General features: G+C 64.7%; 49 protein-coding genes, 1 tRNA gene and 1 pseudogene. 30 read left to right on the plus strand and 21 right to left on the minus strand.

Annotated elements, in window-relative coordinates; all coding sequences use genetic code 11:
• Positions 1 to 174 precede the first annotated feature (174 nt).
• Both RBB39_RS18055 and RBB39_RS18060 read left to right on the plus strand, forming a co-directional pair.
• The gene (locus RBB39_RS18055; RefSeq protein WP_306169249.1) at positions 175 to 354 is read left to right on the plus strand and encodes a hypothetical protein; all 180 of its coding nucleotides are present in this window, start codon (positions 175 to 177) and stop codon (positions 352 to 354) included.
• The gene (locus RBB39_RS18060) at positions 321 to 527 is read left to right on the plus strand and encodes a Rid family hydrolase (protein ID WP_306169250.1); all 207 of its coding nucleotides are present in this window, start codon (positions 321 to 323) and stop codon (positions 525 to 527) included. The genes RBB39_RS18055 and RBB39_RS18060 overlap by 34 nt, the downstream gene beginning before the upstream one ends.
• Before the next feature lie 50 nt (positions 528 to 577).
• Here the strand turns inward: RBB39_RS18060 and RBB39_RS18065 are convergent, their stop codons facing one another.
• The 3 genes from RBB39_RS18065 to RBB39_RS18075 all read right to left on the minus strand — a co-directional run bounded on the left by RBB39_RS18065 (position 578) and on the right by RBB39_RS18075 (position 5282).
• Positions 578 to 2323 carry an amidohydrolase gene (locus RBB39_RS18065; protein ID WP_045991430.1) on the minus strand — a complete coding sequence of 582 codons (1746 nt, stop codon included), beginning with the start codon at positions 2321 to 2323 and terminating at the stop codon, positions 578 to 580.
• Positions 2324 to 2380: 57 nt separating this feature from the next.
• Positions 2381 to 4048: an MFS transporter gene (locus RBB39_RS18070; RefSeq protein ID WP_083970204.1), complete on the minus strand. Its 1668-nt coding sequence runs from the start codon at positions 4046 to 4048 to the stop codon at positions 2381 to 2383.
• Between the two features lie 331 nt (positions 4049 to 4379).
• Complete coding sequence (locus RBB39_RS18075; protein WP_045991431.1) at positions 4380 to 5282, minus strand: LysR family transcriptional regulator; 903 nt, start codon at positions 5280 to 5282, stop codon at positions 4380 to 4382.
• A gap of 274 nt (positions 5283 to 5556) precedes the next feature.
• Here RBB39_RS18075 and RBB39_RS18080 point away from each other — a divergent pair, with 274 nt between their 5' ends.
• The 14 genes from RBB39_RS18080 (at position 5557) to RBB39_RS18145 (ending at position 19467) form a co-directional block, all read left to right on the plus strand.
• Positions 5557 to 6675 (plus strand): muconate/chloromuconate family cycloisomerase, encoded by a 1119-nt coding sequence (locus RBB39_RS18080; protein ID WP_045991432.1) that lies wholly within the window; start codon positions 5557 to 5559, stop codon positions 6673 to 6675.
• 75 nt (positions 6676 to 6750) lie between these two features.
• Positions 6751 to 7041 (plus strand): muconolactone Delta-isomerase, encoded by a 291-nt coding sequence (gene catC, locus RBB39_RS18085; RefSeq protein ID WP_045991433.1) that lies wholly within the window; start codon positions 6751 to 6753, stop codon positions 7039 to 7041.
• A gap of 106 nt (positions 7042 to 7147) precedes the next feature.
• Positions 7148 to 8107 (plus strand): catechol 1,2-dioxygenase, encoded by a 960-nt coding sequence (catA, locus tag RBB39_RS18090; RefSeq protein ID WP_108131175.1) that lies wholly within the window; start codon positions 7148 to 7150, stop codon positions 8105 to 8107.
• Positions 8108 to 8329: 222 nt separating this feature from the next.
• The gene (locus tag RBB39_RS18095) at positions 8330 to 9697 is read left to right on the plus strand and encodes a Rieske 2Fe-2S domain-containing protein (protein WP_306169251.1); all 1368 of its coding nucleotides are present in this window, start codon (positions 8330 to 8332) and stop codon (positions 9695 to 9697) included.
• 23 nt (positions 9698 to 9720) lie between these two features.
• Entirely contained in the window at positions 9721 to 10209 is a 489-nt protein-coding gene (gene benB / locus RBB39_RS18100; protein ID WP_045991436.1) for a benzoate 1,2-dioxygenase small subunit, read from the plus strand.
• A gap of 20 nt (positions 10210 to 10229) precedes the next feature.
• Positions 10230 to 11249 (plus strand): benzoate 1,2-dioxygenase electron transfer component BenC, encoded by a 1020-nt coding sequence (benC, locus tag RBB39_RS18105; protein WP_045991437.1) that lies wholly within the window; start codon positions 10230 to 10232, stop codon positions 11247 to 11249.
• Positions 11250 to 11387: 138 nt separating this feature from the next.
• On the plus strand, positions 11388 to 12659 hold the full coding sequence (locus RBB39_RS18110) for an ABC transporter substrate-binding protein (protein WP_083970210.1): 1272 nt from the start codon (positions 11388 to 11390) through the stop codon (positions 12657 to 12659).
• A 90-nt stretch (positions 12660 to 12749) separates the two neighbouring features.
• A complete protein-coding gene (locus RBB39_RS18115; RefSeq protein WP_045991438.1) occupies positions 12750 to 13610 on the plus strand; it encodes a branched-chain amino acid ABC transporter permease in 861 nt (286 codons plus the stop codon).
• Between the two features lie 91 nt (positions 13611 to 13701).
• Positions 13702 to 14796 carry a branched-chain amino acid ABC transporter permease gene (locus RBB39_RS18120; RefSeq protein WP_222568300.1) on the plus strand — a complete coding sequence of 365 codons (1095 nt, stop codon included), beginning with the start codon at positions 13702 to 13704 and terminating at the stop codon, positions 14794 to 14796.
• A complete protein-coding gene (locus RBB39_RS18125; RefSeq protein WP_306169252.1) occupies positions 14793 to 15614 on the plus strand; it encodes an ABC transporter ATP-binding protein in 822 nt (273 codons plus the stop codon). The genes RBB39_RS18120 and RBB39_RS18125 overlap by 4 nt, the downstream gene beginning before the upstream one ends.
• Complete coding sequence (locus tag RBB39_RS18130; RefSeq protein ID WP_108131181.1) at positions 15611 to 16381, plus strand: ABC transporter ATP-binding protein; 771 nt, start codon at positions 15611 to 15613, stop codon at positions 16379 to 16381. The genes RBB39_RS18125 and RBB39_RS18130 overlap by 4 nt, the downstream gene beginning before the upstream one ends.
• A 53-nt stretch (positions 16382 to 16434) precedes the next feature.
• Entirely contained in the window at positions 16435 to 17208 is a 774-nt protein-coding gene (gene benD / locus RBB39_RS18135) for a benzoate diol dehydrogenase BenD (RefSeq protein ID WP_108131182.1), read from the plus strand.
• 188 nt (positions 17209 to 17396) lie between these two features.
• Positions 17397 to 18623 (plus strand): benzoate/H(+) symporter BenE family transporter, encoded by a 1227-nt coding sequence (locus tag RBB39_RS18140; RefSeq protein WP_108131183.1) that lies wholly within the window; start codon positions 17397 to 17399, stop codon positions 18621 to 18623.
• Between the two features lie 379 nt (positions 18624 to 19002).
• Positions 19003 to 19467, plus strand: a complete 465-nt coding sequence (locus RBB39_RS18145) for a hypothetical protein (protein WP_108131184.1) — start codon at positions 19003 to 19005, stop codon at positions 19465 to 19467.
• A 27-nt stretch (positions 19468 to 19494) separates the two neighbouring features.
• Here RBB39_RS18145 and RBB39_RS18150 read toward each other — a convergent pair whose 3' ends face one another.
• From RBB39_RS18150 to adhE, 4 genes are all read right to left on the minus strand, one after another.
• Positions 19495 to 19866 carry a DnaJ family domain-containing protein gene (locus RBB39_RS18150; protein WP_108448480.1) on the minus strand — a complete coding sequence of 124 codons (372 nt, stop codon included), beginning with the start codon at positions 19864 to 19866 and terminating at the stop codon, positions 19495 to 19497.
• Positions 19867 to 19972: 106 nt separating this feature from the next.
• Positions 19973 to 21373: an amidase gene (locus RBB39_RS18155; protein WP_306169253.1), complete on the minus strand. Its 1401-nt coding sequence runs from the start codon at positions 21371 to 21373 to the stop codon at positions 19973 to 19975.
• 118 nt (positions 21374 to 21491) lie between these two features.
• Complete coding sequence (locus tag RBB39_RS18160) at positions 21492 to 22430, minus strand: helix-turn-helix domain-containing protein (protein ID WP_045991363.1); 939 nt, start codon at positions 22428 to 22430, stop codon at positions 21492 to 21494.
• Positions 22431 to 22704: 274 nt separating this feature from the next.
• Entirely contained in the window at positions 22705 to 25488 is a 2784-nt protein-coding gene (gene adhE, locus RBB39_RS18165; protein WP_045991362.1) for a bifunctional acetaldehyde-CoA/alcohol dehydrogenase, read from the minus strand.
• 521 nt (positions 25489 to 26009) lie between these two features.
• Here adhE and RBB39_RS18170 point away from each other — a divergent pair.
• The 4 genes from RBB39_RS18170 to RBB39_RS18185 all read left to right on the plus strand — a co-directional run bounded on the left by RBB39_RS18170 (position 26010) and on the right by RBB39_RS18185 (position 29695).
• Positions 26010 to 27473 carry an aldehyde dehydrogenase family protein gene (locus RBB39_RS18170; RefSeq protein WP_045991361.1) on the plus strand — a complete coding sequence of 488 codons (1464 nt, stop codon included), beginning with the start codon at positions 26010 to 26012 and terminating at the stop codon, positions 27471 to 27473.
• Positions 27474 to 27638: 165 nt separating this feature from the next.
• Positions 27639 to 27836, plus strand: a complete 198-nt coding sequence (locus tag RBB39_RS18175) for a hypothetical protein (RefSeq protein WP_045991360.1) — start codon at positions 27639 to 27641, stop codon at positions 27834 to 27836.
• A 174-nt stretch (positions 27837 to 28010) separates the two neighbouring features.
• On the plus strand, positions 28011 to 28760 hold the full coding sequence (locus RBB39_RS18180; RefSeq protein WP_045991359.1) for a carbonic anhydrase: 750 nt from the start codon (positions 28011 to 28013) through the stop codon (positions 28758 to 28760).
• Between the two features lie 185 nt (positions 28761 to 28945).
• The gene (locus RBB39_RS18185; RefSeq protein WP_052704223.1) at positions 28946 to 29695 is read left to right on the plus strand and encodes a hypothetical protein; all 750 of its coding nucleotides are present in this window, start codon (positions 28946 to 28948) and stop codon (positions 29693 to 29695) included.
• 224 nt (positions 29696 to 29919) lie between these two features.
• On the opposite strand, the gene RBB39_RS18190 is transcribed toward RBB39_RS18185, so the two are convergent.
• Entirely contained in the window at positions 29920 to 30765 is an 846-nt protein-coding gene (locus RBB39_RS18190; protein WP_045991358.1) for a Tim44 domain-containing protein, read from the minus strand.
• A gap of 138 nt (positions 30766 to 30903) precedes the next feature.
• Between RBB39_RS18190 and RBB39_RS18195 the strand changes: the two genes are divergently transcribed.
• Positions 30904 to 31485 carry an isochorismatase family protein gene (locus RBB39_RS18195; protein ID WP_045991357.1) on the plus strand — a complete coding sequence of 194 codons (582 nt, stop codon included), beginning with the start codon at positions 30904 to 30906 and terminating at the stop codon, positions 31483 to 31485.
• Positions 31486 to 31609: 124 nt separating this feature from the next.
• On the opposite strand, the gene yaaA is transcribed toward RBB39_RS18195, so the two are convergent.
• Positions 31610 to 32386: a peroxide stress protein YaaA gene (gene yaaA, locus RBB39_RS18200; protein WP_045991356.1), complete on the minus strand. Its 777-nt coding sequence runs from the start codon at positions 32384 to 32386 to the stop codon at positions 31610 to 31612.
• Between the two features lie 175 nt (positions 32387 to 32561).
• On the minus strand, positions 32562 to 33593 hold the full coding sequence (locus tag RBB39_RS18205) for an NADP(H)-dependent aldo-keto reductase (RefSeq protein WP_045991355.1): 1032 nt from the start codon (positions 33591 to 33593) through the stop codon (positions 32562 to 32564).
• Between the two features lie 258 nt (positions 33594 to 33851).
• Between RBB39_RS18205 and RBB39_RS18210 the strand changes: the two are divergent.
• A pseudogene (locus tag RBB39_RS18210) lies at positions 33852 to 34307 on the plus strand (tetratricopeptide repeat protein); the annotation flags it as partial.
• Positions 34308 to 34643: 336 nt separating this feature from the next.
• Positions 34644 to 35150 (plus strand): hypothetical protein, encoded by a 507-nt coding sequence (locus tag RBB39_RS18215; RefSeq protein WP_108131597.1) that lies wholly within the window; start codon positions 34644 to 34646, stop codon positions 35148 to 35150.
• Between the two features lie 202 nt (positions 35151 to 35352).
• Here the strand turns inward: RBB39_RS18215 and RBB39_RS18220 are convergent, their stop codons facing one another.
• The 7 genes from RBB39_RS18220 to RBB39_RS18250 form a co-directional block, all read right to left on the minus strand.
• A complete protein-coding gene (locus tag RBB39_RS18220; RefSeq protein ID WP_045991354.1) occupies positions 35353 to 36321 on the minus strand; it encodes an NAD(P)H-quinone oxidoreductase in 969 nt (322 codons plus the stop codon).
• 66 nt (positions 36322 to 36387) lie between these two features.
• Positions 36388 to 36939, minus strand: a complete 552-nt coding sequence (locus RBB39_RS18225) for a TIGR00730 family Rossman fold protein (protein WP_045991353.1) — start codon at positions 36937 to 36939, stop codon at positions 36388 to 36390.
• A 54-nt stretch (positions 36940 to 36993) separates the two neighbouring features.
• Positions 36994 to 37515: a DUF501 domain-containing protein gene (locus tag RBB39_RS18230; RefSeq protein WP_045991352.1), complete on the minus strand. Its 522-nt coding sequence runs from the start codon at positions 37513 to 37515 to the stop codon at positions 36994 to 36996.
• On the minus strand, positions 37499 to 37813 hold the full coding sequence (locus RBB39_RS18235; RefSeq protein ID WP_045991351.1) for a hypothetical protein: 315 nt from the start codon (positions 37811 to 37813) through the stop codon (positions 37499 to 37501). The genes RBB39_RS18230 and RBB39_RS18235 overlap by 17 nt, the downstream gene beginning before the upstream one ends.
• A gap of 164 nt (positions 37814 to 37977) precedes the next feature.
• On the minus strand, positions 37978 to 38445 hold the full coding sequence (ybaK, locus tag RBB39_RS18240; protein WP_045991350.1) for a Cys-tRNA(Pro) deacylase: 468 nt from the start codon (positions 38443 to 38445) through the stop codon (positions 37978 to 37980).
• Positions 38446 to 38447: 2 nt separating this feature from the next.
• Positions 38448 to 38852 (minus strand): thioesterase family protein, encoded by a 405-nt coding sequence (locus RBB39_RS18245; RefSeq protein ID WP_045991349.1) that lies wholly within the window; start codon positions 38850 to 38852, stop codon positions 38448 to 38450.
• 144 nt (positions 38853 to 38996) lie between these two features.
• Positions 38997 to 39800: a hypothetical protein gene (locus tag RBB39_RS18250; protein WP_045991348.1), complete on the minus strand. Its 804-nt coding sequence runs from the start codon at positions 39798 to 39800 to the stop codon at positions 38997 to 38999.
• A gap of 62 nt (positions 39801 to 39862) precedes the next feature.
• Here RBB39_RS18250 and RBB39_RS18255 point away from each other — a divergent pair, with 62 nt between their 5' ends.
• Positions 39863 to 40198 (plus strand): hypothetical protein, encoded by a 336-nt coding sequence (locus tag RBB39_RS18255; protein ID WP_045991373.1) that lies wholly within the window; start codon positions 39863 to 39865, stop codon positions 40196 to 40198.
• Positions 40199 to 40214: 16 nt separating this feature from the next.
• Here the strand turns inward: RBB39_RS18255 and RBB39_RS18260 are convergent, their stop codons facing one another.
• Complete coding sequence (locus RBB39_RS18260) at positions 40215 to 40649, minus strand: hypothetical protein (RefSeq protein ID WP_045991372.1); 435 nt, start codon at positions 40647 to 40649, stop codon at positions 40215 to 40217.
• An 83-nt stretch (positions 40650 to 40732) separates the two neighbouring features.
• On the opposite strand from RBB39_RS18260, the gene RBB39_RS18265 reads away from it, so the two are divergent.
• A complete protein-coding gene (locus RBB39_RS18265; RefSeq protein WP_045991347.1) occupies positions 40733 to 41917 on the plus strand; it encodes a MalY/PatB family protein in 1185 nt (394 codons plus the stop codon).
• Between the two features lie 104 nt (positions 41918 to 42021).
• On the opposite strand, the gene RBB39_RS18270 is transcribed toward RBB39_RS18265, so the two are convergent.
• Both RBB39_RS18270 and RBB39_RS18275 read right to left on the minus strand, forming a co-directional pair.
• A complete protein-coding gene (locus RBB39_RS18270) occupies positions 42022 to 42966 on the minus strand; it encodes a co-chaperone YbbN (RefSeq protein WP_045991346.1) in 945 nt (314 codons plus the stop codon).
• Between the two features lie 402 nt (positions 42967 to 43368).
• Positions 43369 to 43445: transfer RNA gene (locus tag RBB39_RS18275), tRNA-Met, on the minus strand.
• Between the two features lie 369 nt (positions 43446 to 43814).
• Between RBB39_RS18275 and phbB the strand changes: the two genes are divergently transcribed.
• Positions 43815 to 44561, plus strand: a complete 747-nt coding sequence (gene phbB, locus RBB39_RS18280; RefSeq protein ID WP_045991345.1) for an acetoacetyl-CoA reductase — start codon at positions 43815 to 43817, stop codon at positions 44559 to 44561.
• Between the two features lie 150 nt (positions 44562 to 44711).
• Here the strand turns inward: phbB and RBB39_RS18285 are convergent, their stop codons facing one another.
• Positions 44712 to 47489 carry a DUF349 domain-containing protein gene (locus RBB39_RS18285; protein WP_045991344.1) on the minus strand — a complete coding sequence of 926 codons (2778 nt, stop codon included), beginning with the start codon at positions 47487 to 47489 and terminating at the stop codon, positions 44712 to 44714.
• Between the two features lie 258 nt (positions 47490 to 47747).
• On the opposite strand from RBB39_RS18285, the gene minC reads away from it, so the two are divergent.
• The 4 genes from minC to sbcB all read left to right on the plus strand — a co-directional run bounded on the left by minC (position 47748) and on the right by sbcB (position 51416).
• Positions 47748 to 48488 (plus strand): septum site-determining protein MinC, encoded by a 741-nt coding sequence (minC, locus tag RBB39_RS18290; protein WP_045991343.1) that lies wholly within the window; start codon positions 47748 to 47750, stop codon positions 48486 to 48488.
• A gap of 149 nt (positions 48489 to 48637) precedes the next feature.
• Positions 48638 to 49459: a septum site-determining protein MinD gene (gene minD / locus RBB39_RS18295; protein WP_045991342.1), complete on the plus strand. Its 822-nt coding sequence runs from the start codon at positions 48638 to 48640 to the stop codon at positions 49457 to 49459.
• The gene (gene minE / locus RBB39_RS18300) at positions 49456 to 49710 is read left to right on the plus strand and encodes a cell division topological specificity factor MinE (protein WP_045991341.1); all 255 of its coding nucleotides are present in this window, start codon (positions 49456 to 49458) and stop codon (positions 49708 to 49710) included. Before minD ends, minE begins: the two co-directional genes overlap by 4 nt.
• A 215-nt stretch (positions 49711 to 49925) precedes the next feature.
• Entirely contained in the window at positions 49926 to 51416 is a 1491-nt protein-coding gene (gene sbcB, locus RBB39_RS18305; protein WP_045991340.1) for an exodeoxyribonuclease I, read from the plus strand.
• The last annotated feature ends 125 nt before the right edge of the window (positions 51417 to 51541 follow it).

Below are 51541 nucleotides of genomic sequence, written 5' to 3' on the forward strand. Positions count from 1 at the left end.
TCGTGCTGCAGGGGGAGGGAGAGACGGTGTTCTTCGACTTCTGATCGCGTTCGCCTGACCACACGGACGTCGCGGCGTGAACCGCGACGTCCGTGTCGCTATTTGCCCGCGTTTGCACCGACGCTTCCATGGCCTATGCTAGCGGTCTTTCCCGCCCTGGCTTCGAGGCCCCCCATGGATATCCACCGCATCAACCCCACCCCCCGCTGGTCCGACATCACCGTGTTCAACGGCATGGCCCACTTCGTCGAAGTCGCCGAGGCGGACACCCGCGCCGATATCACCGGCCAGGTGGAGCAGATCTTCGAACAGGCCGAGGAGTGGCCAGCGACAAGACACGCATCATCTCGGTGACCATCTACCTGACCGACTTTGCCCACTTCGATGCCCTGAACGTCGCCTGGGAGGCCTGGTTCGAGCCAGGCACCGCCCCCAGTCGCGCCTGCGTCAAGGCCGAGCTTGCCAATCCCGAACTGCTGGTCGAGATGGCCTTCGTGGCAGCGGCGGGGGAAGAGTTTCAGGGATGAAAAACGCCGAACAGCGCCCTTGGGCGCTGTTCGGTACGTCATCAGAGTAACTAGTTGATCAGGATATCGTCGCCGTTGATCACCGTGCCGATGATCCGCAAGTCCTTGAGCCGCTCACGCTTGTCCTCGGTAGCTTCCTCCTCGAGCACGGTGAAGTCGGCCCACTTGCCCACTTCGATGCTGCCTCGGACGTCTTCCTGGTGAGCGAGCCAGGCATGGTTGCAGGTGATCACGCGCATGGCCTCGTCCACGCTCAAGCACTGGTCCTCGCCGAGCACCCTGCCCGACAGGGTGCGGCGGTTGACTGCGCACCAGGCCGAGAACAGCGGCGAGACCTCGGTGACCATGTCGTCGGAGTGGATGCCGTGGCGAAGCCCGTGGCGGGTCGCCGAGCGACAGGCGTCCATGCGCCTGGCCAGATGCTCGCCCACCGTGTATTCGACGTGGACGTCCCCCCAGTAGTAGATATGGTTGGCAAACAGGTTGGGAGTGACGTCACATTGGGCCATGCGATAGAACTGGTTTTCGGTGGCCAGCTGACAGTGCTCCAGCGAGTGGCGGAACCCCAGATTGGGCTGCCTTTCGCGTAGCTGTTCGATGGCCTGAAGCACGCTTTCGGTGGCGCCATTGCCGTTGGTATGGATCGAGCAGGACATACCGTTGGCTTCGCCCAGGCGAATCTGTTCTGCGACCTCGTCCTGGCTCAGCAATAGTTGGCCGTTGTCCTTGCCGGCGGTGACGTAGGGCTGGTCGGGCAGCATGTTGGCGGTAAAGCCCTGGATCGAGCCATCGGCAAACAGCTTCAGATTGCCGACGCTGAGGTAGGGGCGCTTTTCGCTGCGAAGCGCACGTATCGCCTCCCAGCCGCGATGGCCGTCGTGCTGCCAGAGCTCTGCCGTGGAGTACCACACCTCCAGGTTGACGCGAGTGCTGAGCAGTCCCCGCGAGTCGGCCTCGATCCAGGCACGCGAGGCGTTGTCACCGGGCGTCAGCGGGAAGTTGGCGCCCTTGTCGGTGATCGAGGTGCAGCCCTTGAGGCGTGCCACCCTGGTCGCTACCCGTCCGGCCTCGACCAGCCCCTCCACCGAGAAGTCCAGTTGACCTGCACCCTTGGCGATGGCGTGGGCCATCATCGGTGGCTCGTTGATGGTGCCGGTGACGCGTCCATCGCGGTCACGCGGCAGGTTGGGGTCGTCCGGCAGCGTGTCGTAGCCGCTGATGTCGATGGCCAGGCTGTTGAGATTGATGACGTGGCCGGAGGCATGGCCAAGGCAGATCGGGAACTCGGTGGAGACCTCGTCAAGGACCTGGCGGGAGACGTCGATATTGCCCAGCAGCAGAGGGTCGAAGCCCCAGCAGTTCAGCCAGTTGGTACCGGGGCCTTCCAGCCGCGGGCGATCCTGTTCAATCAGCTCCTTGAGGCGTGTGATCAGCGCCTCCTTGCTGCGTATACCCGGAAGCCGTCCACCTTCGGCATCGATCCTATCGACGTAGCCGACATAGTGCGCGCCGGTCAGGTTGGCGCCGAGTATATGCGGATGCATATGGTGCTCGGAGAAGCCAGGATAGATCACATGGCGCTGAAACTTGACGTCGACGTGGTAGGAGATGCGGTGGCGCTGCAGCAGCACCTCCATCCGGCTGAGCTCGCCGACGCCGACGATAGTGCCGTGCTGTACGGCCACCGCCTCGGCGCAGGGCCGTTCCGAGTCCATGGTGACCACCTTGTCGGCCTTGAAGATGGTGACGGGCTGGCGCTCATCAATGAGTCTCAATGAAAGGTCATCGAAGTTCATGGTGTCACTCCTTGAGGTCAGTACTCGTGGATCGAAAGAAGGAAACGGTGGCCGCGTCTACAGCCTGTCGTCGGCAAGCCCGTGGGGTGAGGCGTCATGGTCCGGCTTCGGTTGGTCTGGGCCCTTGCCCCAGCCGATCTTGGGAATTGCCAGGAAGCCGGGAAGATGCAGCAGGATGATCAGGATCAGCGACCAGAAGGCGTACTTGGCCGCCTTGAGTCGGGCCTGCTTGTAGGCATGCAGCAGCAGCCGTGATTCCGCCGGGGTAGCCGCTAGCTGACCGATGCTGTCCTCGAAGTCCTGATTGCTCATGAAGCCGATCACCGGAAGCTGATTGACGTAGGCCTGGGTGGGCGCGCTGATGTCGGCGCTGTGGACGGCATCCTTGAAATTGGCGGTGGTGCCGAACAGCAGGGTGGAACCGATAATCGCCACCGCTGCTGCCTGCCAGACGTTGCGGGTGGAGCACTGGATGCCGGAAGACTGGGCGGCATCACGCGGATTCAGTGCGGTGGATACGATCATTGCCGACTGCGAGGACAGGCCACCGGCGCCCGCGCCGAAGGCCACCATGGCGATGAACATGATCGGCGCGTCGAAGCCGTCGGGAGTTAGCGCCAGCTGGGACAGCAGGGCACCGATGACCGCCAGGGCGGTGGAGGTGGTCACGATGCGTTGAGGCGACACCTGGATGAAAAAGCGCGGAACACCGATCGAAGTAAACATCATGGGAAATGCCATGGCCGATACGGCCAGTCCGGTCATGGTCCCGTTGTACCCTGCCACCACCATGATCCAGGAGACATTGACGAAGAACACCGCGCCGAAGATCGCGAAGATCAGGCCGGTAACGTATAGGCCGCTGCGTACCTGGGGCGTGGTGACGAACGACTGGGGCACCAGGGCGGCACCATGGCGGGCCTCGACACGCCGCTCGGTGACCAGCGCAAGGCCTGCCAGAGCAACGCCGGCGACGATCAAGAAGGGCGCAGGAGAGATGCCGACGACGGTGAACGGGGGATCAAGTGGGTGCACCAGTCCCCACACCGATATCTTCGAACAGCCGAGGATGAACATCAGCAACGACAGGCAGACGATCAGGGTCCCCTGGATATCGATGCGGATGGGATTGGCGGGGATGGCCGGTATCCACAGGCAGGCGGATAGGAAGATGGTCAGAAACCACACGGCCAGGAAGGCGTAGGCGACCTGGTAGCCGAAGTGATCCATGATGTAGCCCGCACCGATCGGCATCAGCGCGGCGGCAAGGCCGGTGGCGGCACCCACGGCGCCGAAGGCGATGGCGCGCTGCTTGCCCTGATACAGCGAGACGATGATGCCGAGTATCGAGGGCACCATCAGTGCGGCCCCTGTGCCCATGACGGTTCTGGCGCCCCATACCACCAGTGTCATGCTCGGGGCGACGGCGGCCAGGACTTCGCCGATGCAGGCGATCAGGGCGCCGGCCAGAAATACCCGCTTGAAGCCCTTGGCGATACCCAGCATGCCACCGAAGACCATCAAGGCGCCGGCCAGAAGGCTATAGACGATATTGGCCATCTGCACCTGGTCCATGCTGGCGCCCAGCTGGACGATGAATTCGTGGGTCGACATTCCGAGAACCGAATTGTCACCGCTCGTTCCCACCTGAGCCAGACTGCCGATGATGGCCGGAATCCAGAAGAGGATGCCGGTATTCGGGGAGTCTTTTGCTTGCGTTGTCATGGCGCTACCTCGTACCCAAAAAGCGGTGTGCCTGTCGGTTCTTCCGACGTTGGTTATTGCTCTTTGGTATTAGGCGTCATGCCTCATGCGAGGTAGTAGGTGTTTCGGGCAGAAATCTGCTCGATGTCATTTTTTTAAGTAGCTGATTTTTATGGTTTTATGAAAAATACTTTACGAAAAAGAGCGGGCGTCAATGTGCTGGGGCGGGAGAAATGACAAGGGTCATTGATCCCGCCTCTTTCATGTCTGGCGGCTGGCCAGCCCGGGGCAGGAAGAGCAGGTGGATGGCGCCAGCAGAGGTGATTGCAGGTCCTTGGGCGTGATCTGGCTGTTACGGGTACTTGCCCGTCCGACGATTCTCCACCAGCACCTCGAGGATGGCGTTGGCCGCCTGCATGGTCGCGCTGGGCGTCTCTCCCCGGCGCCGGCTGCAGACGATCGGTGAGGTAATGTGCTTCTCCGCCAGGTACAGGTAGCGAATGCCATCGCGGTTCTGTCGCTTGACCTGCTCCGGCACCAGGGTGATGCCGAAGTCCGACACCACCAGGCCCAGCGCCGTCTGCATCTCGTTGGCCTCCTGCACCACCGTGACCTTGAGCCCTCGGCGGCGAAACAGCCCCAGCACCAGGTCGGCAAGGCTCGGGCGCGGGCTCGCCGGGTACAGCACCAGCGGGTAGCGGGCGAGCTCCTCCATGGTTGGGGTGGTGCCCACCAGCGGGTGGCCCTCCGGCACCGCCGCCATCATCGGTTCCTCGAACAGCACCTCCTGTTCCACGTCGGGATCGTCGATCCTCAGGCGTCCGAAGCCGATATCGATACGTCCTGCCTTCAGCGCCTGCACCTGCTCCACCGTGGTCAATTCGGCCAGGGTCAGCTCCACCTCGTCCTTTTGTCGCAACTCGCGCACCAGCAGCGGCAGCTGGCCGTAAAACAGCGAGGGCACAAAGCCGATACCGAACATTTCCTTGTGGCTTCGAGACATACGGCGCACCGCCGCCACCGTGGTATCGAGCTTCTCGAGCATCTGCAGGGCATGCTCATGGAAGAACTTGCCAGTGGGCGTCAGGGTCAGCCCTCGGGGACCGCGAATGAATAACTGGGCCCCCAGTTCTTCCTCCAACTGATTGATCTGCCGGGTCAAAGGGGGCTGCGCCATATGCAGCCTGGCGGCCGCCCGGGTGATGTTCAGCTCTTCTGCTGCGGCACAGAAATAGCGCAGGTGTCGAAGCTCCATGATACCTCCAGGGTATTGCGGTCTACCCAGACCATATTGGTTGTGCCCCTCAAAGACAATCACACTGCACTCAATCGCCGGATCAAGCGTCTTTCCGCCGTAGGTCTCTGCCGATGTCGATGGCAGTGGTGCTTCGCATCGTAAGAGAAATCTTACCAAGGTATGGCTTGATCGCTTACGAGTCGCCGAGGCTTACAGCGCTTGCGGCTTTCCTCATCACCCAGATCGCCAGCCCGTGGATGACAACGAGCTGATGGTAATTGCCGGAGCCGCCATGACCGCCCTGATCGAAAGCGTCGAGACCCTGCTGGTCGACCTGCCCACCATCCGACCGCACAAGCTGTCGATGGCCACCATGGCCACCCAGACGCTGGTGATCGTACGCCTCAAGTGCTCCGACGGTATCGAAGGCATCGGCGAGGCCACCACCATCGGCGGCCTGGCCTATGGCCCGGAAAGTCCGGAGAGCATGAAGGTCAACATCGATACCTACCTGGCGCCGGCGCTGGTCGGCCTGGCGGCGGACAACGTCAACCTCGCCATGGCCCGGCTCGACAAGCTGGCCAAGGGCAACGTCATCGCCAAGTCGGCGCTCGAGACCGCGCTGCTGGATGCCCAGGGCAAGCGTCTCGGGGTGCCCCTGGCGACACTGCTGGGCGGCGCCCGCCACGATCACCTGCCGGTGCTGTGGACGCTGGCCAGTGGCGATACCGACAAGGATATCGAGGAGGCCAGAAAGCGGCTGGAGCAGCGTCGCCATCGTGACTTCAAGCTCAAGATCGGCGCCAACGAGGTGGATCACGACGTGCGCCACGTTGCCGCCATCAAGGCCGCACTGGGGGATCGCGCCAGCGTCAGGGTCGACGTCAACCAGGCCTGGGACGAGGCCACCGCGGTGCGCGCCATCGCCGCCCTCGAGGAGGCCGGGGTCGACCTGATCGAGCAACCCATTCCGGCCCACGAGCGGGCTGGGCTTGCACGACTGGCCAATCGCTTCGAGGTCACCATGCTGGCCGACGAAGGTGTCCAGGACCTGCGCTGCGGGCTGGCACTGATCGAGTCCGGCTTCAGCGGCGCCTTCGCCCTGAAGATCGCCAAGAGCGCCGGGCCGCGCGGCGCGCTGCGCCTGGCCCACCTGGCCGACGCCGGGGGCATTGGCCTCTACGGCGGCACCATGCTCGAGGGCACCATCGGTACCGCCGCTTCGCTGCACGCCTGGGCGACCCTGCCCGAGATGGCCTGGGGCACCGAGATGTTCGGCCCCTTGCTGTTGACCGATGACATCGTCACCACCCCCCTGCGCTACGACGACTTTGGCGTGGCGCTGCCGCAAGGCCCGGGACTCGGGCTCGAACTGGATCACGACAAGCTGCGCGAGTACGCACGCAGCTGAGCGACATCGCCATCAGACCGGCCGCGCGAGCCTCCAGGGCTGCATCGACGGCCCCCGATCGAGAGGAGAACGAAGATGCTGTTTCAGGTGGAAATGACCGTCAAGCTGCCGCCGGATATGGCGCCGGAGCGCGCCGCCGAGATCAAGGCCCGCGAGAAGGACTACGCCCAGGAGCTGCAGCGCTCCGGCAAGTGGCGCCATCTGTGGCGGGTGGCCGGCAGCTATTCCAACGTCAGCGTGTTCGACGTGGCCGACAACGCCGAGCTGCAGGAGCTGGTATCGAACCTGCCGCTGTTTCCCTACATGGAGATCCGCGTCAAGCCGCTGTGCCGCCACCCGTCCTCGATCCGCGATGACGACAGCTAGGGTCTGCCCCTGGCCAGCCAGACGTCGGGGCAGAGCGAATCGCCAGGCCCCGGCCAGTACCGCCAACAACGATAACGACAAGTACGCCACACCTGAGGACCGCCAGATGAACAGTCTCAATCCCACCACCAAGTCAGTGCGCATCTTCGACACCCCGGAGGTACAGGACTTCCTCAATACCGTCGCCGGCTTCGACAAGACCGAAGGCAACGAGCGGGCCAAGGAAATCCTGCATCGTCTGCTGTCGGACCTGTACAAGCTGATCGATGACTTCGACGTCACCCCGGAAGAATTCTGGCAGGGCGTCAGCGTGCTCAACGCGCTCGGCGCCGAGACCCAGTACGGCCTGCTGGCCCCGGGTCTGGGCTTCGATCATTACCTCGACATGCGCATGGACGCCGAGGACGCCGCCCGCGGCCTTGCCGGGGGTACCCCGCGCACCATCGAGGGGCCCCTGTACGTCGCCGGTGCCCCGGAGTCCGAGGGCGAGGCGCGCCTGGACGACGGCTCGGACACCGACGCCGAGGCAATGTGGCTGACCGGTCAGGTACGCGATACCCAGGGCCAGCCGATCTCACGGGCCAAGGTCGAGATCTGGCACGCCGACAGCAAGGGCAACTACAGCTTCTTCGACCCGTCCCAGGCCGACTTCCACCTGCGTCGTACCATCTACACCGACGCCGATGGCCGCTATCGCGCGCGCAGCATCATCCCCTCCGGCTACGGTTGCCCCCCGGACAGCCCGACCCAGCAGGTGCTGGACCTGCTCGGTCGTCATGGCCAGCGACCGGCGCATATCCACTTCTTTATCTCGGCGCCCGGGTACAAGCACCTGACCACCCAGATCAACCTCGCCGGCGACCCCTACACCTACGACGACTTCGCCTTCGCCACCCGCGAGGAGCTGGTGGTGGACGCCAGGCGCATCGAGGACGCCAGCGAGGCCAGCGATCGTGGCCTCGAGGGGCCCTTCACCGAGGTGGTGTTCGACATCGAGCTTGCCGCCACCAGCGAGACCGAGCTGCAGCAGCGCCACAAGCGCCCCCGCGCCCTCGAGGACGGCTGAGCCGCCTGGACTCGCGACAACCCTGAACCGACCACCGAGTGTCACGGGAATCGCTGTGATGGACAGCCCTGTGATGGATAGCCCCGAGGTAAATCGCGCCAAGCCAGACCAGGCCTGCCCTGCGGGCAGGCCGCCCCAAGGGGCCGGCGGGACGAGCGACTCGAATGAGCTGTCTGTGTGAGCCGCCCGTGTGAGCGGACCGTGATAGAGAGGAGAACAACGATGAGCAACAAACTCGATCAGATCGAAGCCCGCGTGCGTGGTGCCGTCGAGGATGACCCCGAACAGGGCGTCTTTCGCTGCCACCGCAGCATGTTCACCGACCCCGAGTTCTTCGAGCTCGAGATGAAGCACATCTTCGAGGGCAACTGGCTGTTCATGGCCCACGAGAGCCAGATCGCCGAGCCCGGTGACTACTTCACCCTGAACATGGGGCGCCAGCCGGTGGTCATCACCCGCGACAAGGAGGGCGAGCTTCACGCCCTGATCAACGCCTGCGCCCACCGTGGTGCCACCATCTGCCGTCGCAAGCAGGGCAACAAGGGCACCTTCACCTGCCCGTTCCACGGCTGGACCTTCAAGAACGACGGGCGTCTGCTCAAGGCCAAGAACGAGAAGGCCGGCGCCTACCCGGACGCCTTCAAGCAGGACGGCTCCCACGACCTCAAACGCCTGCCGAAATTCGCCAATTACAAGGGCTTCCTGTTCGGCAGCCTGAGCGACGACGTCATGCCCATCGAGGAGTACCTGGGCGAGACCATGAAGGTCATCGACAACATCGTCGACCAGGCCCCGGAAGGTCTCGAGATCCTGCGTGGCACCTCGTCCTACACCTACACCGGCAACTGGAAACTGCAGGCCGAGAACGGCGCCGACGGCTACCACGTCAGCACCGTGCACTGGAACTACGCCTCCACCATGGACCGTCGAAACTACGACGAAGGCGGCACCAAGGCGGTGGACGCCGATGGCTGGTCCAAGTCCAAGGGCGGTTTCTACTCCTACGAGAACGGCCACATGATGCTGTGGACCCGGCTGCTCAATCCCGAGGTGCGTCCGGTCTACGAGCACAAGGAGCGCATCGAGAAGGAGCTGGGCGAGGCCCGCGCCGACAACATCGTCAACCAGACCCGCAACCTGTGTCTGTACCCCAACGTCTATCTGATGGACCAGTTCTCGACCCAGATTCGGGTGCTGCGTCCGCTGGCGGTGGACCGTACCGAGGTCACCATCTACTGCTTCGCGCCCAAGGGTGAATCGGCGGAGAACCGTCGCGTGCGCATCCGCCAGTACGAGGACTTCTTCAACGTCAGCGGCATGGGCACGCCGGATGACCTGGAGGAATTCCGCGGCTGCCAGAACGGCTACAACGGTGCCCTGGCCGAATGGAATGACCTGTCGCGTGGCGCCAAGCAATGGATCGATGGTCCCGACGAAGACGCCAGCGCCATCGACATGAAGCCGCTGAAGAGCGGTGCCTCGCCGGAGGACGAAGGCCTCTACGTGCTGCACCACCAGCACTGGGTCGAGGAAATGCTGCGCGCCATCGACAAGGAACGCAGCCAGTTCATCGCCACGGTCTCAGCCTGAATCCTGCGGAAAGGAGACGAATCATGAGCATCAGCTATCACGACATCCAGGCCTTTCTTTATCGCGAAGCGCGCCTTCTGGACGAGCGCGAGTGGGACGAGTGGCTGACCCTGTACCACAAGAAGGCCGAGTTCTGGATGCCCTGCTGGGACGACGACGACACCCTGACCGGTGACCCGAACAGCGAGATATCGCTGATCTACTACCCCAATCGGGAAGGGCTCGAGGATCGCGTCTATCGGATCAAGACCGAGCGCAGTGGCGCCAGCACGCCGGAGCCGCGCACCACCCACCAGATCACCAATATCGAGGTGATGAAGGAGGAGGGCGACAGCCTGGAGGTGTGCTTCAACTGGCACACCCTGAGCCACCGCTACAAGCAGACCGACAGCTACTTCGGGGTGTCTTTCTACACCCTGGACGTGTCCGGTGACAGCCCGCTTATCACGCGCAAGAAGGTGCAGCTCAATAACGATTATATCCACCAGGTCATCGACGTTTATCACATTTAAGTCGGTGAAGGAGAACGACCATGAGCTTCACCATCGCGCTCAACTTCGAAGACGGGGTGTCGCGCTTTATCGACTGCAACGAGGGCGAGACCGTCCTTGATGCGGCCTACCGCAACAAGGTCAATCTGCCGATGGACTGCTCCGACGGCGTCTGCGGCACCTGCAAGTGCCACTGCGACCAGGGCGAGTTCGAGCTGGGTGACGAGTACATCGACGAGGCGCTGTCCGACGAGGAGCTGCACGAGGGGCAGGTGCTGACCTGCCAGATGGTGCCGTCCTCGGACTGCGTGCTGTCGGTGCCGGTGGCCTCGACCGTATGCAAGACCGAGGTCGACAGCCGTGCCTCCACGGTGGTCCACGTCGAGCCCTTGTCCGAGGACTCCATCGAGCTTGCCATCGATATCGAAGGCGAGCCGCTGAACTTCCTGCCGGGGCAGTACGTGCACCTGGAGGTACCGGGCTGTGGTGAGCACAGAAGCTATTCGTTCAGCTCGCTGCCGGGGGAGTCCCGCGCCAGCTTCCTGATCCGCAATGTGCCGGACGGGCTGATGAGCGGCTATCTGGCGGACAAGGCCAAGGCCGGTGACGCCATGGCCGTGACTGGCCCCATGGGCAGCTTCTACCTGCGCGCCATCCAGCGCCCGATCCTGATGCTGGCCGGCGGCACCGGGCTTGCTCCCTTCCTGTCGATGCTCAAGCAGCTTGCCGCGCTCGAGGCCCAGGGCGAGGGCGCAGGCCAGCCGATCCACATGATCTATGGCGTGACCAAGGACGATCATCTGGTCAAGTGCGAAGAGCTCGACGCGGCGGTCGAAGCGCTGCCCGACTTCGACTACCTGACGGTGGTCGCCGACGAGGACAGCAGCCACGAACGCAAGGGCTACGTCACCCATCACATGGACCCGCAGAAGCTGCATGACGGCGACGTCGACGTCTACCTGTGCGGCCCGCCGCCGATGGTGGATGCGGTGCTCAAGCACTTCGACCAGCAGGGCATCAAACCGGCGAGCTTTCACTACGAAAAGTTCACGCCCAACTGACGCGTCCTGCCCCGAAGCAGATCCGGCAAGGGAGACCTTTCGCCCTTGCCGACAACAGACAGCCGCAGGCCGGGGCTCCCTGTCCAGCGAGAGCCCCGCAATCTCATAACGATAATCACAACCTGACGAGACATGATCATGGCCAAGCTCACTATCGATAAAAACCTCAACACCGATAACACGCCCAGCACCGATAACACGTACAGCCGCCGCCAAGCTTCCCTGTCATCCCGGCGCCTTGGCCCGCTTGCACGTTCGCTGCAGGCCGCGACCCTGGCGCTGGCCGGTGCCGCCCTGTCCACCCAGGCCCTGGCCGAGCACGACGTCAAGCTCGGGCTGATGCTGCCGTACTCCGGCACCTACGCCGCACTAGGCGAGTCCATCACCAATGGGCTGAAGCTCGCCATCGAGCAGGAGGGCGGCAGCCTCGGTGGTCATGGTGTCGAGTACGTGACCCTGGACTCCGAGGCCAACCCCTCCAAGGCGCCCCAGAACATGAGCCGCCTGGTCAAGGGTGATGGCGTCGACGTGGTCATCGGTCCGGTCCACTCCGGCGTCGCCATGGGCATGCTGCGGGTGGCCAAGCAGACCGGCGCCATCACCATCATCCCTAACGCCGGACTCGAGGCGGCCACCAACCAGCTGTGCATGCCCAACGTCTTTCGCACCTCGTTCAGCATGTGGCAGAACAGCTATCCCATGGGGCAGGTGGCCTACGATCAGGGCCATCGCAAGATCGTCACCATCACCTGGGACTACGCCGGCGGCAAGGAAGACCTGGCCGGCTTCGAGCAGGCCTTCACCGATGCCGGCGGCGAGATCGTCGAGCAGATCCTGGTGCCGTTTCCGAGCACCGAGTTCCAGACCTACCTGGCGCAGATCGCCAGCATCGCCCCGGACGCCGTCTACACCTTCTTCGCCGGTGGTGGCGGGGTCGGCTTCGTGCGGGACTACGCCGCCGCCGGACTCAACGACAGCATTCCGCTGTATGGCTCGGGCTTCTTGACCGACGGCAACCTGGGGGCTTTGGGTGAGGCGGCCGACGGCGTGCAGACCACCATGCACTACGCCGAGACCCTGGACACACCCCAGAACCAGGCCTTCGTCTCGGCCTACCAGGAAGCCTATGGCGAGGCCCCGGACACCTATGCGGTGCAGGGCTACGACGCGGGCAAGCTGCTGGCTCAGGCCTACGCCTCGATTGACGGCGAGCCCGACCGCGAGGCGCTGATCGCGGCGCTGGAAGCGGTGGAACTCGACAGCCCGCGCGGCCCGGTGAGCTTCTCGGCCTCCCACCACCCGATCCAGAACGTCTACCTGCGCGAGGTAAGGGACGGCGAGCACCACGTCACCTCGATCGCCAGCGAGCAGCTGGAAGTTCCCGACAGCGCCTGCCCGATGAAGAGCTGAGGCGACCTTCGTTCACCGCGTCAATGACCTGGCCGAGGCGCCCGCGAATACCGGGCGCTCTCGGGCGGGCCAACGCCAAAGGAGTTCTTCATGGACCTTGCCTTCTTCGGGGTGCAGCTGCTCAACGGCTTTCAGTACGGGCTGTTGCTGTTCCTTATCGCCAGCGGCCTGACGCTGATCTTCGGCATCATGGGCATCATCAACCTGGCCCACGGCGCCATGTACATGATCGGCGCCTATCTGGCCTTCGACCTGACCCAGCGCCTCGGCAACTTCTGGTTGGCGATCCTGATTGCGGTGCCCATCGCGGTACTGCTGGGGCTGGTCATCGAGCGGCTGTTTCTCGACACCCTGTACAAGCGTGACCACCTCTACCAGGTGCTGTTGACCTTCGGCCTGATCCTGGTGCTCAACGAGGCCCAGCGCATCATCTGGGGCGGCGACGTCCACTCGGTGGCGCTGCCGGAGCCCTTTACCGGCGCCATCGCCCTGACCGACAACCTGCAGTACCCGGTCTATCGGCTGTTCGTGGCGGCGGTATGCCTGGTGCTGGCGGGGGCCATCTACTGGATCATCCGCCACACCCGGCTCGGTATCGTGATCCGCGCCGGCGCCGTCAATCGCGAGATGGTCGAAGGGCTCGGCATCAATATCCGCACCCTGTTCACCCTGATCTTCAGCGTCGGCGTGGCCCTGGCGGCCTTCGCCGGGATGATGGCGGCGCCGCTGTCGTCGATCACGCCGGGCATGGGCGACTCGATCTTGATCACCTGCTTTGTGGTGGTGGTCATCGGCGGCATCGGCTCGATCAAGGGGGCCTTCTTCGGCGCGCTGTTGATCGGCATGGCCGAGACCTTCGGTCCGGTGCTGATCCCGAGTCTCGCCAGCATGCTGATCTACCTGATCATGGCGCTGGTGTTGCTGATCAAGCCGCGCGGCCTGTTCGCCTGAGACCCGACGACAATCACCCTCCGCTCGGGCATCCCTTGCCGCCTGATCGGACCCCTTTGCAGACGGGACACCCGTCTGGAGGAGAAACACCATGTTGCATCGATATCCCAAGCGCGTGACGGTCCTGCTGCTGGCGGGCCTGGCGCTGCTGATCGCCTATCCGGCCTGGGGGCCGGCGGTATTCGGGGAGTCCAGCGCCTTCTTCATGGAGAAGCTGACCCTGATGCTGATCTTCGCCCTGTTCGCCGTCAGTCTCGACCTGCTGGTCGGTATCCTTGGCCTGGTCAGCTTGGGCCACGCGCTGTTCTTCGGCCTGGGGGCCTACACCCTGGCGATGGCCAGCCCCGACTTCAGCGCCGCCTCGCTGTGGTGGATGCTGCCGCTGGTGATGCTGGTCTCCGGCCTGGTCGCCGCCATCGTCGGCCTGCTGGTGCTGCGCACCAAGGGCATCTTCTTCATCATGACCACCCTGGCCTTCGGCCAGATGCTGTTCTACACCGTCAGCACCTCCAGCATGACCGGCGGTACCGACGGCGTCTTCATCATGTTCCGCCCGAGCCTTGCCATGGGCGAGACGCCGCTGATCGACCTCGACAACCCGCTGACGTTCTTCTACTTCTGCCTGGCGCTCCTGGTGGCGGTCTACCTTATCCTGCGCGCCCTGACCCGTTCCCACTTCGGCCAGGTGCTCGATGGCATCCACGACAACGAGCACCGCATGCAGGCGCTGGGCTACGCCACCACCGGCTACAAGCTGATCGCCTTCGTGGTCTCGGCGATGATCGCCGGCGTCGCCGGCATGCTGGCGGCCATGCAGTACGGCTTCGCCAACCCGGCCCAGCTTGGCTGGCACCACTCCGGCGAGGTGTTGATGATGGTCATCCTCGGCGGCATGGGCACCATCTTCGGGCCGATCCTCGGCGCCTTCGCCTACGAACTGCTGCTGTACTTCTACGAGCACCTGACCAACCACTGGCCGATCCTGATGGGCCTGACCATCATCGTCGCGGTGCTGGTGCTGCCCAAGGGCATCGCCGGGCTGCTGCTCGACCCGCCGGGGCGAAAGGCCTCGCTGCTGGGGCGGCTTGGCGGTGGCAAGGACAATTTGGCGACGGGCAGACAGACTTCCGCCTCCGACAGCGACGGCAAGAACGTCGGCAAAAGTGCCGGGGGGGTGTCCTCATGAGCAGCATGCTCAAGACCCGCGGGCTGACCCGCAGCTTCGGTGGCCTGCTGGCGGTCAATGACGTCGACTTCGAGGTCAAGCAGGGCGAGATCCACGCCATCCTCGGTCCCAACGGTGCCGGCAAGAGCACCCTGATCAACCTGCTGTCCGGCGAGATTCCGCCGACCCGCGGCGAGATCGAGTATCGCGGCAGCGCGATCCAGGGCAAGAAGGCCCACCAGGTCGCCCGACTCGGTATCGGTCGCAGCCACCAGAAGACCTACATCTTTCCGCGCCTGAGCTGTCTGCAGAACTGCCAGCTGGCCGCGCGTATCCACCACGGTGGCGTCATCGGCAGCTGGCGCTCGCGCCGGCGGGCCCGCGAAGTCGATGAGCGGGCGCTGGCCGCGCTGGACACCTGTGGTCTGGTGACCCGGGCCCATACGGTGTCCTCCGGCATGAGCTACGGCGAGCAGCGCCAGCTGCAGATCGCCATGGTGCTGGCGACCCAGCCACAGCTGATGCTGCTGGACGAGCCGATGGCCGGCATGGGCCGGGAGGAGACCGACCAGGTCGCCGACCTGCTCAAGCGGCTGTCTCGCGACTACACCATCGTGTTGATCGAACACGACATGGACTCGGTGTTCCGCCTGGCCGATCGCATCACCGTGATGGTCGACGGTTGCGTGCTGGAAAGCGGCGACACCGAGAGCATTCGTGCAAGCGAAACGGTGCGTGACGTCTATCTGGGACGTCACGACAACAGCGAGGACAGTCGCCCGAACAGCGATAGCGTCGATATCGGCAACGGCTCCAGCAATAGCGAGGTGACGTCATGAATGTGGCGATCAAGGAGGCAGGAACGCAACGGGTGGACGCTGCCGAGGATGTCGAGTCGCCGTTGATCGAGGCCACCGGCCTGCACACCTTCTACGGCGAAAGCCATGTGCTGCACGGGGTGGATCTGACCCTCAGAGCCGGCGAGACGCTGAGCCTGCTCGGTCGCAACGGCATGGGCAAGACCACCACCTTGAAGTCGATCCTCGGCTTTGTGCCGCCGCGCCATGGCGAGGTGCGGATCATGGGGCTGGATACTCGCAAGCGCCGTCCCTGGCAGATCATTCGTCAGGGCATCGGTTATGTGCCCGAAGGGCGGGGCATCTTTCCCGGTATCAGCGTGCGCGAGCATCTGGTGATGGCCGCACGTCCGGGGGCTGACGGTCGCACCGATTGGGACATCGAGCGGGTGCTGGACACCTTTCCCCGGCTCAAGGAGCGCATCGGCCACGATGGTTCGCTGCTGTCCGGCGGCGAGCAGCAGATGCTGTCGATCGGTCGCGCGCTGATGCTCAACCCGCGCCTGTTGATTCTCGACGAGGCTACCGAAGGGCTGGCGCCGCTGATCCGCGACGAGATCTGGTCGATCCTGCGCACCATCAAGGCCTCGGGCATCGCCAGCATCATCGTCGACAAGAACATCGACAACCTGCTCGAGGTGGGCGACCGCCACCTGTTGATCGTCAAGGGCAAGGTGGTGTTCGACGGTGACAGCCAGGCGCTGAGGGCCGATCCCTCGATCCTCGATACCCACCTCGGTGTGGGCTGAGGCCACGCCGTGGCCACTTCACCCACCGCATCCGACAGCAGAAGGACAGCAACATGAAGCGATTCGAAGGACAGGTGATGCTGATCACCGGCGCCGCCCAGGGGATCGGTCGGCGTCTGGCCGAGCGGGCCGGCGACGAGGGCGCTGCCCTGGTGCTGGTCGATCGCGCCGAACATGTCCACCAGGTGGCCCGCGAGCTTGGCGAGCAGGGAGTCGAGGTCCTTGCCCTGAACGCCGATCTGGAAACCTGGGAGGGCGCCGAGAGCGCCATCAAGAGCGCCATCGAGCGCTTCGGGCGACTGGACGTACTTGTCAACAACGTCGGCGGGACCATCTGGGCCAAGCCCTACACCCACTACAGCCCGGAGCAGGTCGAGGCCGAGGTGCGTCGCTCGCTGTTTCCGACGCTGTGGTGCTGTCGCGCGGCGCTGCCCCACCTGATCGACAGCGGCGGCAATATCGTCAACGTCTCCTCGGTGGCCACCCGCGGGGTCAATCGGGTGCCCTACGCTTCAGCCAAGGGCGGGGTGAACGCCATGACCGTGGCGCTGGCCATCGAGATGGCCGAGCACGGCGTACGGGTCAATGCCACCGCCCCCGGCGGCACCGAGGCGCCGCCCCGGCTGACGCCGCGCAACGCCGAGCCCCAGAGCGAACAGGACAAGCTGTGGTACCAGCAGTTGATCGACCAGACCCTGGCGTCGAGCCTGATGCACCGCTACGGCACCCTGGACGAGCAGGTCGGGCCGATCCTGTTTCTGGCCTCCCGCGACGCCAGCTATATCACCGGCACGGTGGTGCCGGTGGCCGGCGGCGACCTGGGCTAGCCGGTTGATGCCGCGTGACGTGGACCCACCTTGCATCCCGCTGTACCTGCGGGACGGCGTGGTGAATCTTGTATCCTCCTTGGCCTGGCCGCGTGCCGGGCCTTTTTTGTCTTCCGTCGACGTCGCCGGGGGACCCACCAGGTGACATTCCTGGCCGTACATCGACGCCATCATCAAGGAGCCAGCCCATGCGCCGAACCGACTCCGATACCGTAACCGCACCCCAAGGGGCGGCTGCAGGGTCGTCCCTTTTTCGTGACCTGTCACTGTCGGCGGTGACGGCAGGCTTTGTCGCGGTGCTGATTTCCTACTCGGGGCCGCTGGCGATCTTCTTCCAGGCCGGGGCGGCGGCGGATATCTCACCCGAGATGATGACCTCCTGGGTGTGGGCCATTTCGCTGGGGGCGGCGGTGTCGGGCATCGTCCTGAGCCTGTGGCTCAGGGTGCCGGTGGTGACGGCCTGGTCGGCGCCGGGTACGGCGCTGCTGATCACCCTGTTCCCGGAGCTGTCGCTGGGCGAGGCGGTAGGCGCCTACCTGACAGCGGCGGTGCTGATGCTGATCATCGGTATCACCGGCAGCTTCGACCGGTTGATGGCGCTGATTCCGTCGGGCGTGGCCGCCGGCATGATGGCGGGCATCCTGTTCCAGTTTGGCCTCGGTGCCTTTGCGGCCATCGAGACCTCGCCCTGGCTCGCCGTCGGCATGCTGCTGGCCTATCTGGTGTTCAAGCGGCTGGCGCCGCGCTACAGCCTGATCCTGTTGCTGATCACCGGTGTGGTGCTCGCCGTGGTGCTGGAAGGCGCGAGTCTCGCCGGCGTCGGTGTGCACCTGGCGATTCCCCGTTTCATCGCTCCCGAGTGGAGCATCACCAGCACCCTGAGCCTCGCGTTGCCGCTGGTGGTGGTGAGCCTGACCGGCCAGTTCCTGCCGGGAATGGCAATCCTGCACGCAGCGGGCTATCACACCAGGGCTCGGCCGATTCTGACGGTGGCCAGCCTGACCTCCTTCGCCACCGCCTGCTTTGGCGGCATCACCACGGTGATCGCGGCCATCACCGCTGCGCTGTGCACCGGCAAGGATGCCCACCAGGACCCGGGCCGTCGCTACGTCGCCGGGGTCGCCAACGGCGTCTTCTACCTGGTCGGCGGGCTGTTCGCCGGTACTATCGTGGCGCTCTTCACCTCCTTGCCCGGGGCCTTTGTGGCGGTACTGGCGGGGCTTGCCTTGATCGGTGCGATCACCAGCAACCTGGCCGCCATGATCGCCGCCGAGGACCACCGCGAGGCCTCGGTGATCGCCTTTATGGTGACGGCCTCGGGCATGAGCCTGTTCGGTCTGGGCGCGGCCTTCTGGGGGGTGGTGATCGGCATGCTGGCGGTCAGGTTGCTGCATGGTGGACGCGCCGCAGCCTGACGCTGGCGGTGATGCATGGTCCCAGGCCGAATGGCGCTCGAGCGTCGCGAATTCATCGATGTCAGCACCGTCGGTGAGCCTGACCTGCGGCCGTCTGATACCGTCGGATTAGTGTGCTGAAACGATCGCGGCGTCAGGGTGGGAGCGCGGGGTGACAAAGTTGCCGGCTATCATCGGCGGAGCCCTATTTGGGCGCTGTCCGAAAAGTCGACGAGCGAAGGTTAGACAAGGCAAAAATCGGTGAGAAAGCGCAGTTTACGGAGTGTAAATGAGCATTTTGATCCGATTTTTAACGCCGTATTACCGAGTGCAGGCACTTTTCAGACAAGCCCTAGGCAAAGATGTCCGCTGTACTCGCTCGAATCACCAGGAAACCGCCGTGACCCCGTATTCAAGAAGTGCTCTCGCCTGCCATGCACTGGCGACCCTGATTCTGATCGCCTTCGGCCTGGTCTATCTCGGCAGCAGCGAGTTCATGCCCTACCACGCCGCCGCCATGGGGCTCGACTGGGCGTCGGTCGCTCCAGGTACCCGGCAGGTCCTGCTGGCGCTGATGCACGCCCTGGGGGGCGCCTGTCTCAGCGTGGCGCTGCTGGTCGGTGTGCTGCTGTGGGGGCCGTTTCGGAAGGGGGCTGCCTGGGCGACCTGGACGGTGCCGCTGGCCGGCTTTGTGCTGTGCGCGACCTCGCTCTACGCCCAGGTCGGGGTGGCCCTCAGGACGCCGGCGTCGCCGCCCATGCTGCCGGTCATCGCCGCCGGTGTCTTGCTGGCGCTGGGGCTGTGGCGGTCACGGCGCTGGCGCCAACGCGACGTCCCGTTGCACACCCGGTCGGACTCACGCTAGCACACCGTACTGACGGTAACCGCAGGGTCAGTCTCCCTCCCACTTCTCCAGCAGCCGGTCATGATAGCGCCCCAGCTCAAGAAGCCGACTGGCACCCCGCCCGCTTTCGCCAAGCCGTGCGCGCAGAAGACGCAGGCGTTTCTCGCAAGCGCTTCGCTCGGCGGCTTCCTGTGTCTGCGCCAGCAGGTCTTCCACCTCACGAATCTCGCGCTGAAGCTGAAGCTCCGGGGGCAGATAGCCTGAGTTCTTCAGCAGTCGGTAGCCTGCCCGCAGCGCCTCGGGAATCATGCTGTCGTCGTCGAGTTCGATGGGCTTGCCGTGATCCGGCAGGTCGTCGAAGGCGCCTTCCTGCTGCGCCTTCTGGATACGTGCCTCGGCCAGTTGGTCGAGCAGGGACATGGGAGCACCTCGTGGCGTAAAGCGGTCCTGTTGACCCGACTTTAGGCCATCGGAGCGCTCCCATCACCCGCCAGCGGGAGCCATCAAGAGAAGGAAGGCGCGAGGGCTACAGCTCTGGATGTCGACGATGCCAGTCGGTGACCTGCTGGAAGGCCCAGCCAGCGCGTACCAGCATCGCTTCATTGAACATCGGTGCGATGAACTGGAAGGCGATGGGCCCGCCCTGCTGGCTGAAGCCCGCCGGCAGGGTAATGGTCGGGTGCCCGCTCAGGTCGAAAGGACAGGTATAGCGCAGCATGCCGGAAAACAGCGCTTCATCCTCGCCGAACTTCTCCATGAACGCCATCGACGGGGCGGCGTAGGCGGTGACCGGGGCGATCAGCAGGTCGATACTGGCCAAGAGGCGATCGACCCGGCCCTTGAACTCGGCCCGGCGCAGCAGTCGTTGCTGGTGGTCCATGGCGCTCTGGGCGCGGCCCAGGTCGATCAGACCAGCAAGACCAGGGCCGTACGCTTCGCGCTGGCTGGGGAAGGTCTCGGCATGGGCGACGGCGGTCTCCACGCCGCACAGTGGCGCCCAGTCGAATACCGCCTGCTGGGTGTCGGGGAAGTCGATTTCCTCGATCACTGCACCGAGCTGTCCTAGCGTGGACACGACCTGTTCGAGGACGCCGCGGGTTTCGTTATCCACCGCTTCGATGGCCCAGTGAGGGTCGAGCCCGATACGCAGGCCCTTCAGGCCCCGTGTCATGCCGGCCAGGTAATCCGGCACGGCGAGGGGGACGGCGGTGGGGTCACGTTCGTCGGCACCGGCAATAACGCCAAGCAGCGCCCCTGCGTCGGCGGCGCTGCGGGCGATCGGCCCGATGTGGTCCATCGAGGCCGCCAGCTCGAAGGCGCCGTGTCGGCTGACTCGGCCCCAGCTCGGCTTGAGGCCGGTGACGCCGTTGGCGGCCGAGGGGAAGCGAATCGAGCCACCGGTGTCGGTGCCCAGCGAGCCAAAGCACAGCCCGGCGGCGGTGGCCACGCCGGAACCGCTGGACGAGGCGCCTGACCACAGGGCCTCGCCCCAGGGGTTGGTGGGCGGCGTGATGTCGGGGTGGTGATCGGCGAAGGCGCCTTCGGTCTGCTGCAGCTTGCCTAGCAGCACGGCCCCGGCCTGGTCGAGGCGTGTGACCACGCTGGCCGTTTTCCGGGGCACGTGGTCACGGTGCAGGGGCATGCCGTGGGTCGTCCGGGTCCCCGCTGTCCACAGCAGATCCTTGACGGCCACTGGAACACCCTGAAGCGGCCCCTTGTGGATGCCAGCGGCCAGATCGCGGTCCGCCTGGGCGGCCTGTTCAAGTGCACTGTCGGCCATGACGGTGACAAAGCTGTTCAGGGTGGTATCGACGCTGTCGATTCGCTCGAGCATGGTTCGAGTGACCTCGACGGCGCTCAGTTCCCTGGACTGGATTCGACGGCCGACCTCGATAAGGCCGTCAAAGTGCAGCGGATGGTCTGTCATTGTTGTCATCCTGATGGTGAGAGAAGACGCTCACCTTCAGGGTAGGCAGGGCGAGGGACTCAGGTTTGCCTGAACGGGCCAAGCGGTGGCCCGAGAGGGCCAGAGCGAGCTGGTGGGGTCACATCGTCTCGGGTGCGTGGCGACCTGCTTGCAGCAAGGTAGAGGGCGAATGACCGTAGGCCTGACGGAAGCTTCGGCTGAAATGGGAGACACTGGTGAAGCCATGCTCCAGGGCGACCTCGGTGACGCTGCGGATACCACCTGCCCGCAGGGTGGCGCGACTCTGCTCCAGGCGAATCGCCCACAGTGCTGCCATGGGGGTGTGACCGTGCTGAGCGAACAGCCGGGTGAGGGTGCGCCGAGAGACATGGTTGTCCCGGGCGATGCGATCGAGGCTCAGGGACGGGTCCTGGTGCTGTTGTTGCAGGTAGTGACAAAGGCGTCGGTAGAGCACGTCGTTGCGACTGTCGCCAGCGCCGCCCAGCCCCTCGAGCACCAGAGCCGCCAGATCGACCATCGCCTCGCCGAGCCCGATCGACGAGGCTTCGGCGTCTAGCCGGGCGCCGTCTCGGATCAACGCCTTCAAAGAGGTGGCGCCGGGCAAGGTCGCCGGGATAGGTCGCGCGGTCAGCGGCTCGGTGGAGGTCAGGCGACGCATCAAGGGCGCCCGAGGAAGGCGCACCAGATGAAGCGCGCTGGCGCTCAGGCACCATTCGAACGGGCGGCAGGCATCGTACAGCACCAGGTCGCCGGGCCCGATGGCGATCCGCCGCTGATCCTGGTCGAGTCTGGCCGTGGCGTTCTCGAGAAAGCCGAGCCACAGGTCATCGTCGCTGTCGCGGGACAGGTGGTGTGACTGCCGGCGCCAGCGGTGGGAAGAGGCGGCCATGGTACTGATGGCGACGTCGCCGTATTGCCTGATGTTGAGGCTGCCATGGAAGGGCCGTTCGTCGAGGCATTGGCTGTCGGCTGGAATGCAGTGGCTGCAGACGACGTCGTGCCAGAAGGCGAAGCGCTCTCGGGAGTCGATCTGTCGGGTGGTAAAGGCGGCCGTCATGCAGGTGTCCTTCCAGGCGGGGCGGCCACAGGGTCTCAAAATGGACATTGATGCAGCCATCGTCCCGACACTATAGCGCAGGTATAGCACAGGCATAGCGCAGGCGGGTTTGGCGGCGGCATGCACGCCGGTTGGGCCCTTAGCGCAGGGGATAAGCACTGGTGACTGTTTGCGAGACGCAACAGCCCCCGCGAGATCGCTCTCGCGGGGGCTGTGGTCGTGGCGGGACCCCTTTCGATCAAGCCCTGCCAAGGGCTCTGGCGCTAGCTTGGGCTCAGGCGTCGGCCTTCTCCTTCTTCGCCTTGCGGCCAGCCGCCTTGCCGGCGGGTGTGCTCGCTTCGTCCCTGGCGTTCTGTCGGGCCTTTTCCGGGGCCTTGTCAGGGGCATTGGCAGGCGTCCGAGCAGGCGCGCGCGCTTCGCTCTTCTTGATCACGGTGGTGCCGGCGAATGTCTCACCCTCCACGTAGACCTCGCCGTAGTAGGACGCCCGCAGCACTTCCTTGAGCTCGCTGATCAAGGGGTAGCGCGGGTTGGCGCCGGTGCACTGGTCATCGAAGGCCTCCGCGGCCACTTCATCGAGCTTGGCCAGGAAGTCGGCCTCGGGGACGCCGGCGTCCTTGATCGAGGTGGGGATGTCCAGGTCGCGCTTGAGCTCATCGAGCCAGTTGATCAGGCGTTCGACCTTCTGGGCGGTACGGTCACCGGCCTGGGACAGCCCCAGGTGATCGGCGACCTCGGCGTAGCGGCTGCGCGCCTTGGGCCGGTCGTACTGGGAGAAGGCAGTCTGCTTGGTCGGGTTGTCGTTGGCGTTGAAGCGCACCACGTTGGTAATCAGCAGCGCATTGGCCAGGCCATGGGGCAGGTGGAACTCGGCGCCAAGCTTGTGGGCCATGGAGTGGCACACGCCAAGGAAGGCATTGGCAAAGGCCATGCCGGCGATGCTGGCGCCACTGTGGACCTTCTCGCGGGCCACGGCGTCGCGCTCGCCCTCACGGTAGCTGGCCGGCAGGTATTGCTTCAGCAGCTTCAGCGCCTGCAGCGCGTGACCGTCGGAGAACTCGTTGGCCAACACCGAGACGTAGGCCTCCAGCGCGTGGGTCACGGCGTCATAACCCCCGAAGGCGGTCAGCGATCTGGGCATCTTCATCACCAGGTTGGCATCGACGATGGCCATGTCCGGGGTCAGCTGATAGTCCGCCAGCGGGTACTTGATGCCGGTGGCGTCGTCGGTGACCACCGCGAAAGGCGTGACCTCGGAGCCGGTTCCGGAGGTGGTGGGGATGCACACCAGGCTGGCCTTTTCGCCCATGGTGGGGAACTGGTAGATCCGCTTGCGGATGTCCATGAAGCGCATCGCCAGGTCCTGGAAGTGCACGTCCGGGTGCTCGTACTTGACCCACATGATCTTGGCGGCGTCCATCGGCGAGCCGCCACCGAGCGCCAGGATCACGTCGGGCTGGAAGCTGGCCATGGCCTCGGCGCCCTTGTCGACGATCGACATGGTGGGGTCGGCCTCGACGTCGTAGAAGGTGTGGACCTCCATGCCGAGTCCCTTGAGCAGTGCCATCAGCTCATCGGCGTAGCCGTTGTTGAACAGGAAGCGGTCGGTGACGATAAAGGCGCGCTTCTTGTCCTTGAGGTCGGTCAGCGCCACCGACAGGCTGCCGCGACGGAAGTAGATCGATTCGGGGAGCTTGTGCCACAGCATGTTTTCCGCCCGCTTGGCCACGGTCTTGGTGTTGATCAGGTGCTTGGGACCGACATTTTCGGAGATCGAGTTGCCGCCCCAGGAACCGCAGCCGAGGGTCAGCGAGGGCGCCATGTCGAAGTTGTACATGTCGCCGATGCCGCCGTGGGAGGTGGGGATATTGACCAGGATGCGCGCGGTCTTGAGGCGGTCGCCGAAGTAGCGGATACGCGACTGCTGAGTGTCCTGGTTGGTGTAGAGCCCTGAGGTATGGCCGATGCCGCCAAACTCGACCATGGTGCAGGCCTGGTCCACCGCGTCCTCGAAGGAACTGGCGCGGAACATGCCCAGTGTCGGTGACAGCTTCTCGTGGGCAAAGGCGTCGTCGATGCTGACCCGCTCGCCCTCGCCGATCAGGATCTTGGTGTCGGCGGGCACCTCGATGCCGGCGAGCCCGGCGATGGTCGCCGCCGACTGGCCGACGATGGCGGCGTTGAGCGCGCCATTTTTCAGAAGCACCTGACGGACCTGGTCGGCCTCGTCGGCGGACAGCAGGTAGGCCGCGTGGGAGGCGAAGCGTTCACGCACCTCGTCGTAGACCTCGTCGAGCACGATCACCGCTTGCTCCGAGGCGCATACCACGCCGTTGTCGAAGGTCTTGGACATCAGGATCGAGGCCACCGCCCGCTTGATGTCCGCGCTCTCGTCGATCACCACCGGCACGTTGCCGGCACCCACGCCGATGGCCGGCTTGCCCGAGGAGTAGGCCGCCTTGACCATGCCGGGGCCGCCGGTGGCCAGGATCAGGTTGATGCCCTCGTGCTTCATCAGGGCCTCGGACAACTCCACCGAGGGCTGGTCGATCCAGCCGATGATGTCCTGTGGTGCACCGGCAGCCACCGCCGCCTCCAGCACCAGCTTCGCGGCGGCGTTGGTGCAGTGACGTGCGCGCGGGTGGGGCGAGAAGATGATGCCGTTGCGGGTCTTCAGCGAGATCAGCGCCTTGAAGATGGCCGTGGAGGTGGGGTTGGTGGTGGGGATGATGCCGCAGATCAGGCCCACCGGCTCGGCGATGGTCATGGTGCCGGCTTCATCGTGGGTGGCGATGACGCCGCAGGTCCTGTCGTCCTTGTACTTGTTGTAGATGAACTCCGAGGCAAAGTGGTTCTTGATCACCTTGTCCTCGAGCACGCCCATGGCGGTCTCTTCCACCGCCTGGCGGGCCAGCGGTATGCGGGCCTGGTTGGCGGCAAGCGAGGCAGCGCGAAAGATCGCATCGACCTTCTCTTGAGAGAAGCTGGCAAAGACCCGTTGCGCGGCCTTGACCCTGGCGACGAGGGCGTCGAGTTCAGCGAGGTTGGTAACAGCCATTATTGGCCTCCAGTAACATGACAAAGGAAAGAAAAGCGACCTGCGAAACCTCCTTGGCGTGTGCAGCGCCTGTTGCTCGGAGCTGGGCATGTGCCTGGCTCGGGCGTCGGCGAGCGTCGGGCTCGGGCGTCGGCGGGCATAAGGCTCGGGCGTCGGCGAGCATAAGAAGCAAAGCGGCTTGAAAAGTGGCTTGATGTCTTCCCGTCGAGATTCAGTCTATGGCTGTCTCGATTCAGCTCTGCTGACAGGGGTCAGTTTTGTCGCCGGTATTCCGCTGATTCGAACATCATGATGATCGCAAGCATCAGCCCGGCCTATCCGTGGGCTGGGGTAGGGAGGGCGCTTCAGCCGAGCCCCCTGTGGAGGAGGAGAGGTAGACTCCACCTCGGTCAGGAGAGGCCATTGGCAATAATGTCAGGACACAAATCGTCACTCCGACGGGTCTTGCGACCCGAGTGATGGTTGACTAGCCTCGTGTGACGATAGTTGGACGAAAGCTATACAGAGCGAAAGGAGTCGTTATGTGGAGCCTCAAGGATCTTCATCTGCAGCCGATCGCCGGTGAATGGAGGGCTGGAAGTTCCGGCGAGTCGCTCAAGGTGATGGACCCCTACCACCAGAAACAACTGGTGGAGATCACCCAGGCAGATTGCTCCGACGTCGAGCATGCCTTTGATGCGGCCGACCGAGCGCAACGGCAGTGGGCGAATACCAGCGCTACCCACAGAGCGGCTGTACTGCGCCGTGTCGCCGAACTGATGGAAGAGCGCAAGGATGAACTGGTCGAGTGGCTCATCCGCGAGTCGGGCAGCACTCGCATCAAGGCCGAACTCGAGTGGAACAATGCCTGGGAGATGTCGCTCGAAGCCGCCGCCATGGCCACTCGCGTGCAAGGTACCACTGCCGCTTCGAGCGTCCCGGGCAAGGACCATAGGGTCTATCGCAAGCCGCTGGGCGTGATTGGCGTGATCAGTCCCTGGAACTTTCCCTTCCACCTGACCCAGCGCACCATCGGCCCCGCCCTTGCGCTGGGTAACGCCGTGGTGCTCAAGCCTGCCAGCGATACCCCCTTGACCGGTGGATTGCTGCTGGCACGGCTTTACGAGGAAGCGGGGCTGCCGAAGGGGCTCCTCAGTGTTCTGGTTGGTGCCGGCAGCGAGCTCGGCGACCCGCTGGTCGGACATCGGCTAGCCAAGCTTATCTCCTTCACCGGTTCCACCGAGGTGGGCCGACAGATCGCCAAGGGGGCGGTCGGCGGAGAACATATCAAGCCAGTGGCACTGGAACTCGGCGGCAACAGTCCCTTTGTGGTGCTCGATGACGCTGACATCGATCGGGCCGTACGGGCGGCGGTGGTCGGCAAGTTCATGCATCAGGGCCAGATCTGCATCGCCATCAACCGTATCATCGTCGATGCGTCGATCCACGACGCCTTTGTCGAGCGCTTCGTCGAGCGGGTCAAGGGGCTCAAGGTCGGGGACCCCTCCGACGCAGATACCGTCATCGGACCGATCATCAACGATCAACAGCTAGACGGGCTGAAGGACACCATCGACAGGGCCCGGGAGTCTGGTGCCCGGGTGGCGCTCGAGGGCTCTCTTGAAGGCCCTTGCCTGCATCCCTGGGTGTTCAGCCATGTCAGCGAGGAGATGGACCTGGCCTGCAACGAGATATTTGGTCCGATCGCCGGCATCATCAAGGCCGACGGTGAGGCCGAGGCGATACGCATCGCCAATGCCACCGAGTATGGCCTCTCCGCAGCGGTCTTCAGCGGTTGTCCGGCGCGCGGCGAACGGGTGGCACGCCAGATAGAGTCGGGAATGGTGCACGTCAATGACATGCCGGTGAACGACGAACCACACATGCCGTTCGGTGGTGAGAAGAATTCCGGGATCGGCCGCTTCAACGGCGACTGGGTGCTGAACGAGATGACAACCGTGCAATGGGTCAGCGTCCAGCACGAGCCTCGCGACTATCCCTTCTGATGGATTCCTCGGATACGGTGCGAAGCGCGTGCCGCCTGCTAGAGTCAAGTAGACTTAGGGTTGTGGATTGAACCCTCTGTGAGCGTCCCTGGACCCTGGCCAGGGTCAACCGACAGCGCTAGGGTGAAAGGGAATCACGACCAACGTCTTAGACAAGGAGATGTTATGAAAAACAGCATGATGCGTCGTTTCGGAATGGCTTTCGTGATCGCGATGATGGCGGGTGGTCTGGCCGCCTGCGAAGAGGAAGGCCCTGCCGAGCAGGCCGGCGAGGAAATGGATCAGGCGGTCGAGGATGCCGGTGAGTCCATGGAAGACATGGGCGAAGAGATGGAAGAGTCGGCCGAGGAAGCCACCAACTGATGTGACAGGCGTCACCGTCAGCGGCGCTATGCCGAGAGAGGCAGCGTGAAGGACGGGTCTGCTCACACTGACCTTGTGGGTCGGTGATGTCGCCTGTCTTCGCCGCTGAGGAGTATCAGGATAAGAGGTCTGTCCCCAGGGGCAGGCCTTTTCTGTGTGCAACGGAGTTGTTTCATGATCAAGCGGATCAAGATCGCGGCGGCACTGAGCGGCCTGATGATGTCCCAGGCAGTAATGGCCGCCGCGCCCGAAACGTCACACTGGTCCTACACGGGAGACACGGGACCTGCCCACTGGGCTGACATCGACGACGACTTCAGTATGTGTGGCCTGGGTCGCAACCAGTCGCCCGTCGATATCGATGGCGCTATCGATGCCGAACTTCCACCGCTACAACTTGACTACGCGACCACCGGGACCAGGGTCTTCAACAATGGCCACACGGTGCAGGTAGCCTCCCCCGAGGGCAACACGCTGACGCTTGATGGGGATCTCTTCATCCTGCAGCAGATGCACTTTCACGCGCCTTCCGAGCACACGGTAGACGGACGCCGGTTCCCGCTGGAAGCGCATCTGGTGCACAGCGACAAGGACGGCAACCTGGCGGTAGTCACGGTGCTGTTCGAGGAAGGCGAGGAAAATGCAGCATTGCGCTCGCTTGCCGATAGCCTGCCAGATACCGCCGGTGAACGTGCCGACGTAACCGATACCGTGAACTTCACGCAGATGTTGCCGGCCCAGCATGACTACTATCGCCTGAACGGTTCCTTGACCACTCCACCCTGCTCCGAAGGCGTCCGCTGGGTGATCATGCAGAGCACGCAGGATATTTCATCTGATCAGGTCGAGTCGTTCTCTGCTGCGATCGGGGACGCCAATAACCGGCCGCTGCAGCCTCTGAATGCCAGAGTGCCACTCAAGTAGTTCCGTCTCTCGACAACACCTTGTCACATGGTGATAAGCATCGCTCCCGGACGTCGTCGGCGCTGCTGCGCTGGGTCCGGGCCGGCACTTGCATGGCATCATTGATGCCGTCGGTACTAGCCAAGTCGCGATTGTCACTCTAATGTAAACGGGGAAGTTACAAATTTTTCTCCTGGAGGTGCTTCATGAAGCAAGGAATGTTTCGTCGTCTGGCCCTGGCCAGCGCTGTGGCGTCCATGATGCTGGTACTGGCGGGTTGCGAGGACGACGCGGCCGAAGACGCTGGCGCTCAGGTGGACGATGCACGCGAAGCGGTGGAAGAGCAGGCGCAGGAGACCGCCGCCGAAGCGGAGCAGTTGGCCGAGGACGCCGGAGAGGCGATGAGCGAGACCGCCGACGATGCCGAGCAGGCGATGGATGAAGCCGCCGCCGAAGCGGAGCAGCAGGCCGAGGACGCCGGAGAGGCGATGAGCGAGACCGCCGACGACGCTGAGCAGGCGATGGATGAAGCCGCTGCCGATGCCGAACAGCAGGCCGAAGAGGCGGAGCAGGCGATGGATGAAACTGCTGCCGACGCTGAACAGGCGATGGATGAAGCCGCCGCCGATGCCGAGCAGCAGGCCGAGGACGCCGAGCAGGCGATGGACGAAACCGCTGCCGATGCCGAACAGCAGGCCGACGAGGCTGCCGCAGGAGCCTCCAATCTGGTCGACGACGCTCAGGAAGCGCTGGGTGATGCTGCTGATGCCGTGCAAGAGCAGGCCAACGAGGCCATGGAGGGCATGAGCAATCTGGCAGAGGACGCCCAGAATGCCCTGAGCGATATGGCCGGTGACGCCGAACAGGGAGCCGATGCGGCTGCCGAGAGCGCGGGTCAGGCGGTCGAGGAAGCCGGTGACGAGGTCGAGCAGGCGACCGATGAGGCGGCCCAGTAAGTCGAACCTTCTGGTCGGGGCTTTTGCGCCGGGCGTCGGTTCTACAGGCTCGGTTTGGTCAGGCTTGGCGCCTTCATGGCGCCTTCAGAAGCACCCACCGGCCCTTGAGCCCGTCAGAAACACAAAAAGGCCGAGATCCAGGATCTCGGCCTTTTTGCGTTGCCTATCTGTGGGCTGGGTGGCCATCACTGCCCGCCGCTGAGGGCGGCAGGCAGCGACGATGATCAGCCGTTCTGCTCGATGCCCTGGATGTACCAGGGGGCATCGTCACGCATTTCGCGGATCAGGTGCCAGGTCTCGTTGAACTCGGTTTCGCTGCCGTTTTCCTTGAGCACGCCGTGGAACAGCACCCGCGCCTCGGCCTGGTTGGCGAACTCCTGAACGCCGCCGAGCTCCGCAAACAGGCGCACGATTTCGGTCTGGTTGTTGGCCGGCTCCTGGGCCCGCTGTTCGCGCAGCAGGTTGTAGAGTTCCGGCGTCACGTACTCCTGGATGCGCGGCAGGTCGTTGTTGTCCCAGGCCCGCTGCAGGGTCATGAAGTGCTCCTTGGCGCCGCCGAGGAAGCGTTCACGGTCGAACCAGGCGGGGTCTCCCTGAGGCCCTCCGGTCTGCGTGCCTGCGCTGTGGGCACCGAGACCTCCGGCGGAGCCTGGCATGTTGAACGGTGAGCTCTGGTGCTGTTCACGGTGCATGCCGGATGAACCGCCTCCCGCCGATGCGGTGGCCGTGCGCCGCCTTGCCAGCAGCTTGAACAGCAGGAAGGCCGCGCCTGCCATCAGCAGCAGGTCGACCATGCCGAGGCCATCGAAGGCGCCGCCGAAGAACAGCGCGCCGAGCAGGCTGCCGGCCAGCAGACCGCCGAGCATACCGCCCATCAGGCCGCTCTTCTTGCCGGCGGTCGGGGCGGCGTTGGGACGAGCGGTGTTCTGTGACTGGGTCGCACTGGGGCTGGCCTGGCGCGAGTAGGAACCAACACTCTTGCCGCCACCCAGGCGGCGGGCGTCGGCGCTGTCGACGGCAAGGCCGAAGCCCATCACGCCGACAAGGATCATCACGAGAAGGTGACGCATCGAAGACATCTCCGTAGTTCGGCCTGCATTGGCCAGTCTGGGCCTTTGACCCTGGTGGTCAGAGGCACGTCGCTCGTCCATTCTAGCGATAACGGGCGCCGCGGGAAGCCGTGTACAACGAAAAGTCGAGGAGACCCCATGCTGATCGAACGTAGTGACAGTCTGCTGCTGGTGGTCGACGTGCAGACGGCATTGATGCCGGTGGTGGAAAGAGGGGATCAGGCGATCACTGAGATTGGCTGGCTGGCGGCCGTGGCAGAGCGCCTGGAGGTGCCTGTGTGGGTGACCGAGCAGTATCCTCAGGGGCTCGGGGCGACCGAGCCGCGACTGAAATGTGCCCTGCCACAGAGCACCCGCTGGTTCACCAAGAGTCACTTCAACGCCTGCCGGGAGCGCGATATTGCACAGGCCTTCGAGGCGGCTGCACCGCGTCAGGTCGTGATTGCCGGGGCCGAAGCCCATATCTGTGTGCTGCAGACGGCACTTGGCCTGCTGGAACGGGGTGTCGAGCTGTTCTGGCTGGTCGAAGGCTGCGTCAGTCGCCGCAGCGATGAAGCGAGACTTGCCGGCGAGCGCGCAAGACAGGCCGGCGCCTGGCAAGTCAGCGCCGACATGGTGGCCTACGAATGGCTGGAACGCTGTGACGACGCGACCTTTCGCGAGGTGCATCGTGAACTGCTTCGCCCCAGGGCGTCCCGGCCGCTGCGGCTGGCGCCCTGAGGATCACCGCTGGCGCGCCAGCCAAGCCAGTCAATAAAGCCACGCCTTCATGATCGCTGAAAGGTGGCACCGTGCACCGTCTGCGGCGCACGGACGAGCGCTACCGGCGTAGCGGCGGCGCGACTCAGGCGGGGTTGTCGCGGGTGAACACCAGGGTGCCACCCTCGGACTCGGCGGCGTTGAAGCGGTACCCGGCCACGTCGAAGTCCTTGAGCCCTTCCTTGTCGTCCAGGCGTTGCTGGATCATCCAGGCGGCCATCAGTCCCCGGGCCTTCTTGGCGTAGAAGCTGATGATCTTGTAGCGATCGTTCTTCCAGTCCTTGAACACCGGGGTGACCACTTCGGCCTTGAGCTTTCTGGCATCGATGGCCTTGAAGTACTCGTTGGAGGCCAGGTTGACCAGCACAGGTGTTCCGCTCTGTGCCACCGCCCGGTCGAGCTCCTCGGTCAGCAGCGGCTTCCAGAAGGCGTAGAGGTCCTTGCCTTTGGCGTTTTCCAGACGGGTGCCCATTTCCAGGCGATAGGGCTGGATCAGATCCAGCGGGCGCAGCAGGCCATAGAGGCCCGACAGGATGCGCAGATGATCCTGGGCGAAGCGGTTGTCGGCTTCATCGAAGGCGTCGGCCTGCAGGCCGACGTAGACGTCGCCCTGGAAGGCCTGGGCGGCGACCTTGGCGTTGTCCGGAGTAAACGGGGTCTGCCACTGACCGAAGCGCGCCGCGTTGAGTCCGGCGATCTTGTCGCTGACGCCCATCAGCTCCGAGATGCGGGCCGGGCTGTAGTCGCGCAGGATGTCGATCAGCTCGCGGGAGCGGTCGAGGTAGTCGGGCTCGCTGTGGATATCGGTGGTGGCCGGGGTCTCGAAGTCCAGCGTCTTGGCCGGAGAGATCACGCTGAGCATGGGCGTGCTCCTGATGTCAGGTAGGGAAAATTGGCAAGTGGCCGTCATTGTACCAAGCCCCGCCGCCGCTCGGGACGAGGGCGTGGCTATGGACGCCATAGTAAAGAGGGCATGCCTGCCGGCAAGGGCAGGCGTTGTTCTCTACTTGAGGCCGGGGCAGGGGGGCGAGGCCGCTTCAGGGGCTGGGGTTGGGCAGCCTGTGATGGATGGCCTCGATGTCTTCGATGACTTCGTCGGCCAGCACCAGGGCCTCCGAGGTGAGGTTGCTCTCGAGCTGCTCCATGGTGGTCGCGCCGATGATGTTGCTGGTCAGGAAGGAGCGCGAGTTGACGTAGGCCAGCGCCATCTGGGCCGGGTCCAGGGCGTGCTCGCGGGCCAGTTCGACGTAGGCCCGGGTGGCATCGATCGCCTGATCGGAACTGTAGCGGCTGAAGCGGTCCCACAGGGTCAGGCGGGCGCCGGGCGGACGGGCGCCATCCAGATACTTGCCCGACAGCACGCCGAAGGCCAGCGGCGAGTAGGCCAGCAGTCCTACCTGTTCGCGGTGAGCGATCTCGGCCAGCCCCACCTCAAAGGTCCGGTTGAGCAGGTTGTAGGGGTTCTGTATCGAGGCGACCCGCGGCAGGCCCAGGGACTCGGCCAGTTGCAGGCAGCGCATCACGCCCCAGGGTGTCTCGTTGGACAGACCCACGGCACGTACCTTGCCGGCATCGACCAGTTCCTTGAGGGCCGACAGTGTCTCTTCCAGATCGGTGGCCTGCTCGTCCTCGTCGTGGGTATAGCCCAGGCGACCGAAGAAGTTGGTCGAACGGTCCGGCCAGTGCAGCTGGTAGAGATCGACGTAGTCGGTGTTCAGGCGTGCAAGGCTTGCGTCGATGGCCTCATGAAGATGGGCGCGAGTCAGGCGAGGTCCGCCGCGGATGTGCTTGATACCGGGGCCGGCAGCCTTGGTGGCGATGACCACGTCGTCGCGGCTTTGGCGGCCCTTGAGCCAGGAGCCTACATAGCGCTCGGTCAGTCCCTGGGTGTCGGCCTTGGGCGGCACCGGGTACATCTCGGCGGCGTCGATGAAGTTGACGCCGAAGGCCACCGCGCGGTCGAGCTGGGCATGGGCCTCGGCCTCAGTGTTCTGCTCGCCGAAGGTCATGGTTCCAAGGCACAGGCGACTGACGTCGATGCCGGTGTTGCCAAGGGGACGGATCTGCATGGGGACTCCTTGTGGTAGGCCTTTGTCAGGGGGGCGCAGCGCCGCCGCCGGACCGTTTTTGCTGCAAAGCATCGAGATGGTACCTTTGGCCGATAGGGGTCGCCAAATCCCGGGGGTTGAGTCCGTATCGGGCCAGGCGTATGCTTGCCACCCCGTTGCCGCGGAGGAGTCCGTGGCACCGTCGATTCAACAGGAGATCGCCCGCGACACAGGAGGTGTCCGGTCCGACTTCCATCCTTTGGACTCAAGGTTGTTGCCATGCAGCAGGCATCGTCACTGAAGACGCGGCTCGAGTACCGTCTGGCCCAGCAGTTGTTTCACACTCGCTGGTTGCCCCGCTCGCCGCGAACCCAGAGGCTGACCATGCGTCTGTTTCAACGCTGTGCGGACGCCGGACACCCGGCAGCACTGTCGTTGTACGGGCACATGCTGTTTCACCGGTCACGGGCACCCCAGGACAAGGCACGCGGCGCTCGCTACGTGCTGCAGGCCGCCCATGGCGGGGACGTCAGGGCGCAGTACCAGGCAGGCCAGATCCACGAACATGGCTGCGCGCTGTACCCGGCGCGCCACGACCACGCCGTGACCTGGTACGCCCGGGCCGGGGAAGCGGGGCATGCGTTGGCGGCGGCGCGCCTGGAGCGCGCCTACCGGGATGGTGAGCTGTCGCTACCGGTGGATCCAGAGCGTGCCGCCTACTGGGCGGTGCTGGCTTCGGCAGGGCAGGCCTCGTCAGGACAGCCCTCGTCAGAGCAAACCTTGGCACGGCAGGCCTCGCCAGGTTCGGCCAATAGCGCCCTGGCCAATGGACAGCCTGTTCCGGGGCAGTCCGCCAGGCAAGACGGTGTCATGCTGGACAAAGCGGAAGCCCAACAGCGACACTAGAGGTATCAGGCGCGGCGGTTGGGTCGCGCACGGGTCCCGGTGAGGCCGAGACGAGCGGCGGTTCAGGATTCCCTGGCCGCCGCTGGTAGTTTGGGCCTCGGGTACGGTTTTCGTTGTCGGGTGACGTCGGGGAGGCGTTTTGGCCGACTGTCACGACGAGGTTTGCTGCCTGTGGTGTTACCGACTCTGCTGGATATCGAAGCCTCTGGATTCGGGCGCGGCAGCTACCCGATCGAGATCGGCCTGGCGCGGCCGGACGGCAGCTGCTGCGCCTTTCTGATTCAGCCCCTCGAGGAATGGACCCACTGGGATCCCAAGGCCGAGCTGCTGCACGGGATATCCCGGGCCCGGCTCGAGCGCGAGGGCTATCCGGTACGTCACGTCGCCCGTTGGCTTAACGATGAGCTGCACGATATCGGCATCGCCTACAGCGATAGCTGGGGGTACGACAACACCTGGATGTCGCTGCTGTTCCACCACGCCGGCATGATTCCCGCCTTCCGCCTGGAAGCGCTGCGGCGGTTGCTCGACGAGACCCAGATGGCGATGTGGAGCGACATCAAGGAGTCGGTGATCGAGGAGCGGGGCATCCAGCGCCATCGCGCCGGCGAGGACGCCCGGCTGCTGCAGTTGACCTTCGCCCGCACCCAGGAGCTCAGCGCGCGCCGCTGACGCTCACTGTTTATCACTCTCGCTGACGCTCACTCTTTCTCGCGTTCTTTCTCGCACTCTTTGCCGCGCCATGGCGTCGCTCTATGTGGCGCCGCTCTCTATGGAGCTGTTGGGAGCCTGCCTACCTGAACAGTTACCCACAGCCGGTCCGACTGACCGTCTGTGGATAACGTATGCTGGTGTGATCCTTCAGGGAGCGAGATCAATCGGCGGCGACACGCAGCAGCAGCTTGCCGGTGTTGGCATTGTCGGCGAGGTGCTGGTGGGCGGCTTCGACCTCCGCGATGGGCCAGTCGGCGTCGATCAGCGGAGCGAGCTCGCCGCGCTCGAGCCTTGGCCACACGTGGCGAGCGAGTTCACCCAGAATCCTGCCCTTGTCTTCCGGTGACCTGGCCCGCAGGGTCGAGCCGATCAGGCGCTGGCGCTTCATCAGCAGGCGGCCGATATCGAGCTCGGCGTGGCGTCCGCCCATCAGCCCGATCACCACCATTCGTCCATCGGCGGCCAGCACCCGTTGATTGTCGGCCAGATAGCTGGCCCCCACCGGGTCGAGGATCAGGTTGACCTCGCCGAATGCCTTGACCGCCTCGACGAAGCTGCCCTGGTGGCGGTTCCAGCCCGCCCTGGCACCCAGCGACAGGCAGCGCTTGAGCTTTTCATCGCTGCCCACGGTGACAAAGCAGGGGTGACCGAACTCGCGGCACAGCTGGATCGCGGCGGTACCGACGCCGCTGGCGGCGGCGTGCAGCAGCACCTGCTCGCCTTCGGCGAGTTGGCCTTCGATGAACAGGTTCAGCCAGGCGGTGGCGTAGACCTCCGGCAGGGCGGCGGCCTCGCGCAGGCCAAGGCCATCGGGCACCGGCAGCACCTGGCGTTCGTCCACGCAGACCTTCTCTGCGTAGCCGCCACCGGCGAGCAGCGCGCACACTTGCTGTCCAACCTGGAGCTTTTCGACCTCGGGGCCGAGCGCCACCACGCTACCGCTGACTTCCAGTCCCAGCACCTCGGAGACGCCTGGGGGCGGTGGGTACTGACCGGCGCGCTGCATCAGGTCGGCGCGATTGACGCCGGCCCAGGCCACCTCGATATGCACTTCTCTGGCCCGGGGGGCGGGGAGATCGTCGGTGGACCGCCAGATCAGGCGGTCGCCGTCTTGCTGCATGGCGTACATCGGACATCCTCCATGATGAAATGAGAGGTCGACGAGGCGGCTGAGAAGCCGCTTGGACGCAGGAGCCTAGCGCTTGTCCAGGCGGGCCTCGAGCGCCTCCAGCAGGGCGTCGGGGTTGGCTGCACTGATCAGCGTATCGAGCGTGGCGGTGTCGAGAAAGCCCTGCTCCACCCCGGCGTGGAGGAACCTAAGCAAGGGGCGATAGAAGGCGCAGGTGTCGAGAATGCCGATGGGCTTGGCGTGCAGGCCGAGGTAGCGCCAGGTCCAGGTCTCGAAGAATTCCTCCAGGGTGCCGATCCCGCCCGGCAGCATCACGAAGGCGTCGGCGTTGGCCGCCATCTGGGCCTTGCGCTCGTGCATGTCGCCGACACGAACCAGTTCGGTCAGGCCATCGTGGGCCAGCTCCCGGTCCACCAGGTGGTGGGGCATGACGCCGATGACCTGGCCTCCGGCCTCCAGGGTGGCATCGGCCAGCGCGCCCATCAGGCCGACACTGGCGCCACCGTAGACCAGGCCATGACCGCGTTCGGCCAGGCGCCGGCCGAAGGCGCGGGTATCCTCGAGAAAGCGGGGATCTTCGCCCTGGCGTGAACCAAGATAGACACAGATCTGGGCCATGGAACGTTCTTCCTGTCGCGGCGTGAAGGGGGAGAGCGCTTGTCTGCGAGCAGCTCAGGGCAATAGATCGATGATGCCGTAGTGCTCGTCGACCCACTGGCCGATCACATTGTTGCCGCACAGGTGATGGGCGTACTGGGTGTGCAGGCAGCGCACCTGATCGTGGTTGGCGATGCCGCCGATGCCGCGTTCACGCAGCACCTTGTCATAGCCCAGACGCTCGACCTCGGCACGCTGCTCGGCGCTCATGTGCGCCCAGCGGGTCGCGATGTAGTCCTGGTGGCTTGCATGGTAGGCCGCACGGAAGTCGTCATCCTCCTTCAGCCGGGCTTCCAGCGACTTGATCACGCCGGCGGCCTCGATCCGTGACAGCTCCACCTTGAGCAGCTCGGAACTCAGCCAGAACAGGGTGGGAAACGGCTTGCCGTCGACGATCGGGGCCATGCGCAGCACCAGCGGAGTGCCTTCGCCGTCGGTGGCGGCAAGGGCCTCGATGCCGCGGGGCTCGCGACCGAGCTGCTCGGCGATGATCGCCGTCTGGGCGGCATCGGGGGGCGTGTCAGGACGGATCACCATCGGGGTTGTCTCTTACGAATTTGGTGGAGCGCCCCACCGCGCGAAAGAAGGCACGATTGAGCTGTTCCGGGGTGGGGACGTAGGCCTGCTCGCGCTCGATGAACTCGGCGCCGCGTGCGATCAGCACGTCGTAGAGGCGATTGAACGGGGCATCATAATCGTAGGGATCGGCGCCGAACAAGCGAATGTGCGGATAGTCGGCGAAGCGCTCGAGGAAGAAGGCTTCCAGGCTGGCCTCGGCGGCGCGATGGCGGACCTTGTCGTCCGGGTCCAGCCACAGGGTGTAGCGGATCGCCATGGGCACCTCTGGTGTCGATATGGCTCCACCCTAGCATTTTTGCCATTTTGACGCTTGTTCGGCCGGTCTTTTTACTGGGAACAGGGCAGTCTCGAAGGGCTAGCTCGAAAGGCTGTCTCGAAGCGCTATCTTGAAACGCTATCTCGAAGCGCTATTTCGAAGGACTATCTCGCCAGCGCCACCACCTGGGCATCGGTCAGCGCGATCAGGTCGTCCGGGGCCAGGGTGATTTCCAGGCCGCGGCGTCCGCCGCTGACGTGGATCTGGCTGTGGTCGTGACAGCTGTCATCGATAAAGGTGGCCAGACGCTTCTTCTGACCCAGCGGGCTGATGCCACCGACCACATAGCCGGTGGCTCGTTCGGCCGCTTCGGCCTCGGCCATGGCGGCCTTGCGACCCTTGGCCGCCTTGGCCAGGGTCTTGAGGTCGAGCTTGCGCGATACCGGCACGATGGCCACCACCAGGCGCTGGCCATCGATGCTGGCCAGCAGGGTCTTGAACACCGCCGCGGGGTCCAGCCCCAGCGCCTCGGCCGCCTCCTCGCCGTAGGCCGGCGAGCGCGGGTCATGCTCGTAGCTGAGGGTGGAAAATGGTCTGCCGGCCTTTTCCAGCGTCTTGACGGCAGGGGTCATGGTCAGGCGATCTCCGGTTCGTGAAGGTGCTCCATCAGGGCTTCGCGCAGCTCGCCTTCGATCGGCACCGCCTTCTTGGTCTGGTGGTCGAAGTGCACCAGCACGGTGTGGCCGAGATTGGTCAGCTCGCCCTTCTGGTGGGCTTCCTGGGTCACGGTGAAGGAGCTGTTGCCCAGGCGTGACAGGTAAGTGCGAACCTCGATGTCATGGCCATAGTGGAGTTCGGCGCGATAGTCGATCTCCATGCGTGCCATGATCAACCGCCACTTGGCCGGGTCCAGGTCCGGGGTGAACAGTCGGAAGAGGTCGTTGCGTGCCAGCTCGAACCAGGCCGGCAGGCGGGTATTGTTGACGTGACCGAGGGCGTCGGTGTCGTAGAAGGCGGGCTCGATGGTGCGGGTCAGCATAGGGCGTTCTCGTTTGTTGTGGTGGCGATGTGGTGATGTCAGGGTTTCAGGATTATCCCAAGCAAGCGCTAGGTCAAGATGCGGGCGTCGGCGCGCCCGTCTTGGCTCAACGCTTGGCTCAGCCTTTAGCTCAGCCCTTGTCTCTCAACTTCGGCGGCCTGCCCACCACTGCTGCACGCGCATCCACGACAACAGCCACAGGGTGGCGGCGGCGAAGCCCAGCAGGGTGCCTGGCCACAGGCCGAGGCTTGCGTAGGTCAGTGACACCACCAGGGCGTAGCACAGAAGCGAGCCCAGGCCCGCAGGATAGTGCTTGATGACCGTGGCCACCGGCGCTGCCCCCTGGGTCAGGTGGAGGATCACCAGGAACGGGTACATGGTCACCGGGAACGCCGCCATGACCCCGGCCCAGGCGCTCGGCACCACATGGGCGAGGCCGGTGATCAGGAAGATGATGCCCGCGGCGAGCCCTGCCCGCAGCGCCAGCGCGGGCCAGGAGAAACCGCCCTTGGGGGTGGCCTTGACGTCGGGGACCCGACGATAGAGCCAGGTGAAGACGATGATGGCGGCCAGGGTGGTGAGGGTGCCACCGAGGCGGCTGAAATCGACCTGGGTCAGCAGGCTGCTGGCGGCGAGCCAGGCGGCAAGGCCACCCGCGGTTCCCTGGGCCACGCCCTTGAGCCCGTCACCGCGTGCGGCCAGCAGGTAGCCGCCGCCCAGCGCCAGGGTCGCGGTGAAGCCGGCCAGGGTGTGTACGGCGCTGTCGCTGGCGAACTGGGGCGACAGCTCCAGGCCAATGAAGAACAGTGCGATGGCGGTGCCCAACGGGTAGCCGGAGAGCAGGCCGGCGACCCGGGTGCTGACCCGCTCGGCGATGACCGACAGGCCGAGCACGACGCCGACGGAGATAAGCAGTTTGGCCAGTTGCCAATGAAGGGGGACGTCCATGAGGGGAGGGGGTTCCTTGGGTTATCGTATGTATCTGGTGACCAGGTTCAAGCGAGATGACCATGACCGAGCTGTCGCCGCCCCCGAGGCCGGAGCGCTGCGAGCTGTGCGCGCGAGGGGCGCCCCTGACCAAGCATCATCTGATACCGCGTTCGCTGCACGGCAAGGCGCGCTATCGCAAGCGCCACGATCGCGTCGAGCGCCTGACGGCGATCCTGTGGGTGTGCCATGGCTGCCACCGCCATCTTCACGCGCTGCTGAGCGAGCGTGAGCTGGCCGACCATTATCGCAGCCGCGAGGCGCTGCTGGCACATCCGGAGATTCGTTCCTTCGTCGAATGGCTGTCGACCAAGCCGGATGGGTTTCGGCCGAAGCGGCCGACCCGGCGAAGAGGCTAGGGCTTCAGTGCGGTGCCTAGACCAGCCTGAGCCCCTGGCGATCGACCCAGGCGGCGGTCACCGCGGCCGCCAGCGGTTGGCGAAGGTGTTCCGGCAGGGCATCGACGGCGGCGTCGCGGCTGTCGAAGGCGCGATTGCGCAGCCAGCAGTAGGCCCAGGCGCAGGCCTCGGGCTCATCGCCGGGTGTCGGCCGCGCAGGCATCTGGACCAGCAGGAACAGCGCGGTACGCACCGCCCAGTGGGGTGGGATCTCGTCGTTGTCGGCGGCGGCCCAGCGCTCCAGTGTGGCGCCGTCCGGGGTCTCTCCCGGGTCGCCGAGGCCGGCGACCCGGGCGGTTTCTGCCAGGATCAGCGCCAGGCGATCGGGGTCGCCGCGTCCAAGCGCCAGCCACTGGCCGATCAGGGCAGGCATTCCTCGGCATACCTTGGCGAAGAATCCGTGATGCGGCATGGTGCTTGTCATGGGGGAAGCGTCCTTCAAGTGCTTGGCCAGGGTATCCTGGCAACCGACCAGCCATCGTCAGGGAGATGACCATGAAACCCGATTTTGCCACGCCGATCGATCGACGACAGCCCCGCGGTGATGATCGTTCGCCACATTGGCCGTCACAGAAGTGGCACCGCCACGGTGATGACGTCCTGCCGCTGTGGGTCGCGGACATGGACTTCCGCTCGCCCGAGGCGGTGGTCGAGGCGCTGTCGGCGCGCATCGATCATGGCGTCTTTGGCTACGGTCTGGTGGCGGAAAGTCTGGAACAGACGCTGATCGACTGGAGTGCCAGCCACTATGGCTGGGACATCGAGGACCGCTGGCAGCACTGGCTGCCGGGGGTGGTTCCGGCGTTGCACCTGGCGAGCCTGGCCTTTACCGAGCCTGGCGATGGGGTGCTGACGGTGACGCCAATCTATCCGCCGTTCTTGCAGGTGGCCAGGCGCACCGGGCGCCTGCCCCAGCAGGCAGCCATGCGCCCGCCCCAGGCGCCGGGCGAGCCCTGGACGCTGGACCTCGAGGCGCTGGAGGCGGCGATCACCGAGCGGACCCGGCTGCTGTTGTGGTGCCAGCCCCACAACCCCACCGGACGAGCCTGGCGCCGCGAAGAGCTCGAAGGACTGGCCGAACTGGTCGAGCGTCATCGGTTGATTGTGGTCTCAGACGAGCTGCACTGCGACCTGCTGCTCGACGAAGGAGCGCGCCACCAGCCCCTGGCCGCCGCCTTCCCGGCGCTGGCTGATCGCATCATCACCCTGTGGGCGCCCTCCAAGACGTTCAATCTGGCTGGGCTGACCGCCGCCTGCGCGATTTGCCCCGACGCCGGCCTGAGAAAGCGCTTTCGTGATACCGCCAAGGGATTGATGCCGGACGCCAATGTGCTCGGGCTGGTGGCGGCAGAGGCCGCCTATCGCCACGGCGAGCCCTGGCGTCAGGAGTTGTTGACGGTACTGCGTGGCCACCGCCAGACGCTGGTCGAGCGTGTCGCTGGCTGGCCCGGCGTGGGCTTCAGCGCCCCCGAGTCGACCTATCTGGCCTGGCTCGATCTGCGCCAGTCGACCCTGGGGGCCGAAAAATCGCCTGCCTCGGCATTGCTCGAGCGAGCCGGGGTCGCGCTGTCGGATGGCGCCGACTTCGGCTGGCCGGGCTTTGCGCGGCTCAATTTCGGCACCACGGCCATCCAGCTTGACGAGGCGCTGGCGCGCCTGGACCAGGTGTTGGGCGGCTGAGTGGCGCTGGCGTAATATCCTCAACAACGAAAACGGGGCCCTCGAAGGGGCCCCGTTTTCATGCTCAGGCGATGAGCGGCAAGGCGCTCGACGTCTCGATCCACTCAGTAGAGCAGGGCGAACAGCTTGCGGCGGTAGCTCACCGTCAGCGGATGATCGGCGCCGAGTGCGTCGAACACCCGCAGCAGGGTCTTGCGCGCCAGGTCGTCACCGTAGGCACGGTCGCGCTTCATCACTGCCAGCAATCCTTCCAGGCCGGGTTCATAGTCACCGTCGGCCACCTGGCGCAGCGCCCTCAGATAGTTGGCCTCGCTGTCGTCACGCCCCTCCAGGGCGGCCAGGGTCTCGGCGTCGGGCGCTTCTTCGCCGAACTCGATGCTGGCACGAACGCCGCGGGCCTCGGGACCGTCGCGGTCTTCCGGAGGTAGCGCGTCAAGCAGGGCGCGCGCTTCATCATTGCGACCTTCCGCCACCAGCACTCGGGCCATCTGGATCTGGTAGGCCAAGTGGTCGGGGTACTGCTGTGTCAGCTGCTGCAGGATCTCCAGCGCGGTGGCGGTGTCGCCCGCCGCCAGGGCCTGCTCGGCCTGTTCTTCGGGGCTTGCCGGAGCATCTTCCGGGGCCGGGAAGTAGCGGCCCAGCCACTCGCGAATTTCCTTTTCCGGCAAGGCGCCCTGGAAGTGGTCCACCAGACCGCCCTGGCTGATCAACTTGACGTCGGGTACCGAGCGTACGCCGAGCTGGCCGGCGATGTCCTGGTTGTCGTCGATGTTGAGCTTGGCCAGCAGGAAGGTGCCGGCGTACTCGCGGGTCAGCTTTTCCAGCACCGGCATCAGGTTCTTGCAGGGCTCGCACCAAGGGGCCCAGCAGTCCAGCAGCACCGGGATGCGCATGGACAGCTCCAGCACCTGCTGAATGTTGCTGCGGTCGACGTCGAAGATCAGGTCGCTGTCGGCCGGCCCCTGGGACGCCGCGGCGGCACCCTGGGCGGGTTCGCTGCTCGGATCGCTGCTCAGAGGTTCGCCTGTACGAGGGTCGACGATGGGCATGGGACACAACCTTGTCAAAAGTGAATTGCCCTAAAGATGCGGGCGACGGCCACCGACTTCAAGGCGCCTGCCGATACGCCGGAGCATGCCTGGAATCGATGACTGGCCAGCGGTGTGCCCAAGACGCGGTAAAGGGCTGCGGCGACGGTCGATTCTTGACCGACTCGGGTTGATCGAGGTCAGCTCTTCGACGAAAGAAGGAGGGGGGGATGGCTAATCCGGGGACACGGAAGCGCCAAAAAATATCGAATTGGCACAGAAAAGTTAAGATTTAATCAGGAGGCGAGCTTCGTAATACGGCGATGCCGCAACGGCGTCTGATGGCGAAGCGCTGGTCTCGGCCAGCACCGGACAGCCAACAAAAAACGAGGCAGTCCCGAAGGACTGCCTCGTTTTCGTATTTGGTAGCGGGGACCGGATTTGAACCGATGACCTTCGGGTTATGAGCCCGACGAGCTACCAGACTGCTCCACCCCGCATCAACGAGGACGTAGTATACGGATAATTCTGGCTGCGTCAACCCTGTGCGATTTCGGGTGTGATGGGTCGTGCCGTTCGGGCGCTGTGGTCCATACTGGAGTGGCTGTCATGCAAATGTCAGTGCTAGACGCTAGCCTGGTGGATAGTCGTTGTGGACGTTGATTCGACGCAGTACCACGACGAAGGCCTGCCGAGGTAGGCAGGTGGGGCTGGGCGTCGCAGTGGCAGGAGGCCACCCGCGATCGCTCTGGGCCCGAGGTTCCTGGTTGCGCGAATGCGCAGCACCAGAGCATCCACTGCTATACATGCTTGCAACAACAAGTGCCGTCGCCAAGCGGCGGCGTGAAGGACAATCAGGGAGGTCGTCTATGACTCAGCAAAAGCCCGTCGCGTGGGTCACCGGTGGTACTGGTGGTATCGGAAGCTCAATCTGTCGCGAACTGGCGGATGCCGGCTATCAGGTAGTGGCCGGTTACAACAATCCTGACAAGGCCAAGACCTGGCTGGAGACCCAGAAGTCGGATGGCTATGACAATATCGACATCGCCGGCATCGATCTGACCGATTTCGAGGCCTGCCAGAATGGCGTCAAGGCGATCGAGGACCAGCATGGGCCGATCGCAGTGCTGGTCAACTGTGCCGGTATCACCAAGGATGGCACCTTGAAGAAGATGTCGGCGGACCAGTGGAACGTGGTCATCGACACCAACCTCAACAGCGTCTTCAATACCTGCCGCAGCGTGATCGAGAGCATGCTGGAGCAGGGCTACGGACGGATCATCAATATTTCGTCCATCAACGGCCGCAAGGGGCAGTTCGGCCAGGTGAACTATTCCGCCGCCAAGGCCGGCATGCACGGTCTGACCATGGCGCTGGCGCAGGAAACTGCGACCAAGGGCATCACCGTCAACACCATCTCGCCTGGCTATATCGCCACCGACATGATCATGAAGATTCCGGAGAAGGTGCGCGAGGCCATTCGCGAGACCATCCCGATGAAGCGGTACGGCACGCCGGAAGAGATCGGCCGCCTGGTCAATTTCCTGGCCAGCAAGGACAACGGTTTTATCACCGGTGCCAATATCGACATCAATGGCGGTCAGTTCATGGGCTGACAGACGTCGCGCCGGGCTCACGAGGCTCGGCGATGTACATTTCGCCAGAAACCACGATGCGAGGCCAAAAGGCCTCGCATCGTGGTTTTCAGGGGTTGAAAGAGTTCAGGGGTTGAAAGAGGGGGGAAGGCACGGCAAGCCGTGCATCGCTCAGGGTGGTGGCAGTTGACTCAGCCCATCCAGCAGGGCGTCGAGCTCCTGTACCTCGCGCTCCCACTGCTGGCGCGACACTGGACCGGTGGCCAGCAGCCCGCACAGTACCGAGATCAGCTCGTCTTCCCGGCTCGGCGCCTGGCCAAGGCTATCGTTGAGGCGGTCGACCTGGATCGCCAGGCGCAGTGGCTCGTCCTGGTGGCCGATCGGATGGCCCGCCAGGAGCGCCAGGTGCACCCGCAGTCGTGCCAGACGCTCGGCGACTTCCTCCGCTGGAGCAGGATCGCGTCGTGCGGCGTTGCGCTGTGCGTGGGCCTGTTTCAGCGCCGGCGGCAACGATAGCGCGGCGGGAATCTCCACATCACTGCAGAGGCGACCGGCGAGGCAGTCATCGTCGGCCTCAAGGTGCTCGAGAATCAGGGGTTTGACCTCGCGCCAACGACCGACGACCTCTGCCACGGAGAGCCGTTCCAGGCGCTCGCGCCGAGCCCGTACGATGCCGGTCCAGCGCTTGCGCATGCCTTCGGTGCGCCGGCCCGATGGCAGCGGTTCCAGCGCGCTGGCCTCATCCACCGCCTTGTCCAGCCAGTCGGCCTCGCTGCTTGCCGCGGGTTGCCAGGCATCGATGCGGTCGATCAGGGCCTGCATCTGTTCCAGCCGCTCGCGAGCACGCTGGGCACGATCATCGCGCTCGGCGTCACGCTGGGCGAAGATCTGGTCGCATAGTTGGCGGAATTCTCGCCACAGGGTCTGCTCCTCGCCCTTGGGCGCGCGCCCCAGTTCGCGCCAGCGCTGTTGCAGTGCCTTGGCCTGGTCGGCTCGCTGGCGTGCCGGCAGTCGTGCATCGACCAGCGCTCGGGCCTGGTCGATCACCTCACGCTTGGCGTCGGCGATCTCGTTGGCGCGGCGATCGATCAGCGCCTGCAACTGGTGCCGGATGCGGCCGAAGCGTCGTCCGATGGCCTCTGCGTGATCGCGCGGGACAGGGGCGGTGCGGCGCCACTGTTCCCTGGCCTGGTCGCGGATCTCGCGCAGCGCGTCGGGGTCGGCCTGGGCGGCGGGCTGCTCCAGAAGGGCCTCGATCTGCTCGCACAGCGCTTCGCGTTCTGCCAGGTTGGCCTCGCGCAGGCGCTGTTGTTGTTCACGCCAGGCCTTGAGCGACTCGCGAATACGTTCGGAGGTTGCCCGAAAGCGCTCGGACTGCTCGCGGTTGGCCGCGGCGTCGCCCAGTGCCTTCCACTCCTTGACCAGCTGGCGATGGCGGCGGTCACGGTCACGGTCGGTGAGGGTGGCGTCCTGCTCCAGGGCCTCGATGGCCTGGCACAGTTGCTCGCGCTTGGGACCGGCGACGAAGCCGCGCCAGTCACGCAGTTCGGCGAGTCGTGCGCCGAGGCGCTTGAGTCGAGACTGCTGGGCACCGGCCGAGGACGGCAGCTGATCGGCGAGGTGGCGAAGCCGCTGGTGCAGGCGGCTTGCTCCCTTGAAGGTACCCTCGTCGAGCAGCGCCTCGAGACGATCCAGTTCCTCATCGAAGCGTGTGAGCTGGGACTCAGACGGTTCGTCTCCGGAAAGATCCTTCTCCAGGCGAAGATGGTGTCGGGCACGTTCGAGCCTCGGGTCTGGCGGCAGACCTTCGGGCCACTTGCAGTCGCTCACCAGCTGCTTCAGCGCAGCCTCGTCGCCGGCCCTGATGGCTTCCTCCAGCGGCAGGGCGCGCTCGACCAGGCGCTGGTGGGCCTGGTTGATGGCGTCGTAGTTCTTCAAGGCCTTGTCGTAGCGCTGGCGCAGGCCGTCGTCGGCGAGGTGGATCTCGGACAGTGCCTGCCAGCGGTTGGCCATCAACTGCTTCTGAGCGCGCAGGCTGGCCAGGTCCTGTTCACCGACATATTCGCCCTGATAGAGCGCGGCCAGGCTTTCTTCCAGCGCCATGACCAGTGCCTCTCGGTCCTGGTCGGCCTGCTCGCGGCGCTGTCGGTCGGCACGCAGGGCGTGTTCCTGGGCCTCGTGATCGTGAATCACCTTGCGACAGCGCAGGCTGGCCTCCTGGTAGCGCTGCTCCTGCCCGGCGTCGGGCAGATCCGCCAGTCGAGACCACTCGCGCTCCAGATGGCGGAAGCGCCCAGCGTAGAGAGGCTCCCAGGTGGCACGGGCGTGCTGCTCGAGACTGGCCAGCAGTTGCTCGCGTCGTTCCCGAGCCTGTTCCACGGCGTCGGCGTCGGCGCGCAGTCGACCCAGGCGTTCCTTGGCGTCGCGCACCACGTGGCGATCCCGGCGGGCCGCCTGGGCCAGCTGCTTGAGACCTTCCTCGGAGGTGACCCGCTCGGCGGCGGCGTGACGTACGGCGGCGATGCCGTTGTCGCAGGCCTGGCGAATCAGGGCGGCCTCGTCATCGAGCCTGGCCAGGGCGGCGAGTCGCAGCTGCTGGTTATCGCCCTGGAGGGCGATCTCCTCGAGCATCGCCGCGTCGTCCAGGGACTCGACGATCTGCTGGCGGCGGCCAAGTTCGATGCCGCCCTGGCGACCGATCAGCAGCGCGATGAGCTGACGATCCAGCTCGCGTGATCCTTTACCCTCGACGCGCAGCTCCAGCAGTCGCTGTGGGTCGTCCAGGCGTCTCGCCGCGGCGAGACGGACGTCGGGCTCGGTGTCCTGGACCAGGGTCTCGAGGGCCTCGCGTTGGCTCTGGGGGTCGAGCCGTTCGGCGGCGTCGCGTCGGACCTGTGGATCGGGATGTCGCCAGCGTGGCGAGAAAAGGCGGCGGAGGAGTCCGGGCATGGGGCTTCCTGCAAAGAAATAAAGAAAGGTGGCGAAACGGCTTCACCATCTTGTTATTGCGCCAGGCTAAGCCGGGCGTCGAGATAGAAAGTTTATCTAAGCATGCGCGCCACCATCAGAAAAGGCCTCAGCGCAGGGCTGTGGCTGATTGGAGACACTGACAGGAGGACAATTGAGGCTTATGATCGGTTGCAGGACCGGGGGCTCTGACTTAGCTTGAGATCATCCCCCGACCAACACCCGACGTGGAGTTCGGCAATGAGCCTCAAAGTGGACAGGGACAGCATGGCGTTTACGTTCAAGGGTGGGATGCTGCCCATGACGGTGATGGAGCTTTCCAGTGCGGATCCCGAGGAAATTCGCGATCAGCTCGCGGGCAAGCTCTCGCAGTCGCCAGCCTTCTTTCAGCACACCCCGGTGGTGCTCAGCGTCGAGAAGCTCGACGAACCTCACCTGGCCCTGGAACGTATCTGTGCGGTGTGCCGGGCGCACAAGCTGCTGCCGGTAGCGGTGCGCGGTGGTGCCGATCCGGTCAAGCAGTCCGCCTGGGCGCTCGGACTTGGCTGGTTCCCCCCCCAGGATGCCGCCCGTGCGCGTACCCTGGAAAGCGTTCCGGTGCAGGAAGACGAAGACGTCACCGTGGTCGAGGAAGTGGAGGCTGACGCGCCTCATGGCGGACGTATCTTTCGTGGCACCGTGCGTTCCGGCCAGCAGATCACCGCTCCCGACGGCGACCTGACCGTGATCGGTGCGGTCAATGCCGGGGCCGAGGTACTGGCGGCGGGCAATGTCCACGTCTACGGTGCCCTCAGGGGGCGTGCCCTCGCTGGCATTCACGGCGACCACCAGGCAGGCATCTTCTGCCGTGAGCTGCATGCGGAGCTGTTGTCGGTGGCGGGCAACTACAAGCGTCTCGAAGATATCGACCCCCAGCTGCTCGGCTCCTCCGTCCAGGTCGTGCTGACGGACGATCAGTTGGGGATCACCGCGCTGAAGTGAGCCTTCAGCCGGGCTTGTGAAGCGCCTTCAGCGGGGCATTGCCGCATCAGCGGGCGCTTTAGCGCGGGACAGCGATTTTTATAAGGCCGTGCCTGGTCACTGCGGTGACCACACAGGACCAACAACTTTACGACGACAGGATGCGACACTTGGCCAAGATCATCGTTGTGACCTCCGGTAAAGGCGGGGTCGGCAAGACAACCAGTGCGGCAGCCATTGCCACCGGGCTGGCACTCAGAGGCAACAAGACGGTAGTGATCGACTTCGATGTCGGTCTACGGAACCTCGACTTGATCATGGGCTGCGAGCGCCGTGTGGTCTACGACCTGGTCAACGTCATCCAGGGCGAGGCCGGGCTGAACCAGGCGCTGATCCGTGACAAGCGCGTGGACAACCTGCATATCCTTCCTGCTTCCCAGACTCGGGACAAGGATGCCTTGACCCAGGAGGGCGTCGAGAAGGTGCTGGACACCCTGACCAAGGACTTCGACTACATACTGTGCGATTCACCCGCCGGTATCGAACGTGGTGCCCAGCTGGCCATGTACTTCGCCGACGAGGCCATCGTGGTGACCAACCCCGAGGTGTCTTCGGTGCGTGACTCCGACCGTATCCTTGGGCTGTTGTCATCGAAGACCCGGCGGGCCGAGCAGGGCAAGGACCCGATCAAGGAGCACCTGCTGATCACCCGCTACAACCCCGGACGGGTCGACCAGGGAGACATGCTGAATCTCGAGGACATTCGCGAGATCCTGGCCATCAACCTGGTAGGTTTGATTCCCGAGTCCGAGGCCGTGCTGAGAGCCTCCAACCAGGGGGTCCCGGTCACCCACGACGACAGCAGTGACGCTGGCCAGGCCTATATGGATACGGTCAGCCGGCTGATCGGAGAGGAGGTGCCCTTGCGCTTCCACGAGTATCAGAAGAAAAGCCTGCTGAGCCGCATGTTCGGAGGAGGAGGTCGCCGGTGAAACTACTCGATTTCCTGAAGCGCGAACGCAAGAAGTCCGCGTCTGTCGCCAAGGAGCGGCTGCAGATCATCGTGGCGCACCAGCGTAGCCAGCGGGGACAGCCTGACTTCCTGCCGATGCTGGAGAAGGAGTTGCTTGAGGTCATCCGCCGCTATGTCGAGGTGGACGACGATGCTATCAATATGTCGCTGGACAGCGAGGACAACTGCTCGGTGCTCGAGCTCAACGTGACCCTGCCGCGCAGCAGTTGATGCAGCGCCTGGTGTTGCTTGAACGTCGTGATATCGTCGCTGCCACATCGCCGATGCGATATCGACAATGCCAGCCATCAAGATGACGCCCCTTGGGCGTCTTTCGTGTATTTCCTTCCCGCGCCGGACTCGACCTGTGATCGTGCAGGCTGAGCCCGGCGTTGGCCTGTGCTAGGCTGACGGGCCTTTGACGTACGCGTGGAGACCGCAATCCCATGGCGCAGCCGAAAGCCGCTCCGCTGACCTTTCTGTGGCACGACTACGAGACCTTTGGTGCCGATCCTCGGCGCGATCGTCCCTCGCAGTTCGCGGCCATCCGTACCGACGCAGAGTTCAACGAGATTGGCGAGCCGGTGGAGCTGTTCTGCAAGCCCGCCGATGATGCCTTGCCGCACCCCATGGCCTGCCTGATTACCGGTATTACGCCCCAGCAGGCGAGGCGCAACGGTGTGCCCGAAGCCGAGTTCGCCGGCTCCATCGTCGACGAGATGAGCGTCGCCGGGACCTGTGCGGTGGGCTACAACAGCCTGCGCTTCGACGATGAGGTCAGTCGTCACCTGTTTTACCGCAACCTGATCGACCCCTATGCACGGGAGTGGCAGAACGGCAATTCGCGCTGGGATCTGATCGACGTGGTGCGCGCCTTCCACGCCTTGAGGCCCGAGGGCATCGAGTGGCCAAGGCGCGAGGACGGCAGTCCCAGCTTTCGCCTGGAAGACCTGACCGCGGCCAACGGCATCGAGCATGCCGGCGCCCACGACGCCCTGGCCGATGTACGCGCTACCATCGCCCTGGCGCGACTGTTGCGGGGCGCCAATGCCAACCTGTTCGACTACCTGCTGTCGCTCAGGGCCAAGCGTGAGGTGCGCAAACGCCTGGATACGACCCAGCGCAAGCCGGTGGTGCATATTTCCCGGCGCTATCCTGCCAGCCGTGCCTGCGGGTCTCTGGTGATGCCCCTGGCCGAACACCCGACCAATCCCAACGGCGTCATCGTCTACGACCTGTCGCTGGACCCTGCCGACATGCTCAGTCTCTCGCCCCAGGAGATTCGTGCTCGGGTATTCGTCAGCAATGACGACCTGGCCGAGGGCGAAAGCCGGATTCCGCTGAAGGTGGTGCACATCAACAAGTGTCCGGTGATCTTTCCGCCCAGTGCGCTCAAGGATGTGTCGGGGCCCCATCAGGGCGAGTATGGCGAGATCGTGGCGCGCATGGGGCTCGAGATGGACGCCTGTCGCGGTCACTACCAGCGGCTGGCCAAGGACCCCGATATCGTCGCCAAGGTGCAGGAGGTGTTCGCCGAGCCACCGCCGGAGCCGCCGAGGGATCCGGACCTGATGCTCTACTCCGGCGGGTTCTTCTCTCCTGCCGACCGCCAGCAGATGGAGCGCGTGCGTGCCATGGATCCCTGGGATCTGGTCGACGCCAGCTTTGCCTTCCAGGACCCGCGCCTGGAGGAGATGCTGTTTCGCTACCGCGCCCGCAGCTATCCGGACACCCTGACCGGCGAGGAGCAGGCGCGCTGGGAGACCTTCCGGTGGGAGCGGATGAACGACTCGGCGCTGGCGAGCCTGACGCTAAAGGACTTCGCGCGTGAAATCGAACGTCTGAACCAGACCTCGCTGAGCGATCGCGAACGCCAGATCCTCGAGGAGATGGTGATGTTTGTGGAGTCGATCATGCCCGCCCAGGCGTTCGGCTAGGGGACCAGCCTGGCGCAGACGCACGGCGTCGCGCTGGCCGTGTCGGGCATCATCAATATGGTGCCATGAATCAGATGTGATGAAGCGGGTGAAACGACGCGGGTGAAACCACAAGGCCCGACCGG

The sequence above is a fragment of the Halomonas sp. MMSF_3323 genome, from assembly GCF_030733595.1.
In the GTDB taxonomy this organism is placed as follows: Bacteria; Pseudomonadota; Gammaproteobacteria; order Pseudomonadales; family Halomonadaceae; genus Halomonas; species Halomonas litopenaei.

Bases quoted from the DNA above. Each gene is read 5' to 3' on its own strand.
- yaaA (WP_045991356.1), bottom strand. From the start codon at position 32,386: ATGCTCAGCGTGATCTCTCCGGCCAAGACGCTGGACTTCGAGACCCCG.
- RBB39_RS18140 (WP_108131183.1), top strand. From the start codon at position 17,397: ATGCGCCGAACCGACTCCGATACCGTAACCGCACCCCAAGGGGCGGCT.
- ybaK (WP_045991350.1), bottom strand. From the start codon at position 38,445: ATGACCCCTGCCGTCAAGACGCTGGAAAAGGCCGGCAGACCATTTTCC.
- RBB39_RS18155 (WP_306169253.1), bottom strand. From the start codon at position 21,373: ATGACAGACCATCCGCTGCACTTTGACGGCCTTATCGAGGTCGGCCGT.
- RBB39_RS18270 (WP_045991346.1), bottom strand. From the start codon at position 42,966: ATGCCCATCGTCGACCCTCGTACAGGCGAACCTCTGAGCAGCGATCCG.
- benD (WP_108131182.1), top strand. From the start codon at position 16,435: ATGAAGCGATTCGAAGGACAGGTGATGCTGATCACCGGCGCCGCCCAG.
- RBB39_RS18235 (WP_045991351.1), bottom strand. From the start codon at position 37,813: ATGGCGATCCGCTACACCCTGTGGCTGGACCCGGACGACAAGGTCCGC.
- RBB39_RS18170 (WP_045991361.1), top strand. From the start codon at position 26,010: ATGTGGAGCCTCAAGGATCTTCATCTGCAGCCGATCGCCGGTGAATGG.
- RBB39_RS18190 (WP_045991358.1), bottom strand. From the start codon at position 30,765: ATGCGTCACCTTCTCGTGATGATCCTTGTCGGCGTGATGGGCTTCGGC.
- catC (WP_045991433.1), top strand. From the start codon at position 6,751: ATGCTGTTTCAGGTGGAAATGACCGTCAAGCTGCCGCCGGATATGGCG.
- benB (WP_045991436.1), top strand. From the start codon at position 9,721: ATGAGCATCAGCTATCACGACATCCAGGCCTTTCTTTATCGCGAAGCG.
- catA (WP_108131175.1), top strand. From the start codon at position 7,148: ATGAACAGTCTCAATCCCACCACCAAGTCAGTGCGCATCTTCGACACC.
- RBB39_RS18125 (WP_306169252.1), top strand. From the start codon at position 14,793: ATGAGCAGCATGCTCAAGACCCGCGGGCTGACCCGCAGCTTCGGTGGC.
- RBB39_RS18080 (WP_045991432.1), top strand. From the start codon at position 5,557: ATGACCGCCCTGATCGAAAGCGTCGAGACCCTGCTGGTCGACCTGCCC.
- RBB39_RS18250 (WP_045991348.1), bottom strand. From the start codon at position 39,800: ATGGACGTCCCCCTTCATTGGCAACTGGCCAAACTGCTTATCTCCGTC.
- sbcB (WP_045991340.1), top strand. From the start codon at position 49,926: ATGGCGCAGCCGAAAGCCGCTCCGCTGACCTTTCTGTGGCACGACTAC.
- adhE (WP_045991362.1), bottom strand. From the start codon at position 25,488: ATGGCTGTTACCAACCTCGCTGAACTCGACGCCCTCGTCGCCAGGGTC.
- RBB39_RS18115 (WP_045991438.1), top strand. From the start codon at position 12,750: ATGGACCTTGCCTTCTTCGGGGTGCAGCTGCTCAACGGCTTTCAGTAC.
- RBB39_RS18265 (WP_045991347.1), top strand. From the start codon at position 40,733: ATGAAACCCGATTTTGCCACGCCGATCGATCGACGACAGCCCCGCGGT.
- RBB39_RS18230 (WP_045991352.1), bottom strand. From the start codon at position 37,515: ATGGTGATCCGTCCTGACACGCCCCCCGATGCCGCCCAGACGGCGATC.
- RBB39_RS18195 (WP_045991357.1), top strand. From the start codon at position 30,904: ATGCTGATCGAACGTAGTGACAGTCTGCTGCTGGTGGTCGACGTGCAG.
- RBB39_RS18160 (WP_045991363.1), bottom strand. From the start codon at position 22,430: ATGACGGCCGCCTTTACCACCCGACAGATCGACTCCCGAGAGCGCTTC.
- RBB39_RS18075 (WP_045991431.1), bottom strand. From the start codon at position 5,282: ATGGAGCTTCGACACCTGCGCTATTTCTGTGCCGCAGCAGAAGAGCTG.
- RBB39_RS18055 (WP_306169249.1), top strand. From the start codon at position 175: ATGGATATCCACCGCATCAACCCCACCCCCCGCTGGTCCGACATCACC.
- RBB39_RS18285 (WP_045991344.1), bottom strand. From the start codon at position 47,489: ATGCCCGGACTCCTCCGCCGCCTTTTCTCGCCACGCTGGCGACATCCC.
- RBB39_RS18255 (WP_045991373.1), top strand. From the start codon at position 39,863: ATGACCGAGCTGTCGCCGCCCCCGAGGCCGGAGCGCTGCGAGCTGTGC.
- minC (WP_045991343.1), top strand. From the start codon at position 47,748: ATGAGCCTCAAAGTGGACAGGGACAGCATGGCGTTTACGTTCAAGGGT.
- phbB (WP_045991345.1), top strand. From the start codon at position 43,815: ATGACTCAGCAAAAGCCCGTCGCGTGGGTCACCGGTGGTACTGGTGGT.
- RBB39_RS18150 (WP_108448480.1), bottom strand. From the start codon at position 19,866: ATGTCCCTGCTCGACCAACTGGCCGAGGCACGTATCCAGAAGGCGCAG.
- RBB39_RS18095 (WP_306169251.1), top strand. From the start codon at position 8,330: ATGAGCAACAAACTCGATCAGATCGAAGCCCGCGTGCGTGGTGCCGTC.
- RBB39_RS18225 (WP_045991353.1), bottom strand. From the start codon at position 36,939: ATGGCCCAGATCTGTGTCTATCTTGGTTCACGCCAGGGCGAAGATCCC.
- RBB39_RS18245 (WP_045991349.1), bottom strand. From the start codon at position 38,852: ATGCTGACCCGCACCATCGAGCCCGCCTTCTACGACACCGACGCCCTC.
- RBB39_RS18110 (WP_083970210.1), top strand. From the start codon at position 11,388: ATGGCCAAGCTCACTATCGATAAAAACCTCAACACCGATAACACGCCC.
- RBB39_RS18130 (WP_108131181.1), top strand. From the start codon at position 15,611: ATGAATGTGGCGATCAAGGAGGCAGGAACGCAACGGGTGGACGCTGCC.
- RBB39_RS18180 (WP_045991359.1), top strand. From the start codon at position 28,011: ATGATCAAGCGGATCAAGATCGCGGCGGCACTGAGCGGCCTGATGATG.
- RBB39_RS18175 (WP_045991360.1), top strand. From the start codon at position 27,639: ATGAAAAACAGCATGATGCGTCGTTTCGGAATGGCTTTCGTGATCGCG.
- RBB39_RS18220 (WP_045991354.1), bottom strand. From the start codon at position 36,321: ATGTACGCCATGCAGCAAGACGGCGACCGCCTGATCTGGCGGTCCACC.
- benC (WP_045991437.1), top strand. From the start codon at position 10,230: ATGAGCTTCACCATCGCGCTCAACTTCGAAGACGGGGTGTCGCGCTTT.
- RBB39_RS18185 (WP_052704223.1), top strand. From the start codon at position 28,946: ATGAAGCAAGGAATGTTTCGTCGTCTGGCCCTGGCCAGCGCTGTGGCG.
- RBB39_RS18260 (WP_045991372.1), bottom strand. From the start codon at position 40,649: ATGCCGCATCACGGATTCTTCGCCAAGGTATGCCGAGGAATGCCTGCC.
- RBB39_RS18120 (WP_222568300.1), top strand. From the start codon at position 13,702: ATGTTGCATCGATATCCCAAGCGCGTGACGGTCCTGCTGCTGGCGGGC.
- RBB39_RS18070 (WP_083970204.1), bottom strand. From the start codon at position 4,048: ATGACAACGCAAGCAAAAGACTCCCCGAATACCGGCATCCTCTTCTGG.
- RBB39_RS18065 (WP_045991430.1), bottom strand. From the start codon at position 2,323: ATGAACTTCGATGACCTTTCATTGAGACTCATTGATGAGCGCCAGCCC.
- RBB39_RS18205 (WP_045991355.1), bottom strand. From the start codon at position 33,593: ATGCAGATCCGTCCCCTTGGCAACACCGGCATCGACGTCAGTCGCCTG.